Annotated in this window: 56 protein-coding genes, 2 tRNA genes, 3 rRNA genes and 7 pseudogenes (2 of these 68 cut by a window edge); 33 read left to right on the forward strand and 35 right to left on the reverse strand. The window is 38.5% G+C overall.

What is annotated here, in order from left to right:
- From CVFO_RS00350 to rrf, 5 genes are all read left to right on the forward strand, one after another.
- Positions 1 to 1,181: ribosomal RNA gene (locus CVFO_RS00350) — 16S ribosomal RNA — on the forward strand; it begins 364 nt to the left of the window's first position.
- Between the two features lie 219 nt (positions 1,182 to 1,400).
- Positions 1,401 to 1,477: transfer RNA gene (locus tag CVFO_RS00355), tRNA-Ile, on the forward strand.
- Between the two features lie 24 nt (positions 1,478 to 1,501).
- Positions 1,502 to 1,577, forward strand: a tRNA-Ala gene (locus CVFO_RS00360).
- A 468-nt stretch (positions 1,578 to 2,045) separates the two neighbouring features.
- A 23S ribosomal RNA gene (locus CVFO_RS00365) occupies positions 2,046 to 4,952 on the forward strand.
- Between the two features lie 183 nt (positions 4,953 to 5,135).
- Positions 5,136 to 5,251 (forward strand): 5S ribosomal RNA (gene rrf, locus CVFO_RS00370).
- Together the 16S, 23S and 5S rRNA genes with 2 tRNA genes alongside form the textbook arrangement of a ribosomal RNA operon.
- A 104-nt stretch (positions 5,252 to 5,355) precedes the next feature.
- On the opposite strand, the gene CVFO_RS09205 is transcribed toward rrf, so the two are convergent.
- The 5 genes from CVFO_RS09205 to CVFO_RS00385 are packed head-to-tail and all read right to left on the reverse strand — an operon-like array spanning position 5,356 to position 6,661.
- Entirely contained in the window at positions 5,356 to 5,535 is a 180-nt protein-coding gene (locus CVFO_RS09205) for a thioredoxin family protein (protein ID WP_425352120.1), read from the reverse strand.
- Positions 5,501 to 5,584, reverse strand: coding sequence for a thioredoxin domain-containing protein (locus tag CVFO_RS09330; protein WP_425352121.1), 84 nt, complete (start codon positions 5,582 to 5,584; stop codon positions 5,501 to 5,503). Before CVFO_RS09330 ends, CVFO_RS09205 begins: the two co-directional genes overlap by 35 nt.
- Positions 5,553 to 5,657 carry a hypothetical protein gene (locus CVFO_RS09335; protein WP_425352104.1) on the reverse strand — a complete coding sequence of 35 codons (105 nt, stop codon included), beginning with the start codon at positions 5,655 to 5,657 and terminating at the stop codon, positions 5,553 to 5,555. The genes CVFO_RS09330 and CVFO_RS09335 overlap by 32 nt, the downstream gene beginning before the upstream one ends.
- Before the next feature lie 53 nt (positions 5,658 to 5,710).
- Positions 5,711 to 6,343: a hypothetical protein gene (locus CVFO_RS00380; RefSeq protein ID WP_201339642.1), complete on the reverse strand. Its 633-nt coding sequence runs from the start codon at positions 6,341 to 6,343 to the stop codon at positions 5,711 to 5,713.
- Positions 6,344 to 6,373: 30 nt separating this feature from the next.
- Positions 6,374 to 6,661 (reverse strand): rhodanese-like domain-containing protein, encoded by a 288-nt coding sequence (locus tag CVFO_RS00385; protein WP_201339643.1) that lies wholly within the window; start codon positions 6,659 to 6,661, stop codon positions 6,374 to 6,376.
- Between the two features lie 83 nt (positions 6,662 to 6,744).
- On the opposite strand from CVFO_RS00385, the gene serS reads away from it, so the two are divergent.
- Genes serS through secF form a run of 4 tightly spaced genes read left to right on the forward strand, consistent with a single transcriptional unit; the run spans position 6,745 to position 11,187 of the window.
- Positions 6,745 to 8,034: a serine--tRNA ligase gene (serS, locus tag CVFO_RS00390; RefSeq protein WP_201339644.1), complete on the forward strand. Its 1,290-nt coding sequence runs from the start codon at positions 6,745 to 6,747 to the stop codon at positions 8,032 to 8,034.
- Positions 8,035 to 8,058: 24 nt separating this feature from the next.
- Positions 8,059 to 8,397, forward strand: a complete 339-nt coding sequence (gene yajC / locus CVFO_RS00395; protein ID WP_201339645.1) for a preprotein translocase subunit YajC — start codon at positions 8,059 to 8,061, stop codon at positions 8,395 to 8,397.
- Positions 8,398 to 8,413: 16 nt separating this feature from the next.
- The gene (gene secD / locus CVFO_RS00400) at positions 8,414 to 10,264 is read left to right on the forward strand and encodes a protein translocase subunit SecD (protein WP_201339646.1); all 1,851 of its coding nucleotides are present in this window, start codon (positions 8,414 to 8,416) and stop codon (positions 10,262 to 10,264) included.
- A complete protein-coding gene (gene secF, locus CVFO_RS00405; protein ID WP_201339647.1) occupies positions 10,261 to 11,187 on the forward strand; it encodes a protein translocase subunit SecF in 927 nt (308 codons plus the stop codon). Before secD ends, secF begins: the two co-directional genes overlap by 4 nt.
- 39 nt (positions 11,188 to 11,226) lie before the next feature.
- On the opposite strand, the gene fabB is transcribed toward secF, so the two are convergent.
- From fabB to trmB, 8 genes are read right to left on the reverse strand one after another with little or no spacing between them, the layout of a single operon-like run.
- Positions 11,227 to 12,444 carry a beta-ketoacyl-ACP synthase I gene (fabB, locus tag CVFO_RS00410; protein ID WP_201339648.1) on the reverse strand — a complete coding sequence of 406 codons (1,218 nt, stop codon included), beginning with the start codon at positions 12,442 to 12,444 and terminating at the stop codon, positions 11,227 to 11,229.
- Positions 12,444 to 12,953, reverse strand: coding sequence for a bifunctional 3-hydroxydecanoyl-ACP dehydratase/trans-2-decenoyl-ACP isomerase (fabA, locus tag CVFO_RS00415; RefSeq protein ID WP_201339649.1), 510 nt, complete (start codon positions 12,951 to 12,953; stop codon positions 12,444 to 12,446). The genes fabB and fabA overlap by 1 nt, the downstream gene beginning before the upstream one ends.
- A gap of 30 nt (positions 12,954 to 12,983) precedes the next feature.
- On the reverse strand, positions 12,984 to 14,150 hold the full coding sequence (locus CVFO_RS00420; RefSeq protein WP_201339650.1) for an O-succinylhomoserine sulfhydrylase: 1,167 nt from the start codon (positions 14,148 to 14,150) through the stop codon (positions 12,984 to 12,986).
- Positions 14,151 to 14,175: 25 nt separating this feature from the next.
- Complete coding sequence (gene purF, locus CVFO_RS00425; RefSeq protein ID WP_201339651.1) at positions 14,176 to 15,693, reverse strand: amidophosphoribosyltransferase; 1,518 nt, start codon at positions 15,691 to 15,693, stop codon at positions 14,176 to 14,178.
- Between the two features lie 10 nt (positions 15,694 to 15,703).
- Positions 15,704 to 16,552 carry a CvpA family protein gene (locus tag CVFO_RS00430; protein ID WP_201339652.1) on the reverse strand — a complete coding sequence of 283 codons (849 nt, stop codon included), beginning with the start codon at positions 16,550 to 16,552 and terminating at the stop codon, positions 15,704 to 15,706.
- Between the two features lie 39 nt (positions 16,553 to 16,591).
- Positions 16,592 to 17,815, reverse strand: coding sequence for a bifunctional folylpolyglutamate synthase/dihydrofolate synthase (locus CVFO_RS00435; RefSeq protein WP_201339653.1), 1,224 nt, complete (start codon positions 17,813 to 17,815; stop codon positions 16,592 to 16,594).
- Positions 17,803 to 18,255 carry an FxsA family protein gene (locus CVFO_RS00440; RefSeq protein WP_201339654.1) on the reverse strand — a complete coding sequence of 151 codons (453 nt, stop codon included), beginning with the start codon at positions 18,253 to 18,255 and terminating at the stop codon, positions 17,803 to 17,805. Before CVFO_RS00440 ends, CVFO_RS00435 begins: the two co-directional genes overlap by 13 nt.
- Positions 18,255 to 18,902: a tRNA (guanosine(46)-N7)-methyltransferase TrmB gene (gene trmB, locus CVFO_RS00445; RefSeq protein ID WP_225879280.1), complete on the reverse strand. Its 648-nt coding sequence runs from the start codon at positions 18,900 to 18,902 to the stop codon at positions 18,255 to 18,257. Before trmB ends, CVFO_RS00440 begins: the two co-directional genes overlap by 1 nt.
- A 388-nt stretch (positions 18,903 to 19,290) precedes the next feature.
- Here trmB and CVFO_RS00450 point away from each other — a divergent pair, with 388 nt between their 5' ends.
- A complete protein-coding gene (locus CVFO_RS00450) occupies positions 19,291 to 19,674 on the forward strand; it encodes a hypothetical protein (protein ID WP_201339656.1) in 384 nt (127 codons plus the stop codon).
- A 34-nt stretch (positions 19,675 to 19,708) separates the two neighbouring features.
- Here the strand turns inward: CVFO_RS00450 and CVFO_RS00455 are convergent, their stop codons facing one another.
- On the reverse strand, positions 19,709 to 20,479 hold the full coding sequence (locus CVFO_RS00455; RefSeq protein WP_201339657.1) for an exodeoxyribonuclease III: 771 nt from the start codon (positions 20,477 to 20,479) through the stop codon (positions 19,709 to 19,711).
- A 24-nt stretch (positions 20,480 to 20,503) separates the two neighbouring features.
- On the opposite strand from CVFO_RS00455, the gene pyrE reads away from it, so the two are divergent.
- Complete coding sequence (gene pyrE / locus CVFO_RS00460) at positions 20,504 to 21,148, forward strand: orotate phosphoribosyltransferase (protein WP_201339658.1); 645 nt, start codon at positions 20,504 to 20,506, stop codon at positions 21,146 to 21,148.
- A 253-nt stretch (positions 21,149 to 21,401) separates the two neighbouring features.
- On the opposite strand, the gene CVFO_RS00465 is transcribed toward pyrE, so the two are convergent.
- On the reverse strand, positions 21,402 to 21,866 hold the full coding sequence (locus CVFO_RS00465) for a DUF1223 domain-containing protein (RefSeq protein ID WP_201339659.1): 465 nt from the start codon (positions 21,864 to 21,866) through the stop codon (positions 21,402 to 21,404).
- 262 nt (positions 21,867 to 22,128) lie between these two features.
- Here CVFO_RS00465 and CVFO_RS00475 point away from each other — a divergent pair.
- A pseudogene (locus CVFO_RS00475) lies at positions 22,129 to 22,890 on the forward strand (transposase); the annotation flags it as partial.
- Between the two features lie 79 nt (positions 22,891 to 22,969).
- On the opposite strand, the pseudogene CVFO_RS00480 reads toward CVFO_RS00475, so the two are convergent.
- A pseudogene (locus CVFO_RS00480) lies at positions 22,970 to 24,076 on the reverse strand (IS3 family transposase).
- Between the two features lie 173 nt (positions 24,077 to 24,249).
- Here CVFO_RS00480 and CVFO_RS00485 point away from each other — a divergent pair.
- Positions 24,250 to 24,615, forward strand: a complete 366-nt coding sequence (locus CVFO_RS00485) for a transposase (RefSeq protein ID WP_201339660.1) — start codon at positions 24,250 to 24,252, stop codon at positions 24,613 to 24,615.
- A 211-nt stretch (positions 24,616 to 24,826) separates the two neighbouring features.
- Here CVFO_RS00485 and CVFO_RS00490 read toward each other — a convergent pair whose 3' ends face one another.
- The 3 genes from CVFO_RS00490 to CVFO_RS00500 are packed head-to-tail and all read right to left on the reverse strand — an operon-like array spanning position 24,827 to position 26,846.
- Complete coding sequence (locus tag CVFO_RS00490) at positions 24,827 to 25,390, reverse strand: thioredoxin family protein (protein ID WP_201339661.1); 564 nt, start codon at positions 25,388 to 25,390, stop codon at positions 24,827 to 24,829.
- Between the two features lie 44 nt (positions 25,391 to 25,434).
- Positions 25,435 to 26,172, reverse strand: a complete 738-nt coding sequence (locus CVFO_RS00495) for a tRNA threonylcarbamoyladenosine dehydratase (protein WP_201339662.1) — start codon at positions 26,170 to 26,172, stop codon at positions 25,435 to 25,437.
- Positions 26,172 to 26,846, reverse strand: coding sequence for a TatD family hydrolase (locus CVFO_RS00500; RefSeq protein ID WP_201339663.1), 675 nt, complete (start codon positions 26,844 to 26,846; stop codon positions 26,172 to 26,174). The genes CVFO_RS00495 and CVFO_RS00500 overlap by 1 nt, the downstream gene beginning before the upstream one ends.
- A 63-nt stretch (positions 26,847 to 26,909) precedes the next feature.
- Between CVFO_RS00500 and CVFO_RS00505 the strand changes: the two genes are divergently transcribed.
- The 3 genes from CVFO_RS00505 to rpsI all read left to right on the forward strand — a co-directional run bounded on the left by CVFO_RS00505 (position 26,910) and on the right by rpsI (position 29,483).
- Positions 26,910 to 28,505, forward strand: a complete 1,596-nt coding sequence (locus CVFO_RS00505) for a phosphoethanolamine transferase (protein WP_201339664.1) — start codon at positions 26,910 to 26,912, stop codon at positions 28,503 to 28,505.
- Positions 28,506 to 28,644: 139 nt separating this feature from the next.
- Positions 28,645 to 29,073 carry a 50S ribosomal protein L13 gene (gene rplM, locus CVFO_RS00510; RefSeq protein ID WP_201339665.1) on the forward strand — a complete coding sequence of 143 codons (429 nt, stop codon included), beginning with the start codon at positions 28,645 to 28,647 and terminating at the stop codon, positions 29,071 to 29,073.
- A 14-nt stretch (positions 29,074 to 29,087) separates the two neighbouring features.
- Complete coding sequence (rpsI, locus tag CVFO_RS00515) at positions 29,088 to 29,483, forward strand: 30S ribosomal protein S9 (protein ID WP_201339666.1); 396 nt, start codon at positions 29,088 to 29,090, stop codon at positions 29,481 to 29,483.
- Positions 29,484 to 30,250: 767 nt separating this feature from the next.
- Here the strand turns inward: rpsI and CVFO_RS00520 are convergent.
- The 13 genes and pseudogenes from CVFO_RS00520 to CVFO_RS00585 all read right to left on the reverse strand — a co-directional run bounded on the left by CVFO_RS00520 (position 30,251) and on the right by CVFO_RS00585 (position 39,302).
- On the reverse strand, positions 30,251 to 30,778 hold the full coding sequence (locus tag CVFO_RS00520) for a histidine phosphatase family protein (RefSeq protein ID WP_201339667.1): 528 nt from the start codon (positions 30,776 to 30,778) through the stop codon (positions 30,251 to 30,253).
- Positions 30,775 to 31,752 carry an NAD(P)H-dependent glycerol-3-phosphate dehydrogenase gene (locus CVFO_RS00525; RefSeq protein ID WP_201339668.1) on the reverse strand — a complete coding sequence of 326 codons (978 nt, stop codon included), beginning with the start codon at positions 31,750 to 31,752 and terminating at the stop codon, positions 30,775 to 30,777. Before CVFO_RS00525 ends, CVFO_RS00520 begins: the two co-directional genes overlap by 4 nt.
- A 54-nt stretch (positions 31,753 to 31,806) precedes the next feature.
- On the reverse strand, positions 31,807 to 32,001 hold the full coding sequence (locus tag CVFO_RS00530) for a glutaredoxin family protein (RefSeq protein ID WP_225879281.1): 195 nt from the start codon (positions 31,999 to 32,001) through the stop codon (positions 31,807 to 31,809).
- 6 nt (positions 32,002 to 32,007) lie between these two features.
- On the reverse strand, positions 32,008 to 32,427 hold the full coding sequence (locus CVFO_RS00535; RefSeq protein WP_201339669.1) for a rhodanese-like domain-containing protein: 420 nt from the start codon (positions 32,425 to 32,427) through the stop codon (positions 32,008 to 32,010).
- Between the two features lie 3 nt (positions 32,428 to 32,430).
- Positions 32,431 to 33,018, reverse strand: a complete 588-nt coding sequence (locus CVFO_RS00540; protein ID WP_201339670.1) for an aminodeoxychorismate/anthranilate synthase component II — start codon at positions 33,016 to 33,018, stop codon at positions 32,431 to 32,433.
- 8 nt (positions 33,019 to 33,026) lie between these two features.
- Positions 33,027 to 33,740, reverse strand: coding sequence for a carboxy-S-adenosyl-L-methionine synthase CmoA (gene cmoA / locus CVFO_RS00545; protein WP_201339671.1), 714 nt, complete (start codon positions 33,738 to 33,740; stop codon positions 33,027 to 33,029).
- A 36-nt stretch (positions 33,741 to 33,776) separates the two neighbouring features.
- On the reverse strand, positions 33,777 to 34,250 hold the full coding sequence (locus CVFO_RS00550) for a chorismate--pyruvate lyase family protein (protein WP_201339672.1): 474 nt from the start codon (positions 34,248 to 34,250) through the stop codon (positions 33,777 to 33,779).
- A gap of 31 nt (positions 34,251 to 34,281) precedes the next feature.
- Entirely contained in the window at positions 34,282 to 36,348 is a 2,067-nt protein-coding gene (gene recG, locus CVFO_RS00555; protein WP_201339673.1) for an ATP-dependent DNA helicase RecG, read from the reverse strand.
- Positions 36,349 to 36,425: 77 nt separating this feature from the next.
- Positions 36,426 to 36,833, reverse strand: coding sequence for a RidA family protein (locus CVFO_RS00560; RefSeq protein ID WP_201339674.1), 408 nt, complete (start codon positions 36,831 to 36,833; stop codon positions 36,426 to 36,428).
- A gap of 152 nt (positions 36,834 to 36,985) precedes the next feature.
- Positions 36,986 to 38,026, reverse strand: a pseudogene (locus CVFO_RS00565) (IS3 family transposase).
- 95 nt (positions 38,027 to 38,121) lie between these two features.
- Positions 38,122 to 38,617, reverse strand: a pseudogene (locus CVFO_RS00575) (transposase); the annotation flags it as partial.
- A gap of 180 nt (positions 38,618 to 38,797) precedes the next feature.
- The gene (yecR, locus tag CVFO_RS09600; protein WP_493335917.1) at positions 38,798 to 39,016 is read right to left on the reverse strand and encodes a YecR family lipoprotein; all 219 of its coding nucleotides are present in this window, start codon (positions 39,014 to 39,016) and stop codon (positions 38,798 to 38,800) included.
- Complete coding sequence (locus tag CVFO_RS00585) at positions 38,928 to 39,302, reverse strand: hypothetical protein (protein WP_201339676.1); 375 nt, start codon at positions 39,300 to 39,302, stop codon at positions 38,928 to 38,930. Before CVFO_RS00585 ends, yecR begins: the two co-directional genes overlap by 89 nt.
- Before the next feature lie 85 nt (positions 39,303 to 39,387).
- Here CVFO_RS00585 and CVFO_RS00590 point away from each other — a divergent pair, with 85 nt between their 5' ends.
- Positions 39,388 to 39,594 (forward strand): helix-turn-helix domain-containing protein, encoded by a 207-nt coding sequence (locus CVFO_RS00590; RefSeq protein ID WP_201339677.1) that lies wholly within the window; start codon positions 39,388 to 39,390, stop codon positions 39,592 to 39,594.
- A 50-nt stretch (positions 39,595 to 39,644) separates the two neighbouring features.
- On the opposite strand, the gene CVFO_RS00595 is transcribed toward CVFO_RS00590, so the two are convergent.
- Positions 39,645 to 40,151, reverse strand: coding sequence for a ComF family protein (locus tag CVFO_RS00595; protein ID WP_225879282.1), 507 nt, complete (start codon positions 40,149 to 40,151; stop codon positions 39,645 to 39,647).
- Positions 40,152 to 40,297: 146 nt separating this feature from the next.
- The gene (gene yaaA, locus CVFO_RS00600; RefSeq protein ID WP_201339679.1) at positions 40,298 to 41,053 is read right to left on the reverse strand and encodes a peroxide stress protein YaaA; all 756 of its coding nucleotides are present in this window, start codon (positions 41,051 to 41,053) and stop codon (positions 40,298 to 40,300) included.
- 151 nt (positions 41,054 to 41,204) lie between these two features.
- Between yaaA and gltB the strand changes: the two genes are divergently transcribed.
- Positions 41,205 to 45,707, forward strand: coding sequence for a glutamate synthase large subunit (gene gltB, locus CVFO_RS00605; protein WP_201339680.1), 4,503 nt, complete (start codon positions 41,205 to 41,207; stop codon positions 45,705 to 45,707).
- A gap of 7 nt (positions 45,708 to 45,714) precedes the next feature.
- Here gltB and CVFO_RS00610 read toward each other — a convergent pair whose 3' ends face one another.
- Positions 45,715 to 46,200: a dihydrofolate reductase gene (locus tag CVFO_RS00610; protein WP_201339681.1), complete on the reverse strand. Its 486-nt coding sequence runs from the start codon at positions 46,198 to 46,200 to the stop codon at positions 45,715 to 45,717.
- A gap of 23 nt (positions 46,201 to 46,223) precedes the next feature.
- Here CVFO_RS00610 and CVFO_RS00615 point away from each other — a divergent pair, with 23 nt between their 5' ends.
- The 15 genes and pseudogenes from CVFO_RS00615 to CVFO_RS00670 form a co-directional block, all read left to right on the forward strand.
- Complete coding sequence (locus tag CVFO_RS00615) at positions 46,224 to 46,859, forward strand: Maf family protein (protein ID WP_425352105.1); 636 nt, start codon at positions 46,224 to 46,226, stop codon at positions 46,857 to 46,859.
- A gap of 5 nt (positions 46,860 to 46,864) precedes the next feature.
- Positions 46,865 to 50,290: a transcription-repair coupling factor gene (gene mfd / locus CVFO_RS00620; RefSeq protein ID WP_201339682.1), complete on the forward strand. Its 3,426-nt coding sequence runs from the start codon at positions 46,865 to 46,867 to the stop codon at positions 50,288 to 50,290.
- A 220-nt stretch (positions 50,291 to 50,510) separates the two neighbouring features.
- Positions 50,511 to 51,511 (forward strand): annotated as a pseudogene (locus tag CVFO_RS00625) (beta-ketoacyl synthase N-terminal-like domain-containing protein).
- Positions 51,504 to 51,797: pseudogene (locus tag CVFO_RS09340) on the forward strand (hypothetical protein); the annotation flags it as partial. The pseudogenes CVFO_RS00625 and CVFO_RS09340, both read left to right, overlap by 8 nt.
- A 23-nt stretch (positions 51,798 to 51,820) precedes the next feature.
- Complete coding sequence (locus CVFO_RS09345) at positions 51,821 to 52,099, forward strand: hypothetical protein (protein WP_425352106.1); 279 nt, start codon at positions 51,821 to 51,823, stop codon at positions 52,097 to 52,099.
- Positions 52,100 to 52,135: 36 nt separating this feature from the next.
- Positions 52,136 to 52,945 (forward strand): nitrilase-related carbon-nitrogen hydrolase, encoded by an 810-nt coding sequence (locus CVFO_RS00635; RefSeq protein ID WP_225879283.1) that lies wholly within the window; start codon positions 52,136 to 52,138, stop codon positions 52,943 to 52,945.
- 434 nt (positions 52,946 to 53,379) lie between these two features.
- The gene (locus tag CVFO_RS00640) at positions 53,380 to 53,820 is read left to right on the forward strand and encodes a SpvB/TcaC N-terminal domain-containing protein (protein ID WP_201339685.1); all 441 of its coding nucleotides are present in this window, start codon (positions 53,380 to 53,382) and stop codon (positions 53,818 to 53,820) included.
- Positions 53,821 to 53,850: 30 nt separating this feature from the next.
- A complete protein-coding gene (locus CVFO_RS00645; RefSeq protein WP_201339686.1) occupies positions 53,851 to 54,300 on the forward strand; it encodes a hypothetical protein in 450 nt (149 codons plus the stop codon).
- Positions 54,301 to 54,314: 14 nt separating this feature from the next.
- Positions 54,315 to 54,572 (forward strand): hypothetical protein, encoded by a 258-nt coding sequence (locus CVFO_RS00650; protein ID WP_201339687.1) that lies wholly within the window; start codon positions 54,315 to 54,317, stop codon positions 54,570 to 54,572.
- Between the two features lie 286 nt (positions 54,573 to 54,858).
- On the forward strand, positions 54,859 to 55,113 hold the full coding sequence (locus CVFO_RS00655) for an IS3 family transposase (protein ID WP_201339688.1): 255 nt from the start codon (positions 54,859 to 54,861) through the stop codon (positions 55,111 to 55,113).
- 45 nt (positions 55,114 to 55,158) lie between these two features.
- Positions 55,159 to 55,861, forward strand: a pseudogene (locus CVFO_RS09350) (fumarate reductase/succinate dehydrogenase flavoprotein subunit); the annotation flags it as partial.
- An 11-nt stretch (positions 55,862 to 55,872) separates the two neighbouring features.
- Positions 55,873 to 56,025 carry a hypothetical protein gene (locus CVFO_RS09070; RefSeq protein WP_281064405.1) on the forward strand — a complete coding sequence of 51 codons (153 nt, stop codon included), beginning with the start codon at positions 55,873 to 55,875 and terminating at the stop codon, positions 56,023 to 56,025.
- Positions 56,022 to 56,258, forward strand: a complete 237-nt coding sequence (locus CVFO_RS09355; protein WP_425352107.1) for a 2Fe-2S iron-sulfur cluster-binding protein — start codon at positions 56,022 to 56,024, stop codon at positions 56,256 to 56,258. The genes CVFO_RS09070 and CVFO_RS09355 overlap by 4 nt, the downstream gene beginning before the upstream one ends.
- Positions 56,255 to 56,656, forward strand: a complete 402-nt coding sequence (locus tag CVFO_RS09360; protein WP_425352108.1) for a 4Fe-4S dicluster domain-containing protein — start codon at positions 56,255 to 56,257, stop codon at positions 56,654 to 56,656. Before CVFO_RS09355 ends, CVFO_RS09360 begins: the two co-directional genes overlap by 4 nt.
- A gap of 38 nt (positions 56,657 to 56,694) precedes the next feature.
- Positions 56,695 to 57,671 carry the 5' portion of a malic enzyme-like NAD(P)-binding protein gene (locus CVFO_RS00670; protein WP_201339689.1) on the forward strand. The gene runs 244 nt beyond the window's last position, so the window shows 977 of its 1,221 coding nt (coding positions 1-977); it begins with the start codon at positions 56,695 to 56,697; its stop codon lies beyond the right edge, outside the window.

Genomic DNA, 57,671 nt, shown 5'->3' on the forward strand with positions numbered 1-57,671 from the left:
TATTGGACAATGGGCGCAAGCCTGATCCAGCAATACCGCGTGTGTGAAGAAGGCCTGAGGGTTGTAAAGCACTTTCAATTAGGAAGAAAAACTAATGGTTAATACACATTAGTCTTGACGTTACTTTTAGAAGAAGCACCGGCTAACTCCGTGCCAGCAGCCGCGGTAATACGGAGGGTGCAAGCGTTAATCGGAATTACTGGGCGTAAAGCGTGCGTAGGTGGTTTGTTAAGTCAGATGTGAAAGCCCCGGGCTCAACCTGGGAACTGCATTTGAAACTGGCAAACTAGAGTATAGGAGAGGAAAGTGGAATTTCTGGTGTAGCGGTGAAATGCGTAGATATCAGAAGGAACATCAATGGCGAAGGCAGCTTTCTGGGCTAATACTGACACTGAGGTACGAAAGCGTGGGTAGCAAACAGGATTAGATACCCTGGTAGTCCACGCCGTAAACGATGATAACTAGCCGTTGGGGGGATTTACCCTTTAGTGGCGAAGCTAACGCGTTAAGTTATCCGCCTGGGGAGTACGACCGCAAGGTTAAAACTCAAAGGAATTGACGGGGACCCGCACAAGCGGTGGAGCATGTGGTTTAATTCGATGCAACGCGAAGAACCTTACCTGGTCTTGACATATCGCAAACTTTTCAGAGATGGAAAGGTGCCTTCGGGAATGCGAATACAGGTGCTGCATGGCTGTCGTCAGCTCGTGTCGTGAGATGTTGGGTTAAGTCCCGTAACGAGCGCAACCCTTATCCTTATTTGCCAGCACATCATGGTGGGAACTATGAGGAGACTGCCGGTGATAAACCGGAGGAAGGCGGGGACGACGTCAAGTCATCATGGCCCTTACGACCAGGGCTACACACGTGCTACAATGGGAAGGACAAAGGGTCGCTAAGCCGCGAGGTGGTGCTAATCTCACAAATCTTTTCGTAGTCCGGATCGGAGTCTGCAACTCGACTCCGTGAAGTCGGAATCGCTAGTAATCGTAGATCAGAACGCTACGGTGAATACGTTCCCGGGTCTTGTACACACCGCCCGTCATACCATGGGAGTGGGTTGCACCAGAAGTAGCTAGTCTAACTGTTTACAGAGGATGGTTACCACGGTGTGATTCATGACTGGGGTAAAGTCGTAACAAGGTAGCCCTACCGGAAGGTGGGGCTGGATCACCTCCTTAAGAAAAGTATGAGTGTCCACAACAAGTTGTTTGATGACTATAAAGATAAGAAGAATCACATTACACTTTTGCGTGATAACTTTTATAGTGATTACGTAGGATATTTTTTATTATTCAAGGCATTTTTTGAGCGAAGGTAGAAGTGTAGTAGTAGCTGTATGACTGACTGACTGACTGAAGAAAACAACGTAGAAAGATAAAAAATAAACCAGTAATTTTGGGTCTGTAGCTCAGTTGGTTAGAGCGCACCCCTGATAAGGGTGAGGTCGGTGGTTCAAATCCACCCAGACCCACCAAATTTTATTTTTTATGCTGTTTTAGGGGTCATAGCTCAGCTGGGAGAGCGCTTGCCTTGCACGCAAGAGGTCGGGAGTTCGATCCTCCCTGGCTCCACCAAATATTCTTTTATTTAAAAACTTAAACAAGACAATTTTTAATCGTTGCTTCGTTTAAGTTTTTATACCACGCCTTCGGGCGTGGAGCTCTTTAACAATTTAATACATGAAGTAAAGTTTGTAAATATACAATATAACAACGCGAAGACTGTTGTGATGACAGTTTTCATTGGTGTATTGCATTGACACAACAATTTCAAAAAATATGGATTCTCATCAGCGGTGTCAAAACCGCTGGTGAAATAAGAAAGAAAGAATTCACCGATTGTGATTTATTACAATTTGTGACTTCTTGGTGAAATACTAAGAAGTATGACACTAAACTTGAGTGATTTCAGATTTTGTCTTTGACAAAGCGTTTTATTGACGATTGAAGGAGTTTAGCCTTGCTAAATAACTGATTGAGAAAATAAAACAACACAGACAAAGGGGAAATATGGAAACACATCTAGATGGTTTGGGGTTATATGGTCAAGTGAATAAGTGCATACGACGGATGCCTTGGCATTAGAAGGCGATGAAGGACGTGATAATCTGCGATAAGCTTCGGTTAGCTGATAAATAAGCTCTAACCCGGAGATCTCCGAATGGGAAAACCCAGTGGTCATCAGACCATTATCCTTAACTGAATACATAGGTTAAGGAGGCAAACCTAGGGAACTGAAACATCTAAGTACCTAGAGGAAAAGAAATCAACCGAGATTCCCTTAGTAGCGGCGAGCGAACGGGGACCAGCCCTTAAGCATATTTTAAATTACTAGAATGTTCTGGAAAGTTCAACGATACAGGGTGATAGTCCCGTATAGGAAAGTTTAATTTATGTGAAATCGAGTAAGGCGGCGCACGTGAAACGCTGTTTGAATATGGGGGGACCACCCTCCAAGGCTAAATACTCTCTAATGACCGATAGTGAACAAGTACCGTGAGGGAAAGGCGAAAAGAACCCCGGGAGGGGAGTGAAATAGAACCTGAAATCGTATGCATACAAGCAGTAGGAGCGGATTTATTCCGTGACTGCGTACCTTTTGTATAATGGGTCAGCGACTTACTTCTCAGTAGCAAGGTTAACCCAATAGGGGAGCCGTAGGGAAACCGAGTCTTAAATGGGCGTTTAGTTGCTGGGAGTAGACCCGAAACCGGGTGATCTATCCATGGCCAGTGTGAAGGTTAGGTAAAACTAACTGGAGGCGCGAACCCACTTATGTTGAAAAATGAGGGGATGAGCTGTGGATAGGGGTGAAAGGCCAAACAAACCCGGAGATAGCTGGTTCTCTCCGAAATCTATTTAGGTAGAGCCTCATGTATTGCTGTCGGGGGTAGAGCACTGTTATGGCTAGCGGGTCGTCAAGGCTTAGCAAACCATTGCAAACTCCGAATACCGACAAGTATGAGCATGGGAGACACACTGCGGGTGCTAACGTCCGCAGTGGAAAGGGAAACAACCCAGACCGTCAGCTAAGGTCCCAAAATTGTAGTTAAGTGGGAAACGATGTGAAAAGGCCCAGACAGCCAGGAGGTTGGCTTAGAAGCAGCCATTCCTTTAAAGAGTGCGTAATAGCTCACTGGTCGAGTCGGTTTGCGCGGAAGATTTAACGGGGCTAAAACTACATACCGAAGCTACGGATCGCAATAAATTGCGATGGTAGGAGAGCGTTCTGTAAGCCGTTGAAGGTGAACTATGAGGTTTGCTGGAGGTATCAGAAGTGCGAATGCTGACATGAGTAACGATAAAGGGGGTGAAAAACCTCCTCGCCAGAAGTCCAAGGTTTCCTACGCAACGTTAATCGGCGTAGGGTTAGTCGGCCCCTAAGGCGAGGCAGAAATGCGTAGTCGATGGGAAATGGGTTAATATTCCCATACTTCATATAACTGCGATGGGAAGACGGAGAAGGTTAACGTAGCTTGGCGATGGTTGTCCAAGTTCAAGCGTGTAGAGTAGGTTCTTAGGAAAATCCGGGAACCTTAGATTTAGTTCTAAGGCTCAAGGCGTGATAACGATCCCTCTTTTGGGAGAAGTGCGTGATACCACGCTTCCAGGAAAATCCTCTAAGCTTCAGGTTATATGAAACCGTACCCCAAACCGACACAGGTGGACGAGATGAGAATTCTAAGGCGCTTGAGAGAACTCGGGTGAAGGAACTAGGCAAAATGACACCGTAACTTCGGGAGAAGGTGTGCTCTTGCCGGTGATTTTACTTGCTAAATGAGCTGGTAAGAGTTGAAGATACCAGGTGGCTCCGACTGTTTATTAAAAACACAGCACTCTGCAAACACGTAAGTGGACGTATAGGGTGTGACGCCTGCCCGGTGCTTGAAGGTTAATTGATGAGGTTAGGATTCGTCCGAAGCTTTTGATCGAAGCCCAAGTAAACGGCGGCCGTAACTATAACGGTCCTAAGGTAGCGAAATTCCTTGTCGGGTAAGTTCCGACCTGCACGAATGGCGTAACGAGGGCCACACTGTCTCCACCCGAGACTCAGTGAAATTGAAATTGCTGTTAAGATGCAGTATACCCGCGGCCAGACGGAAAGACCCCGTGCACCTTTACTACAGCTTTGCATTGAACTCTGATCCTACCTGTGTAGGATAGGTGGGAGGCTTTGAAGCTTGGACGCTAGTTCGAGTGGAGCCACCCTTGAAATACCACCCTGGTATGGTTGGGGTTCTAACCTAGGTCCATTATCTGGACCGGGGACAATGCATGGTGGGTAGTTTGACTGGGGCGGTCTCCTCCCAAAGAGTAACGGAGGAGCGCAAAGGTACCCTCAGCACGGTCGGACATCGTGCAATGAGCGCAAAGGTAAAAGGGTGCTTGACTGCGAGACTGACACGTCGAGCAGGTAGGAAACTAGGTCTTAGTGATCCGGTGGTTCTGAGTGGAAGGACCATCGCTCAACGGATAAAAGGTACGCCGGGGATAACAGGCTGATACCGCCCAAGAGTTCACATCGACGGCGGTGTTTGGCACCTCGATGTCGGCTCATCACATCCTGGGGCTGAAGCAGGTCCCAAGGGTATGGCTGTTCGCCATTTAAAGTGGTACGCGAGCTGGGTTTAGAACGTCGTGAGACAGTTCGGTCCCTATCTACCGTGGGCGTTGGAGACTTGAGGGAAGCTGTTCTTAGTACGAGAGGACCGGAATGGACACACCTCTGGTGTTTCGGTTGTGACGCCAGTCGCATTGCCGAGTAGCTATGTGTGGAAAGGATAACCGCTGAAAGCATCTAAGCGGGAAGCCCCTCCCAAGATTAGGTCTCCCTGAGCGGGTTTAACGCTCCTTAAGATCCCTCGAAGACTACGAGGTTGATAGGCAGGGTGTAGAAGCGCGGTGACGTGTGAAGCTAACCTGTACTAATTGATCGTGAGGCTTGATCATATAACACCCAAATTATTTGAGTGAATCTGTAATTTTTGTGTTGATGTGTCATGCAATACGCTGATAAGCGACAAACTTTATGAACGTATTTAATTGTTATATCTTCTGGTTAGATAATAACCAAGGTATAAAAACTTTTTAATTATTTTATTTGCGTTTAACGCAAATAAAAAAACCAGTTTGCCTAGTGACAATAGCGAGTGTGACCCACCTGATCCCATCCCGAACTCAGAAGTGAAACCACTTAGCGCCGATGGTAGTGTGGGGTCTCCCCATGTGAGAGTAGGACATTGCTAGGCTTTAAATTTAAAAACCCCAGACATTTTTTGATGCTGGGGTTTTTATTGCCCAAATGGTTTTTCTTTATATATGTTGATTAACCCAATTGGTAAAATCTGGCGCATTAAGTGCGCTCTATCTCTCTACCATTTTTAAAAATAGCTAGTGTTGGAATGGAGCGGATGTTGTACTTGGCAGAAATGGCTTGTTTTTTGTCGGTTTCTATTTTGATAAATCGAGCTTTAGGTTCAAGTTGTGCTGCTACTTGTTTAAAAGTAGGGGCGAATGTTTTGCCATGGCCCACACCAAGTTGCCCAAAAATCAACCACCAATTGGAATTTTGCATTTGCCACAATTAGGTTTGTTGTTTAATTTGTCTTTTGGAATGTTGCTAAGTCCGCCACAGTTTGGGCACATTACAATCATGTTAGCTCCTATTTTTTGATATCATTGAGCATTATTCTATGGGTGGATTGGGTTTATTGCAAGTCAGGGCGGGTTGATTTGCGTTTGGATCTGGGAATTTTGCTCACTTTATTTTTTACTTGTTCAGCTTTGGATATTATTATTTCAACTGCTACCAAATCTTTAACACTTTTTTTGATTGATTTAAAGGCCTTCGGCGCTTGGATTTCAATCATTTGTTGGACGATCCATTTTGAATCAGCATGAGTCATGGCTTTTTGTATTTTCTCTGCAAAGTATCTTAAGAAATGATAATTAGGTCCACCATTTGTAAACTCATAATTGGCGTAGTCTTGAGACCTGGCATTATACATTTGAATAAAGTCTTTCCAGTGTTCGCCTGAGCCAATACGCTCTTGTTTGTTTTCGTGGAAATAATCAGCCGATTGTTTGGCTAACTTGACAATCAATGCTTGACGTTGTTTGGCATCTAATTTATCAAATACCAGCCTATCAATACACTGAATTAGAAAGCATAAGTACTCAGAAATTACATCAAACACTTGCGTTTTTTCAATTACGAATGCTTCGTTAATTAAATCTTCCAAATGATTTTTAGTAATACGCCATGAATTAAATGCCAATGCACCGGCAATATCATCAATGGTTTTAACTTGGGTTTTATGCCAAGTGCTTTTAACTCTCATGGCACTAGTTTATACCATTACTGTAATGTGCTACTCGCAGTTGTAGTTCTTAAAGGAGCCTAAATCATTAACATTCTCATAACCCATTTGGGTTAAATAATTTTTAGCAGTTGATGAGCGAGCACCTGTAACGCAATAAAGAATAACAGCTTTGTCACGGTCGATGATTTGGTCAGCGCCCATAATGGATTGTAGTGGCAGATTGATTGCATTTGGTAGTGCGCCTTGGGCAAATTCGCTACTAGAGCGAACATCAACTAATTGAGCACCATCGGCTAATAGTTTGCAAGCATCACTGCTTGAAAATAAAGTAAACATAGTATAATTTCTGAAGTTAGTTTTTAAAGTCAAACCTAGTATAACTAGGCGTTTAATCTAAATTAGGAAATAATTATATAACAATGTTAAGCAAAAAGCAACTAAGATTAGACATAAATGCGGTTGCTAATGCCCTAAAAAAGCGACACTTTTCTTTTGATGTCAACCAATTAGCTGAGTTAGAAGAGAATAGAAAAAAAAATCAAATCGAAACTCAAAATCTGCAAAACCTACGCAATACACAGTCTAAGGCGATTGGCAAAGCCAGAACTTCTGGAGAAGATGTTAAGCCTTTATTAAAGGATGTTGCAGATTTAAGTGATCAGCTAAATTTAGCAAAATCAAATTTACAAGTAATTCAATCTGATATTGATGCGATTGTTTTATTAATGCCAAATATTCCTCATCATTCTGTACCTGAGGGTAGGAGTGAAGAGGACAATGTTGAGGTGTCAAAATGGGGTGAGCCAGGTCAGTATGATTTTGATGTAAAAGATCATGTTGATTTGGGTGAAATGTATGGGCTAGATTTTGAGACGGCAGTTAAGATCTCTGGTGCTAGATTTTCTGTCATGACAGGTAAAATTGCACGCTTGCATCGTGCATTGACACAATTTATGCTGGATCAACATAGTGAAGTGAATGGCTATACCGAGGCTTATGTGCCTTATTTGGTCAATGCAGAATCTTTAATTGGCACGGGTCAGTTGCCAAAGTTTGAAGCTGATTTGTTTAAAACGCACCTGCATGGCGAGCAAGGAGAGGCCAAAACATTGTATTTGATTCCAACTGGTGAAGTGCCTGTGACTAATATGATGCGTGATATGATTGTCAAAGAGGGCGATTTACCGCTTAAGTTTGTGGCGCATACGCCTAGTTTTAGATCAGAGGCAGGTAGTTATGGGCGTGATACTCGTGGCCTTATTCGCCAACATCAATTTGAAAAAGTTGAGTTGGTGCAAGTAGTTAAAGCACAAGACTCATATCAAGCTTTAGAAGTGTTAACTGCGCATGCAGAAGGCATCTTGCAAGCATTAGAATTGCCTTATAGAAAGGTCAACTTGTGTGCAGGAGATCTTGGTTTTTCTGCTGCCAAAACCTATGATTTAGAAGTGTGGTTACCTGGGCAAAATGCTTATCGTGAAATTTCTTCTTGCTCTTGTTTTGAAGATTTTCAGGCGCGACGTTTACAACTGAGATATAAGAACAAAGAAACTAATAAGCCAGAATTATTGCACACATTGAATGGCTCAGGGTTGGCAGTTGGTAGAACGTTAGTGGCCGTATTAGAAAATCATCAGCAAGCCGATAGAAGTATTAAAATACCCTTTGTTTTACAAAGCTACATGGGTGGCTTAGAAGTCATTAATTAATTTTTTTTTACATAAGGAGATAAAATGAGTTTATTAGATTTAGTCATTACACCTGCGTTTGCAGAAGGTTCAGTAGGAGGCGATATTTCAAGTCCGTGGGGCGGATTACCATTTTTATTGATTATGTTTGTGTTGATGTATTTTTTACTCATCAGACCACAACAAAAACGTGCTAAGGAGCATAAAACATTATTAGCAGCATTAAAAAAAGGCGATGAAATTGTTACTAACGGTGGCGTGATTGGCAAAGTTGTTTCTGTGGATGAGTCTTTTGCAACATTGGAAATTGCTGATGGTGTTGTGGTTAAGGTACAAAAGCAAGGTATTAATCAAAAAATGCCAAAAGGCAGCGCTAAAATTTAGTTAAAAAATAACCATTATGAATCATTACTCAGGGCTTAAGAATGCATTGATTGCATTTGTTTTATTGCTTTCAATGTTGTACGCGCTGCCGAATATATTCGGCTCTGATTTGGCCGTTCAAGTGTCAAGCGCAGGCAATGCTTTGATTGTTGACCAAGATTTGGATAAAGTTAAAGATGCATTAAAAGCGCAACAAATTGAGTTTAAATCTGTCGAATTAACCAATCAAAGAGTTTTGGCACGTTTTAAAGACAATATACAACAGCTTTTAGCCAAAGACGCACTTAAGCAGGCACTGGGTCGTCGTTACGTGGTGGCGTTAAATTTGGCACCTTCTGTGCCGATTTGGTTAGCAAGCCTTGGCGGTAAAGCCATGTCGCTTGGTTTGGATCTTAGGGGCGGCGTGCATTTCTTATTAGAAGTTGATATGGAGGCAGTCATTTCAGCTTCAATGGACAAGACGTATAATGAGCTTCGTGTTTTATTGCGTAAAGATAGACTATATAAGAGCATCAAGCAAGAAAATGGCAGTATTGTTATTCGTTTTAAGCGCGCTGAACTAAAAGACAAAGCAGCTCAGTTAATTAAATCAGAATTGAATGATTTAGTGGTGCTTGATAATAATACGGATGAGTTGTTGCTAAACATTGGCATTAGCGAGAGTGCACAAAGACAAGCTAAGAAAAGTGCACTTAAACAGAATATTACAACATTGCGTAATCGAGTGAATGAGTTAGGCGTGGCAGAGCCAATTATTCAACAACAAGGCTCAGAGCGTATTGTGGTTCAACTGCCAGGCGTACAAGATACAGCCAGAGCAAAAGAGATTTTAGGCGCGGTGGCAACTTTGGAATTTAGACTGGTTGATGAAAAAAATGACCCACAAACAGCCATTCAATCAGGGCATGTGCCAATTGGCTCAAAGCTTTATTATTTTAAAGATGGCCGTCCTTTATTGCTAAAGAGTCGCGTTATCACAACGGGTGAGAACATTACAGGTGCATCATCTGGCATTGACCAAGAAAACAACATTCCAATGGTGAATATCACACTTGATAGTGTTGGCGGTAGAACAATGCTTAACACCACTAAAAAATATTTACACCATCGTATGGCAGTTGTCTTTATTGAAAATAAAGTTGAAACCATTACTAAGAATGGAAAAACCATTAAGAAACGTACTACCACTAGAGATATTATTAATGCTGCCACAATTCAGGGTACATTTTCATCGCGGTTTCAAATTACCGGGATTGACAGTGCTCGGGAAGCGCGTAATTTAGCGTTATTATTAAGGGCAGGTTCGCTCTCAGCACCAATTGAAATTATTGAGGAACGCACCATTGGCCCAAGTCTTGGTGCGGATAATATTACCAAAGGTGTGATATCAGTATTGGTTGGTTTTGTTTTGGTGTTGTTATTTATGGCTATGCGTTACCGTGTATTTGGTATGGTGGCTAATGTGGCTTTGACGTTTAATTTGGTGATGATTGTGTCTGTTTTGTCTTTATTACAAGCCACGTTGACGTTGCCAGGTATTGCGGGTATTGTACTCACAGTGGGTATGGCAGTGGATGCCAATGTGTTAATTTTTGAGCGCATTAAAGAGGAGTTAGGTACAAATAGCAATATTCAAAAAGCCATTTCAAGCGGCTATGATAAAGCGCTACTGACCATCGCAGATGCTAATATTACAACCTTAATTGCAGCATTAGTCTTGTTTGGTTTTGGCACTGGACCAATTAAAGGCTTTGCGATTACTTTGTCAATTGGCATTATCACTTCAATGTTTACAGCCATTATTGTCTCACGTGCAATCATTAATAAAATATATGGCGGCAAAAAGTTAAAGGAGATTTCAATATGAGTTTAAAAGCACTAAATATTCCAACGATTGATTTTGTGGGCAAGCGCACTTACGCCATTATATTTTCGGTGTTGTTGGTTACTACTAGCATTTTTTCATTGACCATGAACGGGCTTAAGTTAGGCATTGATTTTACGGGCGGCACTTTAATTGAAGCAGGTTATCAACAAGGTGCTGATCTAGCTGAGATTAGAGCCACGCTAGCCAAGGCAAATTTTAAAAGGGCCAATGTCCAATACTTTGGTTCAACTAATGAGGTTTTAATTCGCTTAGAGCCACAATCAATTTCTAGTGCCAAACTAAGTTCAAAAATCATCAATTTATTAGGCAATGATGTTGATATTCGTCGGGTTGAATTTGTAGGTCCTAAAGTGGGTGAAGAGCTTACTAATGATGGTGGCTTGGCAATGCTATATGCGTTGATTGGTATTTTGATTTATGTAGCGATACGTTTTGAGTATCGTTTTTCATTAGGCTCAATTGCTGCCCTTATTCATGATGTTATTATTACCCTAGGCTTTTTCTCATTATTTCAAATTGAGTTTGATTTAACGGTACTGGCTGCCATATTAGCCGTCATTGGCTATTCTTTGAATGATACTATTGTCGTGTTTGACCGAATTCGTGAAAACTTCTTATCAACACGCCATGTTGATTCTCCTAAGATTATTAATGGTGCGCTTAATCAAACGCTATCTAGAACAATCATGACCTCTTTAACCACCTTATTGGTGTTGTTAGCATTGTTCTTTTTAGGTGGTGAAACCATTCATAGTTTCGCTTTAGCGTTACTAATTGGTGTGGTGGTGGGTACTTATTCTTCTATTTATGTTGCTAGTTCAATGATTCTTGTCTTAGGTATTACTAAGGAAGATTTATTGCCATCGGAAAAGGAAAAGAAGGCGCTTGACTCGCGACCATAGTTAAGTAATATTTGAACGCTTGTTAAGAAGTTCTTTCGTTTATTGCTTAAATTTTTCAAAGACTAAACAAGCATTTGTACCACCAAAGCCAAAGCTATTAGACATCACTCGTTTGAGTGATTGCTTGGTTGTTGTTCGTACAATGGGCACACCTTCAACTGCTTCATCAAGATTTTCAATATTAACAGATTCAGCCATAAAGTCATTTTGTAGCATTAGTAATGAGTAGATTGATTCATTCACACCTGCTGCACCCAAGGCATGTCCAGAAAGGGATTTGGTTGAGCCTACATTTGGTATGTTATTGCCAAACACTGCTTTAATGGCACCTAATTCTTTAACATCACCCACAGGGGTGGAAGTACCGTGTGCATTGATATAATCAATCGGACCTTTAACGGTTGAAATGGCAAGTTGCATACAGCGTTTAGCGCCTTCACCTGACGGTGCAACCATATCATAGCCATCAGATGTTGCACCATAGCCTGTGAGTTCTGCAAGAATAGTTGCGCCTCGAGCTTGTGCATATTCTAATGATTCAAGTACTAATGCACCACCACCACCAGAAATAACAAAACCATCACGATTCGCATCAAAGGCACGAGAAGCACTTGAAGGCGTTTCGTTGTATTTAGAAGATAAAGCGCCCATTGCATCAAACAACATGGTGAGCGACCAATCTAGCTCTTCACCGCCACCAGCAAATACCACATCTTGTTTACCCATTTGAATTTGTTCCATGGCGTTGCCGATACAGTGTGCAGAGGTTGAACAAGCAGAGCTGATTGAATAGTTAATGCCCTTAATTTTGAACAGGGTTGAAAGGCAGGCTGAAGTGGTAGAGCCCATCGTACGCGGTACGCGATAAGGACCAACACGCTTTATGCCTTTTTCCCTTAAGATGTCGGCGGCTTCTACTACGTTTTGGTTGCTAGCGCCACCAGAACCCATGATAAGCCCAGTACGTTCATTTGAGGTTTGTTCGGGTGTTAATCCTGATTGTTTAATTGCTTCATCCAGGGCAACTGCATTATAAATAGCAGCATCAGCCATAAAGCGTTTCATTTTTCTGTCAATGATTTCACTAGAGTCTAATTCAGCAATAGCGCCAGACACGTGTGAACGAAGCCCCATTTTTGCCTGGTCTTCATCAAATTTAATGCCTGATTTAGCAGTTTTTAAGGAGGCTAAAACCCCTGTGCAGTTTGTACCCAAACTAGAAACAATTCCCATTCCTGTGACAACGACTCTGTTCATTACATTTTGCTAGTGTCAGTAAATAATCCAACCTTAAGATTGGTGGCTTCGTAAATGACTTTGCCATCCACTTCCATAGTGGCATCAGCCACACCCATGTACAATTTACGTGCAATAACGCGAGATAAATCAATTTTGTAGGTTACTTTTTTTGCACTAGGTAGTACTTGACCGACAAACTTAATATTACCAGAACCAAGCGCACGACCACGACCAGAGCCACCCAACCACCCTAAATAAAAGCCAATTAATTGCCACATGGCGTCTAGTCCTAAGCAACCAGGCATAACGGGGTCTTCATTAAAGTGACATTCAAAAAACCACAAATCAGGGTTAATATCTAATTCAGCAATAATTTCACCCTTGCCATATTCGCCACCTTCACTAGAAATGTGGCTAATGCGATCAAACATCAACATCGGTGGCTTTGGCAGTTGGGCGTTGCCCGACCCAAATAATTCGTCATTGCCACATTTAATTAATTCATCATAAGAAAAAGAATTTTGCATTGTGTTTTTATGTAAAAAATATTCCCTAGATTATACCAGTGTCTGCTTAATATCAGCAATGATGTCCTTAATGTCTTCCAGACCAACAGATATCCTGATTAATCCATCCGTTATATGAGCATTAAGTCTTTCTTCATCGGTTAAGCGCCCGTGCGTTGTGGTTGCTGGATGGGTGATTGTAGATTTTGTATCGCCTAAATTAGCAGTAATGGAAAGCATGTTGGTGGCGTTGATTATTTTAAAGGCCGACTCTTGTCCACCTTTAACCTCAAACGATACAATACCACCAAAACCAGATTGTTGGGATTTGGCTAAGTTGTAATCAGGGTGCGAAGGAAGACCTAAATAATAGACTTTTTCTACCTGATTTTGGGCTTCAAGCCAGATGGCAAGTTTAAGCGCATTGTCTGAGTGCGCCCTCATTCTAAGACTTAGGGTGTCTAGCCCTTTAAGCACAATCCAGGCGTTAAAAGCACTTAAACTTGGGCCTGTAGTGCGTACAAATCCATGAACTTGTTCAATAATATCAGCATTTCCGACCACAGCACCTGCTAAGCATCTACCTTGACCATCAATATATTTAGTGGCTGAGTGAATCACAATATCAGCACCCAAGGCAATAGGGTTTTGTAATGCAGGACTTAAGATTGCATTGTCAACTGCTAAAAGAATATGATTGGCCTTTGATATTTTACTAAGCGCAGTAATATCTACAACCTCACCCAGTGGATTGGATGGCGTTTCAAGTAAAAAAAGTTTAGTGTTATTTTTAACCGCACTTTCCCATGCTAATAAGTCAGATAAACCTACAAAACTAATGTCAACATTAAATTTAGCAATAATGGTGTTTAATAGCACAATTGAGGTGCCAAACATATTACGAGAAGCAACAATATGATCACCCGATTTAAGCAGTGCCATAATGGTGGCAAAGATTGCTGCCATGCCAGATGAAGTTGCAACACAGGCTTGCGCACTTTCAAGTGCGGCTAATTTTTTTTCAAAGGCATCCACTGTCGGGTTGGTAAAACGTGCATAAATATTCCCCGGCTCTTTTTTAGAAAAGCGATTAGCAGCCTGTTCGGCTGAGTCAAAGACAAAACTGGAGGTTAAAAATATTGCCTCAGAATGCTCTTGTTCAGCAGTGGTTCGATAGCCTGTACGTATGGCTTTGGTATCGAAGCTTAAATCTTTCACGTGTTTGTAAAATTATTAAATAGCGCTATTCTACATCATTACCAATCAATTCAGAAGCCTCAGAGGTGTTGTTTTCCTCTTTTGCAAGGTCACCTCGTAAAGATTCAATATGTGCAAGGTAATTTTTATCAATATCGCCAGTTACGTATTGACCATTAAAACAAGAGCAATCAAACATGGTAATTGCCTTATTGCCTTGTTGCACACACCAAATTAAATCATCCAAATCTTGATAAATCAGCTTGTCTGCACCAATGACTTTGCAGATTTGATTGGTGTCTCTATCGTGGGCAATAAACTCTTTGTTGCTGGCCATATCAATACCATATACATTAGGATAGCGCACAGCAGGTGCGGCTGAGGCAAAGAACACTTTATTAGCGCCAGCATCGCGAGCCATTTGTACAATTTGCTCACTGGTTGTGCCACGCACAATGGAATCATCAACCAATAATACGTTTTTGCCTTTGAATTCAAGCTCAATTGTGCTGAGTTTTTGGCGCACAGATTTTTTTCTCTGTTTTTGCCCCGGCATGATAAAAGTACGAGTAATATATCGATTTTTAATTAAGCCCTCACTGTATTTAACGTCTAATTTATGTGCCAGTTGTAAAGCAGCCACTCTAGAAGTGTCAGGAATAGGAATAACGACATCAATATCATTAATGTCCCATTCTTTACGAATTTTTATGGCTAGCTTTTCTCCCATTCTTAAACGAGATTTGTACACGGAAATATCATCAATGACCGAATCTGGACGGGCAAAATAAACAAACTCAAAGATACAAGGTGAGTGCTTGGGTTTTTCTGCGCATTGTTTGATAAATGTATTGCCTGCCCTGTCAATAACGACCGCTTCACCTGGTTTGATATCTTGAGTAATCTCATAACCAAGTGCACTAAGCGCCACGCTTTCAGAGGCTAGCATATATTTAGTGCCACCTTTAGTGGTGCGTTTGCCAAGAATTAATGGGCGAATACCATTGGGGTCTCTAAAGCCAAAAATACCATAGCCTGGAATCATGCCAATGGTTGCATAAGCACCGCGTACACGCTTGTGTACTTGTGTCACAGAAGCAAAAATATCAGCCTCGTTAATGCGTTGTTTTTGTAATTTGGCTAATTCACTGGCAAATACATTGAGTAAAATTTCTGAATCAGAGTTGGTGTTGATATGGCGAAGGTCTTGCTCAAATAACTCTTGAGCCAATTGCTCAGTGTTGGTTAAGTTGCCGTTATGTGCAAACGCAATACCGTATGGCGAATTAACATAAAAAGGCTGTGCCTCTGCATTGGACGAGCTGCCTGCAGTAGGATAACGTACATGGCCAATGCCCATATCGCCTAACAACTGTGTCATGTGCTTAGTTCTAAAGACATTTTTAACCAAGCCGTTTGACTTGCGCATATAAAAACGCCCTTTATGAGCAGTGACGATGCCTGCTGCATCTTGACCGCGATGTTGCAAAATGGTCAATGCATCATAAATATAAACAGCTGTATCTTTCTTAGGGGTAGATAAAATGCCAACGACGCCACACATAAGTTAGTCCTTAATTGTTTTCAATAAATAATAAGTATTGTGACAACTCAGGTTTAATGTCTGAAGCCATATCTTGAAAGGCTCTTAAAGCGCCATGAGTTTCAATCCAATAATACTTTTGTGAAACCCAGTTGATACTTTGCAACACCAATACTATGATTAAAATTGCCAAGCTGCCCTTGATTAAGCCCACAATTAAGCCTAATAAATTGTTTTGAGTGCTGTTGATATTTCTGGCATTAAGCTTGGTGTCTATTGCTTGCAAAATCGTAAGTATTTTTTTGAAAAAAGACGATAAGAAACAAGGTTTTGTTTCATCAATAGAAATATTTAACACGCTTGATATAAAAGTTAAAACACCAAAGGCAAACCCAAATACAATTGAAAATGACAAGCCAATGCGAACAGATTCATTGCTAATCAGCATTTCCATAATACCCAGCCCAGCCACAGTCTCTAAATAATGCCAACTAAACATAGTGATTGCCACCAGAACAACCATGAGTGCAAACAGCTTGTTTAGTACACAAGGGTTATCAATGGCTGATGATAATTGTGTTAGTTTGTAAATCACTCTTTTGATGATCACAACACCAATAAAAATCACCCCAAATGAGATGGCTAAATGAGAGTGGTGTGATAATACCAGCCAAGTGATGAGCGGGCTTGTGGCCAGTGTTTGGTAAAACAGCCATGCAATTAAAATGGCTAACAATAAAAACCCTAAATTGATAAGTTCTCTTGCCATGCCGCGTTTAAAGCCTAATACTAGGAATGTCGCTAAAATAGCAATGGTTATCCAGTCGGACCAAACTAAGCGTTCAATCATGGTCCAGATAGTTGCAAAAAACTCATCCATCAAATCTCTCCTAGGGATACTGTGTGATTAGTTGCAATTTTACAAGATTTCTTCTTCATTATTTTTCATAAATGGTATAAGTATTTTCAATGCATCTGCAACAACATGAAACGATCCAAAAATAACAACACGCTGATATTGCTTATCATTAAGTGCACGATTAATGGCATTTTGCATATCATTACAAACGTGAATATTGTGATTTAGATTAAATTCATTACTAAGTGCTTTCATGTTTATTGCTCGATTCACATCAAGCGGTACTAGTAGCCATTGATTAATAATCATGCTAATTTCGTTAATCATCAAGCTAATATTTTTATCTTTTAAAGCTGAAAATATGGCAATGGTAGAGCATTGCTGCTTTGCCAATTCTGCTGATAACACTTTAACAGCTGCTGCATTGTGTGCAACATCAAGAATAACAGTCTTGTTATTAATGGTTTTTATTTGAAATCTAGCATCAAGTTGTGCATATTTAATACCCGCTTTGATTTGAATGGTATTAACTGGAAGGATTTTGTTAAGTTTTTGCACGGCAAGCATCGCTGTCGCTGCATTTTGCTGTTGGTGCTTGCCGATTAAGCCAATATCGCTTGCGTATTTTTCCCTAACAAATTCTAATTGTGCTTTGATTTGATGAGCATATTGACTAATCGAAGCAGGTGGATTAGTATCAGCACAAATACAAGGCGTATTTTTGCGCATAATGCCCGCTTTTTCAAGCCCAATCAGTTCACGGGTATTGCCCAAATAGTCCACATGGTCAATGTCAATATTGGTAATGACGCTCACGTCGTTATCAACCATATTAACCGAGTCTAGCCGACCACCCAGCCCCACTTCTAATACAGCTATATCAACTTTTTCTAGCTCAAAAATAATCAGTGCAGCCAAGGTTGAAAATTCAAAATAAGTCAGAGATGTTTCACCTCGAAAAGACTCAATTTTTTCAAAAGCATGGCAAATTTGCTCATCAGTTGCTTGCACGCTGTTAATCACAAAACGCTCATTGTATTTAAGAATATGGGGTGAGCTAAATTGAGCGACTTTAAAGTTTGATTGTTGGTAAATACTACCAATAAAAGCCACAGTAGAGCCTTTGCCATTCGTACCAGCAACGCTAATTACTTTAAAAGAAACGCCTTTTGGAAACAGCCTTTGATAAACTTTTTTAACACGTTCTAGCCCTAAGTTAATGTCCTGAAAATGTAAGTTTTCTTGATAATTTAGCCAGTCATCTAGGGTGTTTAGTCTTCCCAAAACTCACCCTCAATGGTGTTGTCTTTATTGCGCTGTTGGGGTGATGTGTTTTTGGTTTTATGAATAAAGCCAGCGCGATTTTTGCTAAATATCTTTTGTGCGTTCTTTTTCAAAATTTGATTAATAAAATAAGCCCTTGAAATAGGTATAAGCCCAAGCAGGCCGATAAAATCCGTAATAAAACCAGGCGTTAATAACAAAACACCTGAGACTAAGATGACCACACCCTCAAGCATTTCAAAAGCAGGTGTTTGCCCATTCATGGTTTTTTGCTGTACTTTTGCAAGGATGGAAAACCCTTGTTGTTTAAGTAGTGTTGAGCCAATAAGTGCAGTAACAACAACCAACAATACGGTTGAAAAACCACCAATTGACTCACCCACTGATACCAAAACATAAATCTCAAGCAGCGTCATGACAACAAATAAAGGAAATATCATTATGATTCCTCGTTAATAAAAATTAAATCCCAAACGCCGTGCCCCAGCCTATGACCTCGTCGTTCAAATTTGGTGACGGGTTGGTATTCAGGTCTTGGTGAATAGATAGGGTCGTTTTGTGTGTTTTTAAAGTGGGGATGATTTTCTAAAACTACCATCATGTGAGTTGCATAATGTTCCCAGTCAGTTGCCATATGAACTTTGCCACCATTTATTATTTTCTTTGATAATAAATCTAAAAACTCAGTTTGCACCAATCGACGTTTAAAGTGCTTTTTCTTATGCCACGGGTCGGGGAAAAACAACTGAAAACGATTAAAACTATCGCCCTCTATATGGTTTTTTAATACCTCAACGGCATCTTCTTTAATGACTTTAAGATTGGTTAATTGGTGTTTATGCGCCTCGTATACTTCAATACCCAAAAAATTCTTATCAGGCCTCTTAATTGCCATCTCTAGCAAACTATCCCCATTGCCAAAGCCTACTTCTAAAACAATTTTTTGTTGTTTGACAAACAAATGATTTAAACCAATTTTACCTTTAGGTAAATCAACCCCATAATCCGCCCAAAGTTCAGTCAACCCCATTTTTTGCCCCAGTGTTAATCGACCAGAGCGGCGTACAAAACTTTGAATTTTTCTCATTTTATTTATCAAAATATTGACACACATATAAATAGTATTTAGTTAAGGTGTTGTTAAAAAAAGCAACAGAGCATACCCATTAAAAAACCTAAAAGAGCAAGCACTCTATAAAAGTTATCCGTGAAAATGGGTTTTATTTTACCGTTTGACAGTCAAGTGATACGTGGTATATTTGCGAGTCTTAAACACAAAAGCGGTTTACCGTTTACCGTTATTACAGCGGCTTTTTTGTACCTAAAATAAATAGGGACAAAATTGCTTATGGTAGGTCGAGGAGAGCCGAATAGGCTTTTTAGCTAATAAGCTCCCGTCTTCTTTTGTGGGTAAGTGAGGCCTGCCACCTTTTTTAGGTTGCAGATTTTTTTTATCCAATTAATTAGGACATCTTATGTCACATACAACCAATACAGCCACAGAGTTATTAACATTAGCACTAAGTAGTTTTAACCAAGTTTTTTGTATTGAGCTTGATGAAATAGACTATAATCATCGACCTTTGTTATTCGAACTCAAACAAGTGCATTTAAGCTTGCAAGGGATGGAGGCAGCACGTCATAAGTTCCCGCCAATATATCGCTTAATTACTGATTTAACAATGTTAAGCCAATCAATACTTAACATTGTCACTTCTTCAAGCAACTCAGTCTTTAGAAACGTTAAAGGCTCAGATATCGCAAGAACAACCCGTGTTAAATTAAGGCGTTTTGCCTTATCATTTTGTATTTGTTCTGCTATTAGCAGCTGTATATTTGATTATCAGTGTAGCTATTAAAAAGCAATCAATATCAGTAGCAAATTAAGTTTTTTCATAATTGATAATCCATAATAAGCGGCGCGTGATCTGAAAAACGCTCATCTTTATAAATGCTGACACTTTTAACTGTACCTTTGAGATTCGGCGTGAGGATTTGATAATCAATGCGCCAGCCGACATTATTCGCCCATGCTTGTCCACGATTACTCCACCAAGTGTATTGCCTATCTCCTTGATTGACTTCACGAAAGCCGTCAATAAAGCCAACTTCAAAAAATAACTCATCTAACCAAGCACGCTCCTCTGGCAAACAGCCTGAATTTTTCTGATTGGCTTTCCAGTTTTTAATGTCTCTTTCCTGATGTACGATATTCACATCACCACAAATAATGACCTTGCGTCCGCTTGCTTTAAGTTCTTGTAAGTAAGGCATAAATCGCTCAGTTAAAAACGCCATTTTTAAATCTTGGCGCTCTTGTTTGGCACTGCCTGAATGTATGTAAATTGAAATAACTGAAAAATCTTTAAAGTCAGCTCGAATAAACCGTCCTTCAAAATTAATATCATCCCACGGGCTTTCTTTAATGACTTGAATGGGTGCTTGTTTGATAAAGATTGCCGTGCCAGAATAGCCTTTTTTCTCAGCAGGTTGGTAATAGCAGTGGTATTCTTTTGGATAAAATCGCTCATCTAATTGATCTTCTTGTGCTTTGATTTCTTGCAAGCAAACCACGTCTGCATTTTGGGTTTTTATCCAATCAAAAAAACCTTTTCGTTCAGCAGCACGAATTCCGTTGACATTAGCCGTTATAATTATTTTCATCGAAATAATTTTATAGGAAAACCCATGGAGCAGTATCAAAAAGACTTTGTAGATTTTATGTTGGGCAGTGGTGCGCTCAAATTTGGTGAATTCACCTTAAAATCTGGTCGTATTAGTCCTTATTTTTTTAATGCCGGGGTATTTAATACGGGGCAGCACCTTTCTCAATTGGGTAAATTCTACGCGACAGCGATTGAAAATAGCGGCTTGGACTTTGATGTTTTGTTTGGCCCAGCCTACAAAGGCATTCCACTAGCAACTGCTACTGCTATGGCGCTTAATGATGGTTTTAGTAAAAATGTGCCCTATAGTTTTAATCGCAAAGAAGCCAAAACGCATGGCGAGGGTGGGGATATTGTTGGCCACCCACTTGAAGGTAATATTTTAATTATTGACGATGTCATCACGGCAGGTACTGCCATTCGTGAGGCGATGGATATTATTAAAGCAAATGGTGCAACTGCTAAGGGCGTGATTGTGGCGGTTGACCGTCAGGAAAAAGGCATTGGTCAGCAATCTGCTATTCAGGAAGTTGAGCAGAATTTTGGGCTTTCAGTTTTAAGTATTATTAATTTATCGCACTTGGTTGATTATTTAAAGCAAGGCAATGACCATGCGTTAATTGAGCGCATTGAGGCATATCGAGATTGCTATGGTGTTAAAGGCTAAAGCCAACTGCCACTAGCCTGAATGGGTTTTAATGAATGTGGTGTGCTGATCCATACTGCCAGTGCAAAGCGTTTTGCTGATTTTGTTGAGCGTGGTAGTTTGATTGACCAGCATTACCCTTGCTGATTTTTTGCGTGTGATTGAGCACCACAAAATCATGGTTTAAAATTTTGTTGTCATTCTCACCAGCCGTAATTTTGTTTTCAAATCCAAAACCTAATAGGGCAATATGCGCTATTAAAGGCTGGCGTTTTTACTGTGGTTTAAATTTAATATAAGCCATGTCGTCAAGTACATCAACGCTTAATTTCCCTACTTTTTGCTGGCTTAAAGTTTGGGGATGTGGATAGCGCCAAGCTCTATCTTCTTTGCCATTTTGAATGATTTGTGGCGTATAAACTTGAGAAATGTTGTTTTGTTGATGGTGTTGTTTTTGTCTTTTTGTATAATCAGCATGTGCAAATTTGTCTTGCCAGCCGATATAATCCCAATAGTCCACATGAAACGCCATGGGTATTATTTCACTAAATAATTTTGGGTGTTGCATAAATTCGCTGAGCCATTTATCCGCTGTCGGGCAAGAACTGCAGCCTTCATAGGTGTAAAGTTCAACCATGGTATTTTGGTAGTCGGTGCTTTCAAAGTGAAGGCTTTTTGCAAAAACAGTACCACCAAAAAGAACAAGAAGTAATGAGAGGGTTATTTTTATTAAGCGCATACTTTAATGTACGCACTTATTAATAAAAAGTTTCAGCTAAGCGGCTTTTTTGCTTGTTTCTTCCATTTTCTCAGCTTTGTCTAGCCGTTGCTGTTTGAAGCATATATTTTCGTGGTCTATCTTTGTCTAAAATAAATACTAATCGTTGTAAAATGCCCATCGGGTTGTAATACCCCAAAAAACCACCATTCTAAAGTAGAAAATTCTATAATAAAAAATAAGGAGTTTTCACATGAAAAAATCAAGATATACAGAGTTATAAATAGTCAACATACTCAAACAAAACCAATCAGGCATATCTGTGGCTGATCTATGCCGTGAATACGCAATGTCTCAAGCCACATTTTACAAATGGAGATCTAAATACGGTGATACAGATTTTGTCTCTATGGTTAAACGCTTAAAAGAGCTAGAATCAGAAAATGCTCAATTCAAACGTATGTATGCTGAGAGTGAGTTGAAACTGCAAATTACAAAGGATGCCTTAGCAAAAAAGTTCTAAAGCCATCCCAGTGGCGTGAGGATGGCTTTAAACATCAATGAACAAAATAAGAACACAAGTATCAAACTTATTTACGAAGTTTGTAGCATTAGTAAAAGCACTTATTATTATCAACCAAAACTCAGTGATGACAATGCTTTAATTGCCGATTGTCTACTGCGCTTAACCGCAACGCACAAGCGTTGGGGTTTTAAACTGTGCTATTTATATCTACGTAATGTTAAAGACTACAAATTTAACCATAAACGAGTGTATCGCATTTACCAAGAACTGGAGCTCAATCTAAGAATCAAGCCAAGAAGAAGAATCAAAAGAGATAAACCCGAAGCACTGAGTGTGCCAACAACTATTAACCAAACTTGGTCAATGGATTTTATGTCAGACTCACTCACTGATGGCAGGCACATTAGAACTTTTAATGTTGTCGATGATTACAATCGGGAAGGCTTGAATATTGATGTGGACTTGTCCATGCCAGCAAGACGAGTTATTCAATCATTAGAACGTTTGATTCAGTGGCGGATCTTCACAATGAAGGCATGATTTAGGGAAATGTAGGGTTTCGGTGAGTGTGCAATGCTCTAACCTACTTGGACACATTTCAAGCCGCTTTTTTCAATTCAGCCATCTTTTGAGCAGGTGTTAAATACCCAATCGCTGAATGAATCCTTTTGTAATTATACAAGTAGATATAACCCTCTACATTTTGCACGACTTCACTATGATTTGCAAAACTTTGATAATTTAATCTCTCAGTCTTCAGACTTCTAAAGAAACGCTCCATGACCGCATTATCCCAACAATTACCTCGCCTGCTCATGCTTTGAGTAATGTTGTTCTTGTTGCAATAATCAATAAAAACTTTAGAAGAGTATTGAGTCCCTTGATCAGAGTGGAACATGTGTTTATTTGTATTGGGCTGGTGTCTAGACACAGCATTACTAAGCGCATCCTTTGCCAACTGAGCATTAGGCTGTTTTGACAATGCCCAACCAACAACTTGTCTTGAGCCTAAATCCAACACACTGGCTAAATAACTCCCACCTTGATAGGTTTTGATATAGGTAATATCACCAACCCAATGCGTATTAATTGATTGCTGCTCAAACACACGATTTAATAGGTTTTTTGCCTTTTTAAACATCAATCTAGTATTAGGGTAATAATGACGCTTTCTTGGGCGTATGGCAACTACATTGGCTTTTTTCATTAGCGTTGCAGTTTGGTAAATACCAATGTTATAACCTTGGTTATTCAAAACTACTCGCATTCTGCGTTTGCCATAGGTGTATCCAACTTCAATAGCAGTTTGTTTGATTAATTTAATCATAGCGTTGGTGTTGTTGTTTACTCGCTTATCTTTGACTTGATAGTAATAACTACTGCGAGGAAGTTTGAGTAATGCTCATAATTCTTTAGTATTGTATTGTTGGCAAGCCTTGTTTATCTTGATAATCATATCACTTGGTGATTGTCCACAGCGAACAAGGCTGTTGCCTTTTTTAAGATTTCATTGTCCCTTTGTGCGCGCCAAAGTTGTTTCTCAAGCAGTTGTATTGTTTGTTGTTCAGAAGTCAGCGCTTTGCCTGACTCTGGTGTTTGTCCACCAAGCTCTGCTAGGTATTGTTTTCTCCATCTGCTAACTGCTGAGGAGCAAGCTCCTGATATTATCATGATTTTTTTTATTGGTGTAATTCTCATGCACCATGAGTTTGGCATAATCTAGTGTTCCCCCCTCAAGGGGGTATTGAACAGAATGTTCAACGGTAAAAGTCACTCGTTGTTTTCTTGATTTATATTGTGTCATTACTGACCTCCTTATGGTTTGTATTATAAGGCTATCTTTGTGTCCAATAAAATTAGACTATTGCAGTATGGTATGTGCTATTTCAGGTTGTTGTGGGTAATTCGCTAACTTTAGAGACTCGTGAGGTGTTCTATACTCCAGCTCATTATACGGGTTTGTGGGATATGCGATTAAATCTTAGGAAATCTGAGAGTTTAATTACTAAACAACAGAAACAACAGAACAAGCAACACTCATCGATTCGTTATATTGTTGAGCGAACCTTTGGTTTGCTCAAGCTTCATCATGGTTTAGGCAAGGTAAGATACCTTGGTTTAGAAAGAAATAAAACCAGGGCTCAGTTAATTGCCATGAGTCACAACTTGAAAGACTGGCATGAATATATTCAAACGAATGCAAAGCCTGAGGGGTTGTTGTGTTTAAAGGTTGGAATGGTGTAAAAAATAAGAAAAATAAATGCTAAAAGCATCTATTTAAAAGGTGGTTTGTTAGATTTTTATGCAAAGATGAGAAAATCTGGTAAATTTTTTAGAAAAAATAAAAAGAATGGAATTTTGGAGAGGGAATTATGAATTACGCAAAGGTCTCTCTTTTAAGGTAATAAATTTTTAACGCCAGCGTCATTTTTAACCATACTACATGGCGTTATACTTAGTCAACACTAGGTAGCCATTTAATTGAACAGCCCATTGAGGGTATTTGTTCTTTGGGACCTTGTCTAGTTATGGCTATTTGGCTCATTGCATCAAATAAATCACGCTTAATATCCACCGCTGCAGACTCTTTGTGTGACGCGTCAAGCCGACCACGATATTGCAATTTTAAATCAGCATTGTAGCCAAAGAAATCAGGCGTACATACAGCACCATAGGTTTTAGCGACCTGCTGAGTTTCATCTATTAGGTAGGGAAATGGGAAGTTCATGCTTGTGGCAATTTTTTGCATATTTTCAAAAGAGTCAGCCTCATATTCATTTGGGTTGTTTGACATGATTGCAACGGCATTTACCCCTATTTTTTTGAGTGCTTTGGTGTCACGAATGATGCGATCAATAATTGCTTTAACATAAGGGCAATGATTGCAAATGAACATCAGTAATAGGCCGTTTTCACCTTGGCAACTTTTTAAATTGTGCATTGTCCCATCAACACCTTTTAGACTAAAGTCAATTGCTGGAGTGTTAAAATCGCAAATTGGGGTTTGTGTACTAACCATTTTCTTCCTCTTTCTTGAAACAGACAAGACTCATTTTTAAAAGATTATGATTTTAACAGAGTTTGAATAATATATCCTGCCATCATTAACCCAAAAATATTAGGCATATACGAGATTGCACCATTCACTGCTCTAGGTCTACCAGCAGGGGCGGTGTCAGTTGCGCGTACTGCTTGATGTGGTAATGCCTTAATTGGCACTTCTGTTGAATGTACCACGGGAAATTTAAGTGAAGCGTGAATACGTCTAAGTTGCTTGCGCATTTCACGTGCTAAAGCACAGTTCTGGGTTTTATCCATGCGTGAAATTTTCACTTGAGTAGGATCAAGCCTTCCGCCCGCACCCATACTTGAAATAATAGGTTTTTTGGATTGATTACAACTGTCAATAAGTATGGTTTTATAAGCAATGGCATCAATACAATCTGCAATAAAATCCAGATTGGCATCAAGTGCAATGGCGTGAGCTTTATTCTTATCTATAAATTCATGACGCTTGATGATAATAGTATCAGAGTTGATATCACGTAATCTATCAGCCAGTACATCTACTTTAGGCAGTCCAAGTGTTGAATTAAGTGCAATAATTTGACGATTAAGGTCTGTTTTTTCTACAATGTCAAAGTCAATTAGAGTTAATGTACCCACGCCAGCTCTACAAAGTGCTTCTGCACAAACGCCACCAACGCCACCAAGACCAACAATTAAAACATGAGATTCTGCTAATCGTGCTAATCCTTGCTGACCTAATAATATTTCAGTTCGTGCACAGCTACCACTCATTATTGCAATCCAAATAGTAAAATGGCGTTATTATCACATTGCTTGCTCAAATTTTTTACCGATATTTGTTTTAGTTGGGCGATTTTTTCAGCGACTAGCATTAAGTCATTCGGATTAGCGTGGTCATCTGTTTCGATTAGTAGCGATTTAAGCGCTAAGTTTCGAGCAATTCTTCTTAATTTTAGAGATTTATCATTCAGAATTTGCAACCCAAATCCTAAATAAAATTCCATACCTGCCAAGGTTTTAGCTTGCGCTTCACTACCTGAAAAGCCATGAATTTCACCTGTGACTTTTGGGTATTTTGTTAACAACAATATCACTTCCTCAGTTGCTTTTACTGCGTGGATAATCACTGGCAATTTGTAAGTTTCAGCCAATTGTAACTGGCATTCAAAAATATACAGTTGCTGACTCCTATCAATGTCTTTAGCAAAGTCTAACCCGCACTCACCAATGGCAATAGGATTGCTACATTTAATCAAGTATTCCAAGGCGTCTAAATCTTGCTGGGTGTGCGATTCGGCCAACCAAGGATGAATGCCCAACGAAAAATATGGATACACTTGCACCTGTTGCCAGTTTTGTTTACCTACGCTAGGCACAATTGCCACTGCATTTTCAGCGATTGTGTGGATGTGGTCAAAGTCCAAATGGGCATGTGAGTTAATCATTGGTTTGTGTCGTTATGATTTAGACAATATAATAACCATTATTTACACCCAACTTAGCTATTAATGAAGTTTTTCCAAAGAGTAACGGCAACCAGTTTGGTGCTTATTGTTGCGATATTTTTGACCACAACAGGCAATTTTAAATTCTTCTCAAAGGTGATTGAGATTTATCCTTTGGTTGATAATATCGCATTTGTGGCTTCCTTATTAATCTGGTTGCTTGTATTTTTAGTGGTAGGATTGCTCTTGGTTTGCTATCGATATAGTGCCAAGCCAATATTAATCTTATTGCTTATTGCGTCAGCTATTGTTGCTTATTTTGCCAATAATTATAGCATCATCTTTGATGATAATATGATCGCTAATAGCTTAGAAAGCAATGTAGCAGAGTCGGTTGACTTATTTAGTTTTGAGCTAATTGCATATGTTATTTTGCTGGGGTTAATGCCTAGTTATTGGGTTTATAAGGTTCAAATTGTTAAAGAAAATTTTCTACAACAATTGTGTTCTAGATTAAAAGTGATTGTTATTTTGTTGGTTATATTTGTTCTAATAGCTTTGACGTTTTCTAAATCGTACACTTCTCTTATTCGAGAAAATAAGCAGCTGCGCTTATATATTAATCCAACTTATTATCTATATGCCATTGGTAAACACATCAATTCAAAATTTGAAACTGTCACCATTCCTTTTAAGGTCATTGCTCAAGATGCGTTAATCAATCGAGCTAATGATAAGAAAAAGTTAATCATTGTGGTTGTTGGTGAAACAGCTAGGGCAGATCGTTTTTCTTTGAATGGATATCAAAGAATGACCAATCCTTTGCTGGCAAATGAAAATGTGATTAGTTTAAGCCAGATGTATTCTTGCGGTACGGACACTGCCTATTCATTGCCATGTATGTTTTCAAGCTTAGGTCGAAGTGACTACACACACGTCCAAGGTAAAAACATGAGTAATGCACTTGATATTTTAAGCTGTGCAGGTGTGGAAATTTTGTGGAGGGATAATAATTCTAGCTCAAAAGGTGTGGCAGATCGTCTCACTTATCAGGATTTTAAATCAAAGCGTTTGAATACAGTCTGTAATATTGAATGCAGAGATGAAGGCATGCTGGTTGGTTTACAACAATATGTGGATACTTATTATGATAAAGACATGCTTATTGTTTTACACATGATGGGCAGCCATGGCCCAGCATATTACAAACGCTATCCTGAAAAGTTTAAAATATTTACTCCTATATGTGAAACCAATCAGTTGAACAAATGCACCAATGAGCAAATTAACAATGCATATGACAATACTATTGTTTATACGGATTATTTTTTATCCAAAACAATCAATTTTTTAAAAAACAACCAAAGTCAATTTAAAACCGCTATGTTTTATATGAGTGATCATGGAGAATCTCTGGGTGAGAATGGACTATATCTGCACGGAATGCCCTATTTTATCGCACCTAAGGCGCAAATTCATGTTGGCTCAATTTTGTGGTTTAGTGATGAATTTTCTAAGGATATTGATACAGAATTGTTAAATAAAAAAGCAAACACCAAACTTTCTCATGATGGTATGTTTCACACATTGTTAGGGCTGATGAATGTCGATACCCTTGTTTACAAAGAAAAGTTGGATTACATTCGTTATATCGAATGAATTAACGGCATTGGCTATTTTTTTTTTAAAGTGTATCGGCGATGTGATTAATTATGTTGGTAGTTGGAATATAGTTTAACATTTAAAGTTAAAAGTGATTATAATAGTTCGATTATTCTGCATGAAGATAGATTGGATTATGAAAACATTTAGCGCTAAAGCGCATGAAGTTAAAAGAGATTGGTTACTCGTTGACGCTGACGGTAAAACCTTAGGTCGTTTAGCAACGCAAATTGCCTCTCGTCTTCGTGGTAAGCACAAACCTGAATACACACCACACACGGATACGGGCGATTATATTGTTATTATCAACGCCTCAAAAATTAAGGTAACAGGTAATAAATTTGAAGACAAGATGTATCACCACCACACAGGTTATGTTGGTAACTTAAAATCAATTGCATTTAAAGATTTACAAGCCAAAAAGCCAGAGGAAATTATCAATAAAGCGGTGAAAGGCATGTTGCCAAAGGGTCCTTTAGGTAGAGACATGTTTAGAAAAATGAAAGTATTTGCAGGTAGCGAACACACACATAGTGCGCAACAACCTCAAGTTTTAGATATTTAAGGTAAAAAAATATTATGGCAAAGACAGAAACTTATTACGCAACAGGCAGAAGAAAGACATCAGTAGCCCGTGTTTATATGACCAAAGGCAAAGGTGTTTTTACAGTTAACAGGCGCCCAATGAATGAATACTTTGGACGTGAAACCTCTTCAATGATCATCAATCAACCATTAGATACGGTTGAAATGAGAGATAAGTTTGATTTTAATATCACGGTCAAAGGCGGTGGTGACACAGGTCAGGCCGGTGCAATTAGACTGGGTGTGACTCGTGCATTAATGGCATATGATAATGATTTACGAGGCGAATTACGCAAAGCAGGCTTTGTAACACGTGATGCTAGAATTGTAGAGCGTAAAAAAGTCGGTCGCAAGAAAGCACGTAAGAGCGAGCAGTTCTCCAAGCGTTAAGTCACTTTCAAACGCTCATAAAAACCTGCATTTATTTTGGATAAATGCAGGTTTTTTATTGTCTATCATCAATAGTACGATTTTTTAAATTAGAAAATCGTACTATTCAAGTTTATTATATTTAATAATGCTTTGCACCTGCTCAACATAATCAAAGCCAATTCCAGAGTAACTCCCAGTCCTTCTGATAAAGCAATACCGGTAATAGGAAGGCGGTTATTACGCTTGTATTGCCTAATTTTTCTAAGTAGTGTGTAGGCAAAAAGTGTCGATTAATATTAAGCATATAATATTCTACAGATTTGGATGCTGAAGAGAACATTGCAATCTCATGTGTAGCATTCTCAGGACGTTGTTTAGACACAACGCCACAGCCAGGCTTAAAGCACCAAATGCCAAAATAGTTATGCCAGTGTTTAGAAAATCGTGAACGCTCCAGTTTGATTCTATTGCTACTTGTGCCAATATCATGGAGTTTAGGATAATGTCAATAGCATTTAATAGTGCTTTTTCAGTCGATATTTCTTTATTAATTTGTATTTTGTTGAACCGATTGTTTTTAATTAAGCACCCTTAGTAGTCTGATTTTTTTATTTTCTTTTTCAATAAAAGGAAGTAGATAATTAAAAAATGCAATTTTTCTTTGGCTAGGATTTTTAATTTGACTAAAGTCTGGTGTTTTAAAAGAATTTATCCATGATGTTAACCCTCGAAATTCATTTGCTTGAATTGGGACGGCTAAAAACATCATACTAATGATTAAAATTTTAAAGGTCAAAGCGCTCACTGGATGCACAAATAACCTCCATTGTAAACATTTTTTCAATGGGTAGATTTAATAAATAGGATTTAATCACTCGGATAACACCAGCGTGCGCTACAATTAAAACCGATTCATTAGTATGATGAAGTTCAATGTCTTTAAAGGAGGACAAAACTCGTGCTTGAAAATCATAAAGGTTTTCTGCATTAGGTGGTCGGTGACTAATAGGGTCTAATTTAAAATTATCAACCAATGTCTGACCAATAGAATCAGTACTTTTTCCCTGCCAATCACCAAAACCAAGCTCTTTAAAGTTATTAAAAATTTTGCAATGCGTACTTTGATTGTTAGACAAATACTTAGCAAATTCAGCACAACGCATCAAGGGTGAACTGGCAATATAATCCCATGATTTCCCTTGGGAAGCGTCAAGCATTTGTTGCCAGCCTTTTTTGCTAAGAGAGTCATCTTGATTGCCACGATAAATACGACCACCAATAGGCATGCCATGCCTAAGTAAGTCTAGTTTCATTCGTTAGTTTGCTTTCTAGACATTAGATAGTTGACTGCTTCAGTAGGTGTTAGCTTGCCTTGAGTAACCTGATAAACTTGTCCACAAATTGGCATTTCCACTTGCTCTTTATTGGCAATAGATAAAATAAGCTCAAGTGTATTAAGACCTTCAACTGTACTCCCCACATTAGCTAGTGCACTTTTAATGCTATGATTAAAAGCCAATTCTTTACCAAATCTTCTGTTTCTGGATAAATCATCTGAACAAGTCAGCACTAAATCTCCCAAACCAGACAAGCCAACAAAGGTAGAATTTTTTGCACCAAGGCTTATCCCTAGGCATGACATCTCTGCTAGACCCCTAGTAATCAATGCTGCTTGGGTGTTAATACCATAACCTAATCCTGCAGCGATACCCGCAGCGATGGCTAAGATATTTTTAACTGACCCACCAATCTCCACACCGACAATATCAGCATTGGTATAAGCACGCAGGGTGTTTGTTTGTATTAATTTCGCAAAGTGATTTCTGGTGTTTTTATCAACGGATGCCACGACTAATGCAGTAGGTTTATTCGTTGCCACCTCAAAGGCAAAGCTTGGTCCAGAGATAACACAGCCATTGCGATTGGGGAATATACGCTCAAAACTTTCATATAAAAAACATCTCTTGGTGGTATCAAAACCTTTAGTACCCCAAGCAATTTGATGAGCGTCATTAATGAGTGGTTTTATTTTTTCTAATACCTCAGAAAATGCATAACTAGGTGTAACAATTAGTATATCTTTGACGTCTTGTAATTTAGAAAAATCACAGGTAATTTTTATATTATTAGGATAGGGTGTGGGCAGTGCAGGATGTTTTGGTTTTAATGCTTTGACTTCGTTTTGAGTGTGGGCGTGTAGATAAATTGTATCAAAATTATCATAAAGGGCAATGGCTAGAGCACTTCCCCAAGCGCCAGCACCAATAATACTGAGGTTTTTACTCATAGCTGATTTAGAATTCCATCTAATTTTCCAGATTGCTCTGCAGCTGATAAATCATCAAATCCACCTATATGAACCATTAATAAACACTTGTGGCACGGTTTCTCTACCTGTCTTTTCCTTGGCTTCATTCCAGTCGCCTTGGTTTTTAACGTGGTATTTTTTGAAAGGAATACCACTTTTTTCAAGTAATTGATAGGCTCTTTGGCAAAAAAGACAAGAATCTGAGCAATAAATAATATTTTTTTCCATAACTAATTAAGTTTTAATGGGTAGTTTGGCTTTTTTCCATGCCTGGAAACCACCTTTTAAACTGTACACATTTTCAAACTCATTACGTGTTAATAATCCAGCAATATGTGCTGAACGAGAGCCGTTACGACAATATACCAGTACCTTTTTACGCTTATCCAATGAAGACAATTTATTCTTAACACTGGCAAGTGGGATGTGAATATCACCAGCAATATACCCCGCCTTTCTCTCCTTTTCCTCCCTAACATCTAATAGGATAAGGTCGTTACCATCCATGAGTGTGACTGCCCCATTGGCATCAATATCTTCATATTTTTTTAATTTATCAACAACAATATTGCCAACAAGCAAAGCAATTAATAATATGAGTGTGATGGTTGTAAACATTTGTTCATCAACAAATAAAAATTCAAGTATTTCCATGGTTTATAAAGTTTTCCCTGTTAAAAAATTGTCCAACATTTCATGACCCTGTTCAGTCAAAATTGATTCCGGGTGAAATTGCACTCCTTCAATGGCAAGTTCTTTGTGCCTAACGCCCATAATTTCGTCCATCTTTCCCTTATTATCCTTAGTCCATGAGGTAACCTCAAAACAGTTTGGCAGGGTTGATTGCTGCGCTACCAACGAGTGATAGCGTGTTGCATTGAGTGGATTTTTAAGGTTTGTAAATATACCTTTATTGATGTGATGAATACTGGACACCTTGCCGTGCATAATTTTTTTTGCACCAATAATATGCCCGCCAAAAGCCTGGACCATAGCCTGAAACCCTAAGCAAACCCCTAAAATTGGTATTTTCTTAGAAAAGTGCTTAATAGCCTCAATTGAAATCCCCGCCTCATTTGGTGTACATGGACCTGGTGAAATTACCAAAAATTCAGGTGCAAGTTTTTCAATGCCTTGTATTGTAATTTCATCGTTACGATACACTTCAACGGCCTGCCCCAACTCGCCAAAATATTGCACCAAGTTATAGGTAAATGAATCGTAATTGTCAATCATCAGTAACATACTGTGCGCTATTTTACCGCTAAAAAGGAAGCGAAGTTAAGACACTGAAAATGACAAATACTATTTTTAAAGCCTGCTACGTTAAACCGCTTAAAGTGGGTTTTCTTGCTATCCGTTATTAGTATATTTTCAATCGATTGACGTTTGTTTGCAATCTCAAGCTCGCTATAACCATTGGCGCGTTTAAAGTCCAAGTGTAACTTGGTGATTTGTTTTTGTTTTTGTTGATTGTCAAAATGAATTTTTTCAGAAATAATCAGCGCACCATTTTTATTTAAACCTTTATAAATTCTATCAATTAAGGTTTGTCTATTGTTTGGTGCAATAAATTGCAAGGTGAGGTTAAGCACAATAATGGATGTATTTTCAAACTTCATATCAAGGATATCACCACAAATTACATTAACATTATCAATTTTACCTGCTAAATTTTGCTGGCATTTTTTAACCATGTCTGGTGAATTATCAAGGGCAATAATTTGATTATTTGAGTGTGGGTTATTGATGCCCAGTGCAATAGAAGTAGCACCTGTTGAGGCGCCAAGGTCATAATAATTAGTATTGTCTTGGCCATAAGTTTTAACACTTAAGCTAATCATCTCGATCATAGATTGATAACCAGGTACTGAGCGTTTAACCATGTCATCAAATACATCAGCCACTTGTGCATCAAAGGCGAAATCAACTAAGTCATTCTCTTTGGTGAAAATATTATCGCGCATTAGTTGGGCTGACTAATTTGCTTATTTTTATAAGGTCTATACGGCATATAAATTTTTTATAAAAAATTCACTGACCAACACTTGAGTTGAGCCAATGGTAAAAATAGACCTTCTGCCCCAAGTGCCATGTGTGTGGGTGATTTGTAGTTGACTACGTTTAATATTTTTATCATTAAACAACACCTCGCCTAAAGGCTTATTGCCAATTTTTAATAAGTTTTGTGTGTCGTTAGTGATGGGGATGATTGATCTAGCAAATACAACAACCTGATCATCTCCTAAAAGCTCTACTTCACGCACGATAGATTGGCCGTTCCAGTTAAGTAACTCTGTTTCATCCGCATGTACAAGAGATTCCGCTTGTGATAAAACATTGATGGAAAAGTGATTAAATTTCTGCTTTAATTTAGCGGTTAAGGATTGGTGGTCATCAAGCCAAGTAAGAACGTGATTAGGTATATTGCTCACTTGATTTAAGTTTGACCATATCAAGTTTTTTGTGTTAATCATAGTTGGGTTATTTTACGTCAACTAAGCACTTTTAAGTATTGCCATATTGGCTTTTATCATCAGTAATCCAACGAGTAATAAGTGCTTGTTGCTTGTCTTTACTTAATTTTAAGAATTGTTTTGAGTAAAAATGCACTTGTTTAAGTAAATATCTATCACGCACAATATTGGCGATTTTCATATTAGCAATGCCTGTTTGCTGTGTGCCTAGAATTTCACCAGGGCCACGAAGCTCTAAGTCTTTTTGTGCAATTTTAAAGCCATCGTTTGTCTGCCTTAGGGTGTTAAGTCGTGCAAAAGCACTGTGACTGAGTGGCACCTGATACATCAAAATACAAATGCTAGCGTCAGTGCCTCGCCCTACACGACCACGTAATTGGTGTAATTGTGCAAGTCCCAGTCTTTCAGAGTTTTCAATGACCATGAGTGAAGCATTTGTGACATTTACACCCACTTCAATGACTGTGGTGGCGACCAAAACATCAATCTGTCCTTTGGAAAATTGCGCCATAATGGTGGACTTTTCATCCTTGTGCATCTTTCCATGAATTAGCACTACGCTTAATTCTTCTAGATTTTCCTGTAAATAGTGATGAGTATTAGTGGCAGATTCAGCACGAAGCGCTTCTGATTCTTCAATCAGTGTGCATACCCAATACACTTGATTGCCAGTAGTACAAATTTGTTTGATTTTTTCAATCACTTTGTCTTTTTTATCATTGCCAAGTGCAATGGTTTTAGTAGGTTTTCTGCCAGGGGGTAATTCATCAATCACTGAACAATCTAAATCTGCATAGGCACTCATGGTTAATGATCTTGGAATAGGGGTAGCAGTCATGACCAGTTGATGGGGCGTGTTGTGTGCTTTTTGTACAAGGGATAAGCGTTGATGCACACCGAATTTATGTTGTTCGTCAATAATTACTAAGCCTAATTTATCAAAAATAACTTGGGCTTGGAACAATGCATGGGTGCCGATGATAATTTGTGCTTCGCCTGAGTTAATTTTTTCAAGTTGTTCGGTTCTTTGTATTGCACCTTGAGAACCAGTTAAAAACGCAATATTAACACCCAAAGGGGTTAAATAATTTGAAAACCCCTGTAAATGTTGTGCGGCAAGTATTTCAGTGGGTGCCATAATAGTTGCTTGAAAGCCATTTTCGATTGCTTGCAAACAAGCAAATACGGCCACAATGGTCTTTCCTGAGCCTACATCACCTTGCAATAGCCTGAGCATTGGATGGTTCGATGCAAGATCTGAATTAATTTCATCAATGCTACGTTGCTGCGCTTGTGTTAGTTGAAACTCTAAGGCGTTTAGTATTTTTTTGGTTAAAGTGCTTTTAATCTTAAAGGTGTTAGATTTTTCGGATTTACGTTTATCTTTGAGTTGGAGTAAACTAAGTCGTTGTGCACACAACTCTTCAATAATCAGGCGTTGTTGTGAAGGGTGCTTAAAATTAGCAATTTGTTCGATATTATCATTAACTTTAGGATGATGCAGTGTATTCAAGGCCTGTTTAAGAGTAGGCATAGAGTTGTTTGCTAGATTTTTAAAATTGTCAGATAAGTCTGATTGTTGCAAAGTTTCTAATGCAATACCAATCCATTTTTTCATTTGTGCTTGGTGAATATTGGCAGTTAATGCATAGATAGGACTGAGTGTTTTTTCTAGTAAATGAGTCTGCCCTTTAGAGATTAATCGATATTCAGGATGGTGCATTTCTAGGCCATTTTTGCTAATTTTTATCTCGCCAAAGCATTGGATGATATCGCCACGAACGAAGTTTTGTTTTTGATATTGATTAAAATGAAAAAATCGAAGTAATAAGCCCTGATGACCAGAATCAGATAAGTAGCATAACAGTTGTCGCCGGCGAGTCGATACTTGTTTGATACGCTCTATGGTTAGTTGAATTAACGCCTCATCACCTACTTGAACTTGATTTAGTTTGGCTAGCTTGGTTTTGTCTTGATAGTGCGTTGGCAGATGAAACAATAAATGCTCCAAATTAAAAATACCAATGGCATTTAGTTTTTGCTGTGCTTTTGGACCTAATCCATTTAATGCAATGATTGGGTCAGATAATTGATGCATGAATAAGTGGAATTTTATCTAAACAAACCATCAAAATTGTACCAAGTTATTTGAGAATATCGTATCTTATGGTGCATTTAGTAAGTGTAATCACAGGGCCCTATCATCATAATTCCATCCATTTCTACCATTGAGCCTTTGGGTAATTCATTAACACCAAGCACTGCACGCGCGGGATAAGGCTCGTCAAAATAGGTGGACATAATTTCATTAACTTTTGGAAAATTGTTAAGATCAGTGAGATAGATATTAAGCTTGACAATATCTTTTAAGTCGCCATTAGATTTTTGACAAACAGCCATTAGATTTTTAAACACTTGATTAATTTGTTCACCAATACCACCGCTGACTATTTCCATTGTTTCTGGTATTAGAGGAATCTGCCCAGATAAATAAACGCTGGAGCCACCAGTAATGCACACTGCTTGAGAGTAAGTGCCAATTGCTTTAGGGGCTTTGCTAGTTGAAATAATATGTTTTTGCATGATAAAGTGTCTAAGTTAGAATGTATTAATTATACGAAATCTTTAATGGATTAAGGTGAATATTTTTTTTAAAAACACTATTTAAATACCTTAAAAAAAGTAGTGACAGTGTAATACCCCAATTTTCCATACAACTCTAAAGTAGAGGCTAGTCATCTTATCACGCCACCTAGGGCAAAGTGCGGTCGTTCGTTATTATAAACCCATAACCACTGTGTGGTTGCATCTTGTGCTTGCTCAACAGAATCAAACAAATGCAGATCTAAACACTCTTGTCTTACTGTACGGTTAAATCTCTCAATGTAGGCATTTTGAGTTGGCTTACCTGGTTGGATGTACATTAACTCAATACCTAAGGCTTGTACCCAGTCTCTTAATGCTTGGCTAATGTATTCAGGACCATTATCACATCTGATAGCCTTGGGCTTGCCACGCCACTGAATCAAACGTTCTAATGATTGAATAACTCGTCTTGCTGGCATGGACAAGTCCACATCAATATTCAAGCCTTCCCGATTGTAATCATCGACAACATTAAAAGTTCTAATGTGCCTGCCATCAGTGAGTGAGTCTGACATAAAATCCATTGACCAAGTTTGGTTAATAGTTGTTGGCACACTCAGTGCTTCGGGTTTATCTCTTTTGATTCTTCTTCTTGGCTTGATTCTTAGATTGAGCTCCAGTTCTTGGTAAATGCGATACACTCGTTTATGGTTAAATTTGTAGTCTTTAACATTACGTAGATATAAATAGCACAGTTTAAAACCCCAACGCTTGTGCGTTGCGGTTAAGCGCAGTAGACAATCGGCAATTAAAGCATTGTCATCACTGAGTTTTGGTTGATAATAATAAGTGCTTTTACTAATGCTACAAACTTCGTAAATAAGTTTGATACTTGTGTTCTTATTTTGTTCATTGATGTTTAAAGCCATCCTCACGCCACTGGGATGGCTTTAGAACTTTTTTGCTAAGGCATCCTTTGTAATTTGCAGTTTCAACTCACTCTCAGCATACATACGCTTGAATTGAGCATTTTCTGATTCTAGCTCTTTTAAGCGTTTAACCATAGAGACAAAATCTGTATCACCGTATTTAGATCTCCATTTGTAAAATGTGGCTTGAGACATTGCGTATTCACGGCATAGATCAGCCACAGATATGCCTGATTGGTTTTGTTTGAGTATGTTGACTATTTATGACTCTGTATATCTTGATTTTTTCATGTGAAAACTCCTTATTTTTTATTATAGAATTTTCTACTTTAGAATGGTGGTTTTTTGGGGTATTACATTTCATCAAGTGGACGATTACGCCATTCAATCGCTTGGGTGATAACCGCCTGCTGAGTGACATTGGATACCAATGTTGCTGAGATGTCTACATCATACATTTCTTTAAAGGTTGAGACGATGTCACGGGTACCTATGCCTTTGGCATATAGGCTTAATATCTGACTATCAAAAGCACCCAATCGGCGTTTGACCTTTTTCAATAATTAAAGGTTCAAAGCTACCTCTGCGGTCTCTTGGGATAGCAAGTTCAACTTCACCATGATTGCCTTTGACGGTTTTAGGGTAATAGCCATTACGAGCATTGCTGTCTGTATTAAGCTCGCTGCTATTTTGCCCATATTTTGGATAACCAAGATGATGTTCCATCTCAGCACCTAATGCTGCTTCAATGGTCATTTTAACCAGTGAAGCAGCTAGATCTGCTAAATCATCTTGGGTGTGGATGTCTTTGGCAAGTTCATCAGCAAAAGCACGGAGCTTTTTCTGGTTGATGCCTGTGTTGTTAAGTTGCTTTTTTTTGTTTCTTGGTATTGTGTTACTCATGTTTTTTCTCCTTTTCGGGGATTATAAAATATGAGGGTTTACACAATCTGGTTTACAGGGTCTAGTGCACTTAATTTTTCTTAAAATATTAAAAAAATAATGTCGTCTGGTTTTCTTGATTTAGTATGTTTATTCCTCCTTATATTGTAATTCTGTAGTAACCACATTCCTAATGCAATTCCCATGGCCAGTATATGTCAAACACTGTTTAGTAGAGCCAAATGCCTCAGTACTGGTATATCCCCATGCCGAACATCTTTTAATTGCTTTCATATTTAATAGTAGTCTTGCAACCTTTACGCCTGTAGATTCTTTTTGCTGCTTCGTACTTACCTTTGATTTGGGCATATTTTCTTGCTTCTAGGGAATTATCTTCTATTAAGAATAAAGCAGGCCAGAATAGCAAAAACGCCGCAACATTTTTACTATCTTGTGAACTTGCTATATCATCTACAATTTCTGCTGCATTATTTGCTGTGTACTGTAGATGTAATAGTTCGGCCCTTATTTCTTCACAATTCATGTTGCTAAATTCATAGCCGTCCATATTGTCAGCCATAACGTGTGATGATGATGTGTTACATCCTGTTAGTGTTAATGCTGACAATACTGCTAAACTTGTTAATAATTTCATTATTACTCCTTAAAAATAGATAAATACTCTACAAAATTGACTTATTTTATACATTTTTAAATCAAATGGATAAAAAATATCAATTATGGATACTAAAATTCTACAAACAAAAACTATTGGGCAAAGAATTACCAAAGCACGAGAAAATGCCAAGATGTCTAAATCTCAAATAACGGATAAGATGCACTTGTCTCGCTCAATTTGTGGCAAGGGGGAAAAAGGTGATTCCAACCCCTCACTGTCCACCTTATCAAACTTGCTAAGGCATCAAATATATCACTTGAATGGCTAACAATAACCTGGAAAATAAGACTAAATAGCATAAGCAAGTCTATTCTTTAGTTAAGCCCTAGCCAGAATAAGTACATCACAAGATTCAACACCAACCTTGGTGAGCGTTTTTGCCAGTTCATTAAGACTAGAACCAGTGGTCATAACATCATCAACCAATAAAACTTTTTTATAAGACATTGCTTGTACGCTAAATGCACCTTTAATTTCTTTTTTCCGCTGTTCTAGATTTAGTGGTGATAGTGACTTGGTGGCTTTTATACGCCTAACACTTTGAGTGTCAATAACTGTATTAGTATTTTTAGCAATGATTCTTAGTAATTCGTGGGCTTGGTTATAGCCTCGCTCTTTGATGCGCGCACGACTTAGAGGCAGGGGAATAATGGCATCATAATTGCCATTTTCTTTAATTAAGCGGTATAAACCATACAACTGATGGGCAAAATAATCGCCAATACACAATTGGCGATTAAATTTAAACTGCTTAATGAGTTGTGCGCAGGCGTGGGAATAATCATAAAGAACATAAGTCTTGGAAAAGGCAGGGGAATGGCTCAAACACTCGCCACAAAAACTTAAGTTAGAGGAAAGTTTAACTGCACAACAAAGGCAACGATTATCATTAACAACAAAACTAGATTCGCACGTTTTACACACACAAAACTTTGCAGTTTCAAAGCAAAGCACGCAGGATTGCTTGAGGATTAACCTCTGGTAAAAACCCATGACGTTGTGTCATCAGACATTTCGGCTCTGAATTGGTAATCTTCTTTATCAAAACTTTTCAAATCCTCTGCATGAGTGATTCTATTTTTAATCATAAAATTAACCATCAGACCTCTAGCGCGCTTGGCATAAATACCAATAATTTTATAGGTGTCGTTTTTGAACTCTTTAAAAGCGATGTTAATGATTTTGGCATTCAAGGCTGTTTGATCAATGCCTTTAAAATATTCATTAGAGGCAAGATTAATGATAGTATCAGTCTCATCTTCATTTAGTATAGTTGAAATCTCATCACCCCAAAACTCATATAAATTTTTCCCTTTGGGGTTTTCAAGCCGAGTACCCATCTCCAAACGATAGGGCTGAATTAAGTCAAGTGGACGAATCACGCCGTATAGACCTGACAACATGCGCAAGGTGTTTTGTGCAAACTCTAAATCTGCCATTGATAAAGAAGGGGCGTCAATACCGCTATAAACATCGCCCTTGAATGCAAGTAATGCTTGCTTGGCATTGGTTGGATTAAAAGGAGTTGAAAATGTTTGAAAACGTTCATAGTTTAAATTGGCCAGTTTGTCACTAATTGACATCAGCTGTGCTATCTCATCTTGGGTTTTTGCCTTTAAAATCTCAATTAATATTTTAGACTGTTTAATCTGGCATGTTTGCGTGTATTCATCAATGTTAGAAGTAGAAAAATCTTGGGTTTTTGAAGGAGAAATAATGGCTAACATTAGATAAAATTTAAGTAAAAACTGGTTAATATTCTACCTTAATATGATTGATAAATACACCACTAAAGGGGTGTATTAGAAGCATTAATAGAGTATTTTTTACGTTATAATTAGGGGATTTTTTCAATTTTTATTTTGTAGATTTTAACCTATGAGTACCCAATTATTACACCTACCTAAAGCGCATGGCCTTTATCATCCAAGTAATGAAAAAGAGAACTGTGGCGTAGGTTTTATCGCCCACATTAAAGGCGAATCTTCACATCAAATTACCCTTGACGCTTTGGAAATGTTATCCAGAATGGACCATCGTGGTGGTTGTGGCTGTGAAACCAATACAGGTGATGGTGCTGGTATTTTAACCAACATTCCACACGAGTTTTTCATTCAAGAAATTAAGCGTTTATTTGGTGTATCGGTTGAAAAAGGTGCTTATAGTGTTGGTAATATTTTCTTGCCACAAGACGACAAGCAAAGAGCACATTGTATGGATTTGTTAGAACAATCTGTTGCGCGTGAGGGTCAAACTTTTATTGGTTGGCGTAATGTACCTATTAATACTGATAAAGCCAATATTGGCAATATTGCTAGAAAATCCCAACCTATAATCAAGCAATTAATTATTGCTCGCGCTGAGGGGATTGACACGCCAGCTTTTGAACGTGCACTATTTATTATCAGAAAACACACCTCAAATATCATTAGAACAGATGCAGCTTTGTCTCAAGCATTATTGTTCTACGCTTGTAGCCTGTCAAGTAGTGTTATTATTTACAAAGGCATGTTAATGGGCTCACAAGTGCTTGATTTTTATCAAGACTTATCTGATATTGAATATTCAACCTATTTAGCAATGGTGCACTCACGTTTTTCAACCAACACATTCCCTTCATGGGATAGGGCGCAGCCTTGCCGCTACATGTCACACAATGGTGAAATTAACACTCGCCAAGGCAATTATAATTGGATGCATGCTAGAGAAGGCGTGCTGAAAAGCGACCTCTTTAAAGACGATTTGGGTAAAACTTTACCTGTTATTGAAACCGAAGTATCTGACTCTGGCAGTTTTGATAATGTGTTAGAGTTTTTGATGATGAATGGTCGTACTCTGCAAGAAGCAGTGCTAATGATGGTGCCTGAAGCCTGGCAAAATGACGATAACATGAGTGCTTCAAAAAGAGCATTCTATGAATATTTATCTAACGTTATGGAGCCATGGGATGGACCTGCCTCTATTGCCTTTACAGATGGCGCTTATATTGGTGCAATGCTTGATCGTAATGGCTTACGCCCTTCACGCTACTATCTAACACATGACGGACGCGTTATCATGGCAAGTGAAGTGGGCGTGGTTGATGTGGCAACTGATAATATCAAAACTAAGGGTAGATTACGCCCAGGCAAGATGTTTTTAGTTGATTTTGACAAAGGCGAGTTGGTTGATGATGAAACGATTAAATCTGAATTTGCCTCAAAAAATCCTTACCAAGACTGGCTAAATGATCAACAAATATACCTATCAGAATTTCTTTGTAAAGTTGAAGCACATGGCTTTCACCCAGAGTCATTAATGCACCGCCTGAAAGCATTCGGTTATAGCACCGAAACCTTGCAATTTATGTTGTTACCGCTGGTTAACGAGTTGCGTGACCCAGTAGGCTCTATGGGTAATGACTCAGCACTGGCGTGTTTGTCTAGCCAATCACGTATTATCTATGACTATTTTAAACAATTATTTGCACAAGTAACCAACCCAGCAATTGACTCTATTCGTGAAGAAGTGGTGATGTCATTGCGTTGTTCTATTGGACCAGAAGGCAATTTATTAAGTGACAATGCTGAAAATGCACACCGCTTAGTTATTGAGCATCCAATTTTAACCAATGAAGAGGCTGCTGCATTAAGACATTGCAATCATCGCGGTTGGACGAGCAAAACCATTGATATTACTTATGATATGAATAAGGATAAGAAAGTATCTGAATTATTAGACAACATTTGTGCCCAAGGCTCTCAAGCCATTAAAGATGGACACAGTTTAATTGTACTGTCTGATCGTAATATTGGTAAAAATCGTGTTGCAATATCTAGCCTATTGGCCTCTTCTGCCCTACACAGATACTTAGTTGCTAGTGCTGAACGCACCCAAGTGGGTATTATTGTTGAAACAGGCGAGGCTCGTGAGGTTCATCATTTCTGCCTGATGATAGGTTTTGGTGCGGATGCAATCAACCCATACCTTGCATTTGAGGCATTATGGCAAGCACGTCGTGATGGCATTATTGACATTGAAAGTGATGATGCCATTATATCTGCCTACCGAAAAGGCACTGCCAAAGGCATGCTAAAAGTCATGGCAAAAATGGGTATTTCTACCTTAGGATCCTACAAAGGTGCTCAAATTTTCGAAGCAGTAGGTCTAGCACCAGAAGTAATGGATAAATGCTTTTTTGGCACAGCGTCTCGCATTGACGGCGTTAATTTTGACATTTTGCAAACAGAAGGTGAAAAACGCCATCAACATGCTTACCAAACTAACTCTTTGGATAATTTAGGCCAATACCATTGGCGCAGTGGTGGCGAAAAACACATGTGGGACCCACAAGCAATCTCCAGCTTACAATTAGCGGCACGCAACAATGATGAATCGGCTTATTGGGTATTTTCAAAACATGCCAACGAACAAGGCACGCGCAACTCAACATTACGTGGTTTGATGTCGTTTAAAAAATCCAACCCAATTTCTATTGATGACGTTGAGGGTGTTGAAGAAATTGTCAAACGCTTTGCCACAGGGGCGATGAGTTTTGGCTCTATTTCAGCAGAATCACACGAATCACTAGCCATTGCCATGAACCGTTTGGGTGGCAAATCAAACACAGGAGAGGGTGGCGAAGATGCCAAGCGTTGGACGCTAGATGCCAACGGCGACTCACGTCGTAGTGCTATTAAACAAGTAGCTTCAGGGCGTTTTGGCGTTACCATTGATTACTTAAATAATGCAGATGAAATTCAAATTAAAGTCTCGCAAGGCGCAAAACCTGGCGAAGGTGGCGAATTACCTGGTGCAAAAGTAGATGAAGGCATCGCCTCAATACGCCACTCCACGCCTGGCGTAGGGCTTATTTCCCCACCACCTCATCATGATATTTATTCAATTGAAGATTTATCGCAACTTATTTTTGACCTGAAACGCTCTAATCCAGATGCACGTATTAGTGTGAAATTGGTTGCAGAAGTAGGTGTGGGCACGATTGCTGCAGGTGTTGTTAAAGCAAAGTCTGATCATATTGTTATCGCTGGACATGATGGTGGCACCGGCGCTTCACCACTAACCTCAATCAAGCATGCAGGCCTGCCATGGGAGTTAGGCTTGGCTGAAACTCATCAAACATTAGTCATGAATGGTTTACGCTCACGTGTGGTTATTCAAACAGACGGGCAGTTAAAAACAGGTAGAGATGTTGCCATTGGTATTCTTTTGGGTGCTGAAGAGTTTGGATTTTCAACCGCACCACTGATCACCCTGGGCTGCATTATGATGCGTAAATGCCACCTAAATATTTGCCCAGTCGGCATTGCCACACAAGACAAAGAATTACGTAAAAAATTTACAGGCAAACCTGAACACGTGGTGAACTACTTGTTTATGGTGGCTCAAGAGTTGCGTTTAATCATGGCAGAACTTGGTTTTAAAACCGTTAATGAAATGATTGGCCGTGTTGATATGCTAGAAATGAATCAAACGCTTAACCACTGGAAGCAAGAAACCATTAACCTAGACGCCTTATTAACACCTGCTAAAAAGCCCAATAAAGATACGGGCACTTATCAAACCATTGCTCAAGACCATCAATTAGAACAACAAATTGACAATATGTTAATTGAACAATCAAAATCAGCCATTAACAGTGCTGAAAAAATTTGCATTGACTCTGTTATTACCAATGTTGATCGTGCTGTAGGTACAATGCTTTCATCATATATTGTAAAAACACGGGGTGGCAATAACTTAAAAGACGACACTGTTCATATTAATTTTAAAGGCTCTGCAGGTCAATCTCTTGGTGCCTTCTTAGCAGAAGGCGTCACTCTAGAAGTTGAAGGTGACGCTAATGATTATGTTGGCAAGGGACTCTCAGGTGGCCACATCATTGTTTATCCACCTAAAGATTCAACCTTTAATGCTGAAAATGAAATCATTGCTGGCAACGTTTGTGGTTATGGCGCAACAGGTGGTGAACTGTATTTATCAGGTTGCGTATCTGAGCGTTTCTGTGTACGTAATTCAGGTGCTATCGCTGTAGTAGAGGGCGTTGGTGATCATGGTTGTGAATATATGACAGGCGGTCGCGTTATTATTCTAGGCGAAGTGGGTCGTAACTTTGGTGCTGGCATGAGTGGTGGTATTGCTTATATCTATAATCCGAATCATACGTTTGAATCTATGGCCAATCCAATCATGATTGATCTTGATCCGGTGGATAATGAGGCACAAATAGAATTAAAACAGTACATCAACAATCACGCTAAATATACTGGCTCAAAAGTGGCTGCACGCATTCTTGACAACTGGCATGATGAAATCAAGCATTTTATCAAAATCATGCCTAAAGATTTAAAGCGTGTTTTAAGAAAAAATACCAGCGCATAAATCAGTATTATTTTCTATCTAAAATAACAAAATCATAGGCATGTAGATTTTTCTCATCAGCTTGATGAGAGTCACGACTAAGCTCGCTAAATTGAGTGCGGTCAAATTCTGGAAAGTAGGCATCACCCTCAAATTTACCCTTAACTTCGGTGATATAGAGTCTATCAACCTTATTTACCATTTGTTCGTAAAAAGATGCACCACCCATAATCATTAGTTCATTATCGCCATTAGCCAGACTTAATGCTGCGTTAATACTACCAACAACCTCACAACCATCAGCCTTAAACTTCGTATTACGACTCACAATAATATTGCGACGATTAGGCAGTGGCCTGTCAACAGAGTCATAAGTTTTGCGCCCCATTAGGACAGCTTTGCCTGTTGTTGTCTTTTTAAAATAAGCCAAATCGGCTGGCAAATGCCAAGGCAAGGAATTATTTTTACCAATCAGCTGATTGTCATCCATTGCCACAATAATAGATAATTTCATAGAAAAGTTTCAATTAAAGTAAAATGATGTTTATTTTACAAATATCACTCATCACGGTGTCATTAATTCTAGCCTCAAGCTCGCCTTTTAGAAAAACATTACTTGCCAAACTAGGGTTAACTTTTGAGGCGTATTCGCCAAAGATTGACGAATCAAGAAAAAAAGGTGAAACACCCGAGCAGTTGGTTTATCGTCTGGCTCAAGAAAAGGCCAAAGAAATTGCAAAAACGCATCATGGGTTAATCATTGCCTCTGATCAAGTCGCAACACTTGCTCATGGTAAAAATACTGATGATGAAATATTAACCAAACCAAAAAACCATGAAAATGCCATCAAACAACTACAGAGAAGTTCTGGAAATACAGTAACTTTTCTTACAAGTTTGACACTTTTAAATACAAATACCAACAATATACAAACTAAAGTTGAAACTTTTAAAGTGGTTTTTAAAGATTTGAGCATTGAGCAAATTGAATATTACCTTAAAAAAGAAACCCCTTATAACTGTGCGGGTAGTTTTAAATCAGAAAGCCTAGGTATTAGTTTATTTAAACGTATGATTGGTAATGATCCAAATAGTTTGGTTGGCTTACCGCTTATTCAACTCATCACAATGCTAGAAAATGAAGGCATTAGCACTCTCACTGACAATAACTAAACGTCATGTTATATCTCTATCCTGATAAGCTTAAATGCTTTCAATCAGGTCAAAAAACTTATTGGGGCTCACTATACGGCAGTGCAGATGCACTGGCATTAATTGAATTTGCCAATCAACAACAGCAAGTTATTTTAGTCATTGCTAATGACATCACACATTTTGACAGTCTTTATAAATCTTTAAACTTCTACAACACAGACTTAGAAATTTTAAAATTTGATAACTGGGAAGTGCTCGCCTATGATCACTTTTCGCCTCATCCTGATATCACCTCCAGTCGATTAGCAGCCCTATCAAAACTTAAAAGTCTTAAACGTGGTATTGTTATCACCACATTAGAATCATTATTCTCACGTCTATGCCCGTTAGAGTTTGTAGAAAAATACAGCTTCAATATCGATATTAATGACAACATTAATATTGAAGCCTTTAGTGAAAAACTACTAAAAATTGGCTACAACCGTGTAACCACCGTCATGGGGCATGGTGAGTTTAATATTCGTGGCTCATTGATTGATTTATACCCCATGGGCGCAAAAACACCTTACCGAATTGATTTGTTTGGCCAAGAAGTGGAGTCTATTCGCACCTTTGATACCTCAACTCAACGCTCTAAAGTACAAGTGCCTGAAATTGTGCTACTGCCTACTAGAGAATTTGCCACAGATAATACCAGTATTGAGCGCTTTAAAACTAATTATCAAAAAGCATTTAATGACAATGGCTTTATCTATACCGAAGTTAGTGAAGGTAGGCTGCCAGGTGGCATTGAATTTTATTTACCGCTGTTTTTTAACACAACCAACACCTTGTTTGATTATCTAGTGGATAACACTATTATTGTCATATCAAAAGGATTTTCAGACTTGGTGGATAAGACCTATAGCGAGATACGTGAACGATTTGAGCGTGCTAAAAAATCATTAGATAGAGCACCCCTTGATATTCCCCAAGTTTTCCTGTCCAAAGAATTGCTGTTTAGTGAAATTAAGAAAAAACCACAGCTCATCATCAGTACATCAAAACTAGAAGATAAAAACCAACACTTTAATTTCAACTCAAGCTTATTACCCCCAATACGCATTGAACCACAAACGAAAAACCCATTAAGCAAATTTTCAGCTTTTGTTAAAAGATTTACCAACAAAAAAATATTAGTTGTTTGTGAATCGCGTGGCAGGCAAGATGTGCTCAGCGATTTGTTCACCAGCCATCAACTTGATACCCATAGCGTTAAAAACTGGCGTGAATTTAATAAGAGCAGCAAACTGCTCAATATTACCCATGAAAATCTTGCCCATGGCTTGCTCACTAGTGATATTGCCATTGTTACTGAAGAAGATTTATTCGGTCAAGAAGTGGTTCAGCAACAGCGTCGTCGTGCTAATCACAAAGATTTTGATGAAGCAATTAAAAGCCTAGTTGAAATTAAAATGGGTGATGCGATTGTGCATGAAAACTATGGTGTGGGTAGGTATTTAGGGCTTAAAACCCAAACTTTTGATGGACAATCACAAGATTTCCTTGCCCTAGAATATGCTAATAACGCAAAGTTGATGGTACCAATCACCTCGCTTAATCTAATCTCCAGATATGCTGGTATTTCAGATAGTGCACCATTACACAAACTAGGCACAAATCAATGGAGCAAGGCTAAGAAAAAAGCAGGTGAAGCTTTGTTTGACGTGGCAGCTGAATTATTAGAAATTTATGCCAAACGAGCCTCTCAAACAGGTTTTGCTTTCCCTAAGCCGAATGATGCTTATTCCTCATTTGTTGCCAGCTTTCCCTTTGAGGAAACACCAGACCAACTAAAAACCATGGGCGAAGTCTTAGCAGATATGCAATCACACAGACCAATGGACAGATTAGTCTGTGGCGATGTTGGTTTTGGCAAAACTGAAATTGCCATGCGTGCGGCATTTTTAGCAGTTGAAGCAGGAAAGCAAGTGGCAATTTTGGTACCAACCACGCTATTATCTAACCAGCACCATCAATCGTTTATTGACCGTTTTGCCAACCACCCTGTTGAAATTGCAGCGCTTTCAAGGTTTCAAACCCCAAAAGAGCAAAAACTAATTATTGAAAAATTAAACCAAGGAACAATTGACATTGTCATTGGCACGCACAAAATTATTCAAGGCACTATTAAATACAAAAACCTTGGCTTAATTATTATTGACGAAGAACATCGCTTCGGCGTTAAACAAAAAGAGGCGTTGAAAAAACTACGGGGTGAAAGTGACATTCTGACCATGACTGCCACCCCTATTCCGCGCACATTAAATATGGCGCTAGGCTCATTAAGAGAATTGTCCATTATTGCCACGCCACCTGCCAAACGCAGCGCCATCCAAACGTTTGTACAAGAGTGGAATGACAACAACATCAAAGAGGCAATCACACGTGAAATGCACCGTGGTGGTCAGGTGTTTGTACTACACAACGATATTGATTCAATTGACAATATGGCAGAAAATCTCAAACAAATTATGCCAAAAGTTCACGTTCGCATCGCCCACGGACAAATACCAACACGTGAACTAGAAAGAATCATGAGTGATTTTTATCACGCACGTTTCCAAATTTTGGTTTGCACCACGATTATCGAAACAGGGATTGACATTCCCAATGCTAATACCATCATTATTAATAATGCACAAAATTTTGGTTTGGCACAACTACACCAACTACGAGGCCGTGTTGGTCGCTCCCACCATAGAGCTTATGCCTATTTAATTATTAAATCCCATCAATCGTTATCTAAAACAGCCAAAAAACGCCTTGATACCATTGAGTCTTTAGAGGGGCTTGGTGCTGGATTTATGCTGGCTAATCACGACCTTGAAATTCGTGGTGCGGGTGATTTATTGGGTGATAATCAATCTGGAAAAATTAGCGAAATTGGCTTTAATCTTTATCATGATTTATTAAAACGCACTATTGATGCCATGCGCTCTGGTAGAAAAATTAACCTTGATGACCCCATCAATCATGAAGTACAAATTGATTCTGGCTTGCCATCTATCATTCCAGAGGCATATATTTTTGACGTACACGAACGACTTGTACTCTACAAGCGTATTGCCAGTTGTCAAAACAATAAAGAACTTAAAGCTCTACAGATTGAGATGATTGACCGCTTTGGATTATTACCAGATTCAACCAAAAATTTATTTGCCAATACCAAACTTAAGCTCTTTTCAAAAAAAATTGGCATTGATAAAATTAACCTTTATGAAAACAAAGCCATTATCACCTTTGGTAATAAGAATACCATTGAGCCGATAAAAATCATCAACCTTATTCAAAAACAAGCAAAAAAATATCAGCTAAAGGGTCAAAATCAATTAATTGTTAAACAGGAGATGCCTGAAGATATTAGACGAATTGAATTGATAGAAAATCTACTAAAAACATTAAATTAGAGATTATTGCAACACAAACCTCTCTTCCGGGTAATATAGATATAGTCGATAAAAATCAGAGATTGTGCGTTTTTTATAAATGGTATTAGTATTCTATCTAGTTATAATGGCACTAATAATATCGCACTAATATCTAAATAATAATGGAAGGAGGAAAGATAACATCAATTTTTTGGATTGATAATTGCAATCACATTACTGCCAATATTAAGTGCGTACAATGCTAGAGCGTATCGTTATTACCGGTATTGGCATTGTTAGTAGTATTGGCAATAACACTAAACAAGTTTTAAGTTCATTACGCACCCATCAAAGTGGGTTGTGCTATTCAAACGAGTTTTCCGAATTAAATTTACGTTCTCAGGTGGTGGGCAGTATCCATATTGACACGGGTCAATATTTAAGTAAAAAACAGCGCAGATTTTTTTCACCTGTAGCTAGTTACAGCGCCATTGCTATGCAGCAGGTTATTGAAATGTCAGTTAAATGAGACTGAAATATACAACCCCAGCACAGGTCTAATTGTTGGTTCTGGTAGCGCCTCAAATGAGAACGCCATCAATGCTTACAAAACGCTTAAGCAAAAAGGCATCAAGGGTATTTAACCCGTTTCGCATCTTAAAACCATGAGCTCAACTGCCAGTGCTAACTTAGCTAGTTCATTCAAAATTAAAGGTATCCAGCTATTCAATTAGTGGCGCATGTGCTACTTCAGCCCGTGGTACAGGTATTGTTGTGCTTGAATCGCTCAAATACGCGAAAAGTCGTGATGCTAATATTTTGGCAGAACTAGTAGGTTATGGTGCTAGTAGCGATGGTGATAATATCGTTAAACCGAACACAGACAGTGCGGTACGTGCCATTCAACAAGCGATAAATACTACCCATAAAATTGACTATATCAACGCACCCATGTCACTAGCACGATTGCTGGCGATAAAAGCGAATTGGAGACCATTAAGACAGTTTTTAAAGATAATGTACCGCTAATTAGTTCAACCAAACCTCTTACAGGACACTCTATTGGTGCTAGTGGCGTACACGAGTTAATTTATTCAATCTTGATGCTTAATAATAGCTTTTTATTTGGTAATCATGGTTATGAAACAGATAAAGAGTTTGTTCAAATACCGATTTTAAAAACAAATCAATACTATTTTGTCTAATAGTTTTGGTTTTTGTGGTACTAATGCAACACTAGTTGTACAAAGATATGAATAAAGTTTGGCTTGTTTTTGCAGGAGCTATTGCATCATTAGCATTTGCACCCTTTAATTACTCCTTCATATTGCTTATTAGTTATGCAATATTATTTTGGCAAATTAGTGTGGCCAATACACGCAAACAAGCTTTTTTCGGTGGTTTTATTTTTGCATTTTCACATTATTTAATTGGGCTGTACTGGCTATTTTCAATTGTTAGTCAATATGAATTTTTCTATCAGGTTGTGGTGGGAATTATTACTGCTATTGCTTTCTTTTACGGATTAGTCGGTTATTTTGCTAAACTCTTGACTATCAATCACTGGTCTTGGTTTGTGCTTTTTTACCTAGTCTTGCTGGTTTATTTGAATGGGTCCGAACTTGGTTTTGGACTGGCTTCCCTTGGTATTCACCCAGTGATGCAGTGTTTGACATGGGGTTGTCATCATTACTACCCATTGGTGGATACTTGGGCGTAAGTTTTGTTTTTTATCTACTTAGCGGATTGCTGGTTTATACAATACTTAATTCTAAAAATAGAAAAACTTATATGATAAGCACAAGCATTTTAGGTTTGCTGTTTCTAGTCTTGTTTGCCACCAAATAATATCAGCCAGATATGGTTAGTTTTCCATTAATAAGTGTGCGTTTAATTAGCGGTGACTTTGCGCTTAAAGATAAATCTCACAGGCATTTGGTTATTGATAGAATTAAACATTACCAGCAGCTGACTAACTTAGAACCTATAGCAGATTTAACTTTATGGACAGAATCTAGTATTAGTGTTGATTATCAAAATGTTAAAGCATATATTAATAAGATTGAATCTGACAATACAGTTTTATTGGGTTCGTATTATCATAATGGCATCAGTAGTAATAATGTCTTATTAGACATGAATAGCAAGCAACCTGTATATTACAAGCAACATTTAATTCCTTTTGGTGAGTACACACCTAACTGGTTTTTAAGTTTTAAGTCTTTACTGCCAAAATTTCATATGGATGAGTTAATAACGTATAAAAATCAACACCAACACATCATTTTCAAAGATTTAAAATTATTTGCATCCATATGCTTTGAGTTGCTATCCTCCAAAGAACTATTGCAAAATTCGAAACAGGCTAATATACATATACATATTAGCGATTTAGGCTGGTTTGATAATCACAATGTTGCCAGTTGTTTACTTAAAGTCGCAAGAATTCGTGCTATTGAAACTGCTAAGCCAATTATTTATAGCGTTAACCAAGACATCCCTGCCTTTATTGACTATAAAGGTAATATTCTGAAACAACAACACAATCAGGACACTTATGTGCTTAACCAAAAAGTAGCCCCACAACAAGGCACTACTTTTTATGCTCAATATCAAGACAGACCAGTACTAGTATTGCTATGTAGTCTCTTTCAAGCATGGAAAAAATCAACAAAAAACAAACATTCACTTTAATAACAACGGCCATCATAGCTGGGCTGATTATGTTGCTTAATATTGATACACAATCAACATTAGATAAAACCACATTAGATACAAATAACGCAACTACAAACACCTATCAAACCAAAAAGTGGGAAAACTATTATTAAAGACACTCTGCCTCTATCGCTTAAGAAAATTGAGGCTGAACTAGCATTTGATGGGCAGCAAGGTATTGCCCAAAATTCTATTAGTGAAGCAGAAAAAGTATCAGCAAGGGTTGCTAAAGATGGGGTTGACAATAAAGCCATCGAGGCAAAATTCACTCAACTAATCAATCAACCAATCTCCACTCAAAAGCCTCTTAAAGTTAAAAAACAACTAGATACAATTGACGCTAATATCCTTGATATTGAAAGAGACATGGTGAATCTTGGGCTAGACAAGCTCCTAGAAGGGCAATAATTATGCAAACTAAACTCCCAGCTCTATTACTATTACTACTTGGCTTCAATGTTCAAGCTGAACTCATCTCCAACCTTGAAGGCAAACTTAGTGTCAACCAAGGATTGTTGAGTTATTCTGTGCCACTGGCATTACCTGCAGGCATTAATAAACTTACACCGAATTTAAGCATTAACTACATCCAAGGTGGTAACAACTCTGAATTGGGTTTGGGTTTTTCTTTGTCAGGCTTATCAACGACTAGTCGTTGTAGCAAAAGTGATAAAGTTGATGATATTAATCATGGTGTATTGCTTGATAGTAACGACGCCTATTGCTTAGACGGGCAAAGATTAATCAATGTTGCTAACAATGAATATCGTTTGCGTCAAAACCACCACACCAAAATTATCAAATCTAGTAACACTTGGCAAGTACATTACCCTAATGGTGTAAGCGCCTAGTTTAATGCCAATCAAAGTATTGGTGGACAAGTGCTTAATTGGCATATCAACTCAAAACAAGATAAGTTTAATAATACCATTAATTATCAATATATCACCCATCAAAATGTAAGCTATATTGACAACATTACCTATAATCATAACCAAATTAAATTCAACTATACGTCTCGTCCAGACATAGCAACCAGTTATCAATTTGGACAAACACAAATCCACAATAAACTACTTAAGGCTATCCAAATAAAACATAGTAGTAATTTAGTTAAGACCTATCAGATGTATTACGACACTTATGTTGGACACTCAAGGCTTGATAATATCAAGTTGTACGATTCACAAGACGAGTGTACAAAGCCTTTAAGTTTTGTTTATCAACACAATGATTTAATTACTGATGATGAGCCTGTTTTTGAGCAAGCCGTTATTAAATTAGACGAGGTATTTAATTATAGCGTGGCTGACTTTAATCATGATGGCTGAGTGGATTATGTGCGGTGGATGACAAAGGTGTATGGTGTGGACTCAACACTAAGAACAATGGTTTTGATAGTGGTAAATATTGGTCAAACAACGCCAATGTTGAACACGCCCTTAGATTTATTGACATTAACCAAGATAAACTGGCTGATTTGTGTTGGTTTGATGATTCAGGTGTACAGTGTCAAAACAACACTGGCAATGAGTTTGATGCGCAATATCAACACAGTACTTTAATTTTTGATTTAGAATTAAGTGGAGAAAACAATACCTAGCAGAGCTTGGTGGACAAACACCAGAGTCAGGCAAAGCGCTGACTTCTGAACAACAAACAATACAACTGCTTGAGAAACAACTTTGGCGCGCACAAAGGGACAATGAAATCTTAAAAAAGGCAACAGCCTTGTTCGCTGTGGACAATCACCAAGTGATATGATTATCAAGATAAACAAGGCTTGCCAACAATACAATACTAAAGAATTATGAGCATTACTCAAACTTCCTCACAGTAGTTATTACTATCAAGTCAAAGATAAGCGAGTAAACAACAACACCAACGCTATGATTAAATTAATCAAACAAACTGCTATTGAAGTTGGATACACCTATGGCAAACGCAGAATGCGAGTAGTTTTGAATAACCAAGGTTATAACATTGGTATTTACCAAACCGCAACGCTAATGAAAAAAGCCAATGTAGTTGCCATACGCCCAAGAAAGCGTCATTATTACCCTAATACTAGATTGATGTTTAAAAAGGCAAAAAACCTATTAAATCGTGTGTTTGAGCCTAAATCCAACACACTGGCTAAATAACTCCCACCTTGATAGGTTTTGATATAGGTAATATCACCAACACTTGAAAACCAATCAAAACTGATTTTAATGAGTGAGTCGCTTAGAAATGATGGGCGCATTTGGGCGCCAAAACAAGCCAAAGATTGTGAGAAAAACCCGAAAGATATCAAGGAAGAAGACCGAGATTATTTTCTTGAAAGACAGTAACCTGCTTTTGCTAACCTAGTACCACGTGATGTAGCTTCACGCGCTGTTAAGCACATTTGTGATGAAGGTCGTGGTGTTGGCATTAAGATTCATGGCAAGCGTCTTAGTGTATACCTAGATTTTAGCGAAGTTTTTAAAAAAATAGGCTTGGCAGATGGTTATTTTATCTTGCCACAAACCATTGCTAATTATTTAGCTAGAAACAAGTTTGATAAAATTGAGCCCAATCATGAAAAAGTTCAACAAGCCTTAAATGCCGCTAAAGTTAGAATTGAACAATTAATGAACGCGCCTGAAGCGAAACATACCCCTGAATATTTTCACCAGAAACTAGGCAAAATTCTGTGGGAGTCTTGTGGCATGTCTAGAGAGAGTAAGATTAGAACAAGCCACTAATGAGATTGAAGTATTACAATTAGAGTTTTGGCAAACCATTAGGGTCACGGGTATTGACCAGGATTTAAATCAAACTTTAGAGCGTGCAGGCAGAGTGGCTGACTTTATTGAGCTAGGTGCCTTGATGTGCAAAGACGCTCTTAATAGAGAAGAATCTTGTGGTGCAAAGCTCGGGTGGAACATTTATCCTCAGAAGGTGAAGCAAAGCGTGATGATAAAAATTATAGTTTTGTTGCGGCGTGGGAGTATCAACAAGAAGGGGCTAAACTTCATGAGGAGCACTTTCATTTTGAATTTATTAAGCCCAGTGTTAGGAACTACAAATGATTTTTACATTGCATATTTGGCGACAAAAGAACGTAAATAATCAGGGCGGAGATTGCATTGTGTTTGACTATGATTGTCGTGAAGGTATTTGTGGCGCTTGTTCGCTGGTTATTAATGGCTATCCTCATGGTGAAATCAGCCACAACGACGTGCCAATTATATATATATGCGTGAGTATAAAAATCAAAGCGAATTGTGGATTGAGCCTTAGCGTGCTAATAGTTTTCCAGTGATTAAAGATTTAACGGTAGATCGATCTGCATTTGATCGAATCATCCAATCAGGTGGTTATGTATCCATGCATACAGGTTGTGCGCCAGAAGCAAATAATACCTTAGTGGAAAAGCACGCTTCTGATGGGGCGTTTAATTCTGCAGCTTGTATTGGCTGTGGTGCTTGTGTGGCGGTTTGCCAAAATGCAAGTGCAACACTGTTTGTGGCAGCAAAAATAACCCATTTGGCATATTACCCCAAGGTAAAATTGAATCCAAAGACAGGGCAAAAAAAACTCATTTTAAAAATGCAATCTGAAGGCTTTGGTAGTTGTGCAAATCACAGGCATTGTACGCCTGCTTGTCCTAAAGACGTATCATTACAAAATATTACAAGGGTGAATAAGATTCTTGGATAATAACAATATTACCTTTTAACTTTACATAAAAACTACTAATGAGCTCAAAACTTTATCAATCAGCATTAGAATATCACCAAGGTGAGCGCCCAGGAAAAATCATTGTTTCATCACACAAGCCACTAGCAACGCGTGAAGACCTTAGTTTGGCGTATACACCCGGGGTTGCTGCACCTGTTCGTGAGATTGCACAAGATGCAAACAAAGTTTATGACTTTACCATTAAACGTAATTTGGTTGCTGTTATTTCTGATGGTTCGGCAGTCTTAGGGCTTGGCAATGTGGGACCACTAGCGTCTAAACCTGTGATGGAAGGCAAGGCAGTATTGTTTAAACATTTTGCAGATATTGATGTCTTTGACATTGAGATTGATACTCAAGATGTTGATGAATTTGTACAAACGGTTAAAAATATTGCGCCAACGTTTGGTGGTATTAATCTTGAGGACATTTCAGCGCCTCGTTGTTTTGAAATTGAAAAACGTTTAATTGATATGCTTGATATTCCTGTTTTTCACGATGACCAGCACGGAACAGCCATTATTATCGCGGCAGGGTTGTTAAATTCGCTTGAAATCCAAGGCAAGCATATTGAAACTATCAAGTTGGTTTGTTTAGGTGCTGGCTCGGCAGGTATTGCTACTTTAAACTTATTATGTGAATTAGGTTTGTCAAAGGACAATATTTTATTAGTTGATAGAGAAGGTGTTATTTCTCAAGACATGGAAAATGTTAGTCAAATTAAAGCACAATATAGCGCAAAAACAGATAAAAAAACCTTGGCAGATGCCATACAAGGTGCAGATGTGTTTATTGGTGTTGCTGCTGCTAACCTGGTATCAAAACAGATGATTAAATCAATGGCAAATAGACCTATTGTGTTCGCTTTATCAAATCCAGACCCTGAAATTCCACCTTCTGATGCCAATTCAGTACGCGATGATTTAATCATGGCAACAGGTCGAAGTGACTATCCAAATCAAGTTAACAATGTTCTGGGTTTTCCTTTTATATT

It is taken from the genome of Isorropodon fossajaponicum endosymbiont JTNG4 (assembly GCF_016592615.1).
Lineage (GTDB): Bacteria > Pseudomonadota > Gammaproteobacteria > PS1 > Pseudothioglobaceae > Ruthia.

Excerpts from the sequence above, each read along its gene's own strand:
- CVFO_RS09335 (WP_425352104.1), bottom strand. The coding sequence starts at position 5,657 with ATGATTGTAATGTGCCCAAACTGTGGCGGACTTAGCAACATTCCAAAA.
- CVFO_RS00380 (WP_201339642.1), bottom strand. The coding sequence starts at position 6,343 with ATGAGAGTTAAAAGCACTTGGCATAAAACCCAAGTTAAAACCATTGAT.
- CVFO_RS00385 (WP_201339643.1), bottom strand. The coding sequence starts at position 6,661 with ATGTTTACTTTATTTTCAAGCAGTGATGCTTGCAAACTATTAGCCGAT.
- serS (WP_201339644.1), top strand. The coding sequence starts at position 6,745 with ATGTTAAGCAAAAAGCAACTAAGATTAGACATAAATGCGGTTGCTAAT.
- yajC (WP_201339645.1), top strand. The coding sequence starts at position 8,059 with ATGAGTTTATTAGATTTAGTCATTACACCTGCGTTTGCAGAAGGTTCA.
- secD (WP_201339646.1), top strand. The coding sequence starts at position 8,414 with ATGAATCATTACTCAGGGCTTAAGAATGCATTGATTGCATTTGTTTTA.
- secF (WP_201339647.1), top strand. The coding sequence starts at position 10,261 with ATGAGTTTAAAAGCACTAAATATTCCAACGATTGATTTTGTGGGCAAG.
- fabB (WP_201339648.1), bottom strand. The coding sequence starts at position 12,444 with ATGAACAGAGTCGTTGTCACAGGAATGGGAATTGTTTCTAGTTTGGGT.
- fabA (WP_201339649.1), bottom strand. The coding sequence starts at position 12,953 with ATGCAAAATTCTTTTTCTTATGATGAATTAATTAAATGTGGCAATGAC.
- purF (WP_201339651.1), bottom strand. The coding sequence starts at position 15,693 with ATGTGTGGCGTCGTTGGCATTTTATCTACCCCTAAGAAAGATACAGCT.
- CVFO_RS00430 (WP_201339652.1), bottom strand. The coding sequence starts at position 16,552 with ATGGATGAGTTTTTTGCAACTATCTGGACCATGATTGAACGCTTAGTT.
- CVFO_RS00440 (WP_201339654.1), bottom strand. The coding sequence starts at position 18,255 with ATGATATTTCCTTTATTTGTTGTCATGACGCTGCTTGAGATTTATGTT.
- trmB (WP_225879280.1), bottom strand. The coding sequence starts at position 18,902 with ATGAGAAAAATTCAAAGTTTTGTACGCCGCTCTGGTCGATTAACACTG.
- CVFO_RS00450 (WP_201339656.1), top strand. The coding sequence starts at position 19,291 with ATGTCACATACAACCAATACAGCCACAGAGTTATTAACATTAGCACTA.
- CVFO_RS00455 (WP_201339657.1), bottom strand. The coding sequence starts at position 20,479 with ATGAAAATAATTATAACGGCTAATGTCAACGGAATTCGTGCTGCTGAA.
- pyrE (WP_201339658.1), top strand. The coding sequence starts at position 20,504 with ATGGAGCAGTATCAAAAAGACTTTGTAGATTTTATGTTGGGCAGTGGT.
- CVFO_RS00465 (WP_201339659.1), bottom strand. The coding sequence starts at position 21,866 with ATGCGCTTAATAAAAATAACCCTCTCATTACTTCTTGTTCTTTTTGGT.
- CVFO_RS00490 (WP_201339661.1), bottom strand. The coding sequence starts at position 25,390 with ATGGTTAGTACACAAACCCCAATTTGCGATTTTAACACTCCAGCAATT.
- CVFO_RS00495 (WP_201339662.1), bottom strand. The coding sequence starts at position 26,172 with ATGAGTGGTAGCTGTGCACGAACTGAAATATTATTAGGTCAGCAAGGA.
- CVFO_RS00500 (WP_201339663.1), bottom strand. The coding sequence starts at position 26,846 with ATGATTAACTCACATGCCCATTTGGACTTTGACCACATCCACACAATC.
- CVFO_RS00505 (WP_201339664.1), top strand. The coding sequence starts at position 26,910 with ATGAAGTTTTTCCAAAGAGTAACGGCAACCAGTTTGGTGCTTATTGTT.
- rplM (WP_201339665.1), top strand. The coding sequence starts at position 28,645 with ATGAAAACATTTAGCGCTAAAGCGCATGAAGTTAAAAGAGATTGGTTA.
- rpsI (WP_201339666.1), top strand. The coding sequence starts at position 29,088 with ATGGCAAAGACAGAAACTTATTACGCAACAGGCAGAAGAAAGACATCA.
- CVFO_RS00520 (WP_201339667.1), bottom strand. The coding sequence starts at position 30,778 with ATGAAACTAGACTTACTTAGGCATGGCATGCCTATTGGTGGTCGTATT.
- CVFO_RS00525 (WP_201339668.1), bottom strand. The coding sequence starts at position 31,752 with ATGAGTAAAAACCTCAGTATTATTGGTGCTGGCGCTTGGGGAAGTGCT.
- CVFO_RS00530 (WP_225879281.1), bottom strand. The coding sequence starts at position 32,001 with ATGGAAAAAAATATTATTTATTGCTCAGATTCTTGTCTTTTTTGCCAA.
- CVFO_RS00535 (WP_201339669.1), bottom strand. The coding sequence starts at position 32,427 with ATGGAAATACTTGAATTTTTATTTGTTGATGAACAAATGTTTACAACC.
- CVFO_RS00540 (WP_201339670.1), bottom strand. The coding sequence starts at position 33,018 with ATGTTACTGATGATTGACAATTACGATTCATTTACCTATAACTTGGTG.
- cmoA (WP_201339671.1), bottom strand. The coding sequence starts at position 33,740 with ATGCGCGATAATATTTTCACCAAAGAGAATGACTTAGTTGATTTCGCC.
- CVFO_RS00550 (WP_201339672.1), bottom strand. The coding sequence starts at position 34,250 with ATGATTAACACAAAAAACTTGATATGGTCAAACTTAAATCAAGTGAGC.
- recG (WP_201339673.1), bottom strand. The coding sequence starts at position 36,348 with ATGCATCAATTATCTGACCCAATCATTGCATTAAATGGATTAGGTCCA.
- CVFO_RS00560 (WP_201339674.1), bottom strand. The coding sequence starts at position 36,833 with ATGCAAAAACATATTATTTCAACTAGCAAAGCCCCTAAAGCAATTGGC.
- yecR (WP_493335917.1), bottom strand. The coding sequence starts at position 39,016 with ATGCCCAAATCAAAGGTAAGTACGAAGCAGCAAAAAGAATCTACAGGC.
- CVFO_RS00585 (WP_201339676.1), bottom strand. The coding sequence starts at position 39,302 with ATGAAATTATTAACAAGTTTAGCAGTATTGTCAGCATTAACACTAACA.
- CVFO_RS00590 (WP_201339677.1), top strand. The coding sequence starts at position 39,388 with ATGGATACTAAAATTCTACAAACAAAAACTATTGGGCAAAGAATTACC.
- yaaA (WP_201339679.1), bottom strand. The coding sequence starts at position 41,053 with ATGTTAGCCATTATTTCTCCTTCAAAAACCCAAGATTTTTCTACTTCT.
- gltB (WP_201339680.1), top strand. The coding sequence starts at position 41,205 with ATGAGTACCCAATTATTACACCTACCTAAAGCGCATGGCCTTTATCAT.
- CVFO_RS00610 (WP_201339681.1), bottom strand. The coding sequence starts at position 46,200 with ATGAAATTATCTATTATTGTGGCAATGGATGACAATCAGCTGATTGGT.
- CVFO_RS00615 (WP_425352105.1), top strand. The coding sequence starts at position 46,224 with ATGATGTTTATTTTACAAATATCACTCATCACGGTGTCATTAATTCTA.
- mfd (WP_201339682.1), top strand. The coding sequence starts at position 46,865 with ATGTTATATCTCTATCCTGATAAGCTTAAATGCTTTCAATCAGGTCAA.
- CVFO_RS00640 (WP_201339685.1), top strand. The coding sequence starts at position 53,380 with ATGCAAACTAAACTCCCAGCTCTATTACTATTACTACTTGGCTTCAAT.
- CVFO_RS00655 (WP_201339688.1), top strand. The coding sequence starts at position 54,859 with ATGATTAAATTAATCAAACAAACTGCTATTGAAGTTGGATACACCTAT.
- CVFO_RS09355 (WP_425352107.1), top strand. The coding sequence starts at position 56,022 with ATGATTTTTACATTGCATATTTGGCGACAAAAGAACGTAAATAATCAG.